50 protein-coding genes, 4 tRNA genes and 1 pseudogene are annotated in these 57,671 nt (G+C 38.9%); 19 read left to right on the top strand and 36 right to left on the bottom strand.

Translation table 11 applies throughout. From position 1 onward, the window contains the following. Window positions 1-185: 185 nt before the first annotated feature. From IEV17_RS11990 to tpiA, 5 genes are all read right to left on the bottom strand, one after another. Window positions 186-262, bottom strand: a tRNA-Met gene (locus tag IEV17_RS11990). A gap of 87 nt (window positions 263-349) precedes the next feature. Beyond that, window positions 350-426: transfer RNA gene (locus IEV17_RS11985), tRNA-Met, on the bottom strand. Between the two features lie 44 nt (window positions 427-470). Then, window positions 471-555: transfer RNA gene (locus IEV17_RS11980), tRNA-Leu, on the bottom strand. A 57-nt stretch (window positions 556-612) separates the two neighbouring features. Further along, window positions 613-942: a preprotein translocase subunit SecG gene (secG, locus tag IEV17_RS11975; protein ID WP_004659275.1), complete on the bottom strand. Its 330-nt coding sequence runs from the start codon at window positions 940-942 to the stop codon at window positions 613-615. Between the two features lie 12 nt (window positions 943-954). Then, window positions 955-1,746, bottom strand: coding sequence for a triose-phosphate isomerase (gene tpiA, locus IEV17_RS11970; RefSeq protein ID WP_004659276.1), 792 nt, complete (start codon window positions 1,744-1,746; stop codon window positions 955-957). Window positions 1,747-2,090: 344 nt separating this feature from the next. Here tpiA and pilB point away from each other — a divergent pair, with 344 nt between their 5' ends. The 4 genes from pilB to coaE are packed head-to-tail and all read left to right on the top strand — an operon-like array spanning window position 2,091 to window position 6,524. Beyond that, the gene (pilB, locus tag IEV17_RS11965) at window positions 2,091-3,806 is read left to right on the top strand and encodes a type IV-A pilus assembly ATPase PilB (protein WP_004659278.1); all 1,716 of its coding nucleotides are present in this window, start codon (window positions 2,091-2,093) and stop codon (window positions 3,804-3,806) included. Between the two features lie 24 nt (window positions 3,807-3,830). After that, complete coding sequence (locus IEV17_RS11960) at window positions 3,831-5,057, top strand: type II secretion system F family protein (RefSeq protein WP_004659280.1); 1,227 nt, start codon at window positions 3,831-3,833, stop codon at window positions 5,055-5,057. After that, window positions 5,057-5,917: a prepilin peptidase gene (locus IEV17_RS17270; protein ID WP_004659282.1), complete on the top strand. Its 861-nt coding sequence runs from the start codon at window positions 5,057-5,059 to the stop codon at window positions 5,915-5,917. Before IEV17_RS11960 ends, IEV17_RS17270 begins: the two co-directional genes overlap by 1 nt. Before the next feature lies 1 nt (window position 5,918). Continuing rightward, window positions 5,919-6,524, top strand: coding sequence for a dephospho-CoA kinase (gene coaE, locus IEV17_RS11950; RefSeq protein ID WP_004659283.1), 606 nt, complete (start codon window positions 5,919-5,921; stop codon window positions 6,522-6,524). On the opposite strand, the gene IEV17_RS11945 is transcribed toward coaE, so the two are convergent. From IEV17_RS11945 to ppnP, 3 genes are all read right to left on the bottom strand, one after another. After that, window positions 6,521-7,432 (bottom strand): DMT family transporter, encoded by a 912-nt coding sequence (locus tag IEV17_RS11945; RefSeq protein ID WP_004659286.1) that lies wholly within the window; start codon window positions 7,430-7,432, stop codon window positions 6,521-6,523. The genes coaE and IEV17_RS11945 overlap by 4 nt on opposite strands. Before the next feature lie 30 nt (window positions 7,433-7,462). Then, window positions 7,463-8,212, bottom strand: coding sequence for a 23S rRNA (guanosine(2251)-2'-O)-methyltransferase RlmB (gene rlmB, locus IEV17_RS11940; RefSeq protein WP_004659289.1), 750 nt, complete (start codon window positions 8,210-8,212; stop codon window positions 7,463-7,465). Window positions 8,213-8,332: 120 nt separating this feature from the next. Beyond that, window positions 8,333-8,659: a pyrimidine/purine nucleoside phosphorylase gene (ppnP, locus tag IEV17_RS11935; protein ID WP_004659291.1), complete on the bottom strand. Its 327-nt coding sequence runs from the start codon at window positions 8,657-8,659 to the stop codon at window positions 8,333-8,335. A gap of 342 nt (window positions 8,660-9,001) precedes the next feature. Here ppnP and recN point away from each other — a divergent pair, with 342 nt between their 5' ends. From recN to ruvX, 3 genes are all read left to right on the top strand, one after another. After that, entirely contained in the window at window positions 9,002-10,660 is a 1,659-nt protein-coding gene (recN, locus tag IEV17_RS11930) for a DNA repair protein RecN (RefSeq protein WP_004659292.1), read from the top strand. A gap of 115 nt (window positions 10,661-10,775) precedes the next feature. Continuing rightward, window positions 10,776-11,330, top strand: a complete 555-nt coding sequence (locus IEV17_RS11925) for a YqgE/AlgH family protein (protein WP_004659294.1) — start codon at window positions 10,776-10,778, stop codon at window positions 11,328-11,330. Continuing rightward, entirely contained in the window at window positions 11,323-11,766 is a 444-nt protein-coding gene (ruvX, locus tag IEV17_RS11920) for a Holliday junction resolvase RuvX (RefSeq protein WP_004659295.1), read from the top strand. Before IEV17_RS11925 ends, ruvX begins: the two co-directional genes overlap by 8 nt. Window positions 11,767-11,933: 167 nt before the next feature. Here the strand turns inward: ruvX and IEV17_RS11915 are convergent, their stop codons facing one another. From IEV17_RS11915 to IEV17_RS11905, 3 genes are read right to left on the bottom strand one after another with little or no spacing between them, the layout of a single operon-like run. Next, on the bottom strand, window positions 11,934-12,935 hold the full coding sequence (locus IEV17_RS11915; RefSeq protein ID WP_004659298.1) for an HlyD family secretion protein: 1,002 nt from the start codon (window positions 12,933-12,935) through the stop codon (window positions 11,934-11,936). A gap of 53 nt (window positions 12,936-12,988) precedes the next feature. Next, entirely contained in the window at window positions 12,989-13,204 is a 216-nt protein-coding gene (locus IEV17_RS11910) for a DUF1656 domain-containing protein (protein ID WP_004659299.1), read from the bottom strand. Then, window positions 13,197-15,290, bottom strand: coding sequence for an FUSC family protein (locus IEV17_RS11905; protein WP_004659300.1), 2,094 nt, complete (start codon window positions 15,288-15,290; stop codon window positions 13,197-13,199). The genes IEV17_RS11910 and IEV17_RS11905 overlap by 8 nt, the downstream gene beginning before the upstream one ends. Window positions 15,291-15,707: 417 nt before the next feature. On the opposite strand from IEV17_RS11905, the gene IEV17_RS11900 reads away from it, so the two are divergent. Next, window positions 15,708-16,481 (top strand): IclR family transcriptional regulator, encoded by a 774-nt coding sequence (locus IEV17_RS11900; RefSeq protein WP_004659301.1) that lies wholly within the window; start codon window positions 15,708-15,710, stop codon window positions 16,479-16,481. 215 nt (window positions 16,482-16,696) lie between these two features. Here IEV17_RS11900 and IEV17_RS11895 read toward each other — a convergent pair whose 3' ends face one another. The 7 genes from IEV17_RS11895 to IEV17_RS11865 all read right to left on the bottom strand — a co-directional run bounded on the left by IEV17_RS11895 (window position 16,697) and on the right by IEV17_RS11865 (window position 24,618). Further along, window positions 16,697-17,857, bottom strand: coding sequence for a hypothetical protein (locus IEV17_RS11895; protein WP_004659302.1), 1,161 nt, complete (start codon window positions 17,855-17,857; stop codon window positions 16,697-16,699). Window positions 17,858-17,976: 119 nt separating this feature from the next. Further along, window positions 17,977-18,564: a CDP-diacylglycerol--glycerol-3-phosphate 3-phosphatidyltransferase gene (gene pgsA / locus IEV17_RS11890; RefSeq protein ID WP_004659303.1), complete on the bottom strand. Its 588-nt coding sequence runs from the start codon at window positions 18,562-18,564 to the stop codon at window positions 17,977-17,979. Between the two features lie 105 nt (window positions 18,565-18,669). Continuing rightward, window positions 18,670-19,467, bottom strand: coding sequence for a thioesterase family protein (locus IEV17_RS11885; protein WP_004659304.1), 798 nt, complete (start codon window positions 19,465-19,467; stop codon window positions 18,670-18,672). Window positions 19,468-19,571: 104 nt separating this feature from the next. After that, window positions 19,572-21,371 (bottom strand): excinuclease ABC subunit UvrC, encoded by a 1,800-nt coding sequence (uvrC, locus tag IEV17_RS11880; protein ID WP_004659305.1) that lies wholly within the window; start codon window positions 21,369-21,371, stop codon window positions 19,572-19,574. Between the two features lie 106 nt (window positions 21,372-21,477). Then, complete coding sequence (locus IEV17_RS11875) at window positions 21,478-22,344, bottom strand: hypothetical protein (RefSeq protein WP_004659306.1); 867 nt, start codon at window positions 22,342-22,344, stop codon at window positions 21,478-21,480. Window positions 22,345-22,480: 136 nt separating this feature from the next. Further along, window positions 22,481-23,395 carry a lipid A hydroxylase LpxO gene (gene lpxO, locus IEV17_RS11870; RefSeq protein ID WP_004659307.1) on the bottom strand — a complete coding sequence of 305 codons (915 nt, stop codon included), beginning with the start codon at window positions 23,393-23,395 and terminating at the stop codon, window positions 22,481-22,483. Between the two features lie 158 nt (window positions 23,396-23,553). Then, window positions 23,554-24,618 carry a GGDEF domain-containing protein gene (locus IEV17_RS11865; RefSeq protein WP_004659308.1) on the bottom strand — a complete coding sequence of 355 codons (1,065 nt, stop codon included), beginning with the start codon at window positions 24,616-24,618 and terminating at the stop codon, window positions 23,554-23,556. Between the two features lie 607 nt (window positions 24,619-25,225). Between IEV17_RS11865 and fadB the strand changes: the two genes are divergently transcribed. The 3 genes and pseudogenes from fadB to IEV17_RS11850 all read left to right on the top strand — a co-directional run bounded on the left by fadB (window position 25,226) and on the right by IEV17_RS11850 (window position 29,355). Beyond that, on the top strand, window positions 25,226-27,379 hold the full coding sequence (fadB, locus tag IEV17_RS11860) for a fatty acid oxidation complex subunit alpha FadB (RefSeq protein ID WP_004659309.1): 2,154 nt from the start codon (window positions 25,226-25,228) through the stop codon (window positions 27,377-27,379). A gap of 12 nt (window positions 27,380-27,391) precedes the next feature. After that, window positions 27,392-28,564 carry an acetyl-CoA C-acyltransferase FadA gene (gene fadA, locus IEV17_RS11855; protein ID WP_004659310.1) on the top strand — a complete coding sequence of 391 codons (1,173 nt, stop codon included), beginning with the start codon at window positions 27,392-27,394 and terminating at the stop codon, window positions 28,562-28,564. Window positions 28,565-28,732: 168 nt separating this feature from the next. Then, a pseudogene (locus IEV17_RS11850) lies at window positions 28,733-29,355 on the top strand (PH domain-containing protein). A 55-nt stretch (window positions 29,356-29,410) separates the two neighbouring features. Here IEV17_RS11850 and IEV17_RS11845 read toward each other — a convergent pair. Next, window positions 29,411-29,923, bottom strand: coding sequence for a hypothetical protein (locus IEV17_RS11845; RefSeq protein WP_004659313.1), 513 nt, complete (start codon window positions 29,921-29,923; stop codon window positions 29,411-29,413). 288 nt (window positions 29,924-30,211) lie between these two features. Between IEV17_RS11845 and IEV17_RS11840 the strand changes: the two genes are divergently transcribed. Then, complete coding sequence (locus tag IEV17_RS11840; RefSeq protein ID WP_004659314.1) at window positions 30,212-30,910, top strand: YidX family protein; 699 nt, start codon at window positions 30,212-30,214, stop codon at window positions 30,908-30,910. A gap of 58 nt (window positions 30,911-30,968) precedes the next feature. Here IEV17_RS11840 and IEV17_RS11835 read toward each other — a convergent pair whose 3' ends face one another. Further along, the gene (locus IEV17_RS11835) at window positions 30,969-31,718 is read right to left on the bottom strand and encodes a hypothetical protein (RefSeq protein WP_004659316.1); all 750 of its coding nucleotides are present in this window, start codon (window positions 31,716-31,718) and stop codon (window positions 30,969-30,971) included. A 176-nt stretch (window positions 31,719-31,894) separates the two neighbouring features. Here IEV17_RS11835 and IEV17_RS11830 point away from each other — a divergent pair, with 176 nt between their 5' ends. From IEV17_RS11830 to IEV17_RS11810, 5 genes are all read left to right on the top strand, one after another. Beyond that, entirely contained in the window at window positions 31,895-32,590 is a 696-nt protein-coding gene (locus tag IEV17_RS11830) for a DsbA family oxidoreductase (RefSeq protein ID WP_004659317.1), read from the top strand. Between the two features lie 393 nt (window positions 32,591-32,983). Continuing rightward, window positions 32,984-33,169, top strand: a complete 186-nt coding sequence (locus IEV17_RS11825; protein ID WP_004659320.1) for a hypothetical protein — start codon at window positions 32,984-32,986, stop codon at window positions 33,167-33,169. 12 nt (window positions 33,170-33,181) lie between these two features. Further along, window positions 33,182-34,624 carry a hypothetical protein gene (locus IEV17_RS11820; RefSeq protein ID WP_004659322.1) on the top strand — a complete coding sequence of 481 codons (1,443 nt, stop codon included), beginning with the start codon at window positions 33,182-33,184 and terminating at the stop codon, window positions 34,622-34,624. 194 nt (window positions 34,625-34,818) lie between these two features. Then, window positions 34,819-35,949, top strand: a complete 1,131-nt coding sequence (locus IEV17_RS11815) for a hypothetical protein (protein WP_004659324.1) — start codon at window positions 34,819-34,821, stop codon at window positions 35,947-35,949. A 131-nt stretch (window positions 35,950-36,080) separates the two neighbouring features. Beyond that, window positions 36,081-36,962 carry a hypothetical protein gene (locus IEV17_RS11810; protein WP_004659326.1) on the top strand — a complete coding sequence of 294 codons (882 nt, stop codon included), beginning with the start codon at window positions 36,081-36,083 and terminating at the stop codon, window positions 36,960-36,962. 89 nt (window positions 36,963-37,051) lie between these two features. Here the strand turns inward: IEV17_RS11810 and htpG are convergent, their stop codons facing one another. The 5 genes from htpG to IEV17_RS11785 all read right to left on the bottom strand — a co-directional run bounded on the left by htpG (window position 37,052) and on the right by IEV17_RS11785 (window position 42,990). Beyond that, complete coding sequence (htpG, locus tag IEV17_RS11805) at window positions 37,052-38,971, bottom strand: molecular chaperone HtpG (protein ID WP_004659329.1); 1,920 nt, start codon at window positions 38,969-38,971, stop codon at window positions 37,052-37,054. Window positions 38,972-39,087: 116 nt separating this feature from the next. Further along, entirely contained in the window at window positions 39,088-39,438 is a 351-nt protein-coding gene (locus tag IEV17_RS11800) for a lysozyme inhibitor LprI family protein (protein WP_004659330.1), read from the bottom strand. 133 nt (window positions 39,439-39,571) lie between these two features. Continuing rightward, complete coding sequence (locus tag IEV17_RS11795) at window positions 39,572-40,174, bottom strand: OmpW/AlkL family protein (RefSeq protein WP_004659332.1); 603 nt, start codon at window positions 40,172-40,174, stop codon at window positions 39,572-39,574. Window positions 40,175-40,569: 395 nt separating this feature from the next. After that, window positions 40,570-41,991, bottom strand: a complete 1,422-nt coding sequence (locus IEV17_RS11790; protein WP_004659334.1) for a Na+/H+ antiporter family protein — start codon at window positions 41,989-41,991, stop codon at window positions 40,570-40,572. A 123-nt stretch (window positions 41,992-42,114) separates the two neighbouring features. Beyond that, window positions 42,115-42,990, bottom strand: coding sequence for an alpha/beta fold hydrolase (locus tag IEV17_RS11785; protein ID WP_004659337.1), 876 nt, complete (start codon window positions 42,988-42,990; stop codon window positions 42,115-42,117). Between the two features lie 114 nt (window positions 42,991-43,104). On the opposite strand from IEV17_RS11785, the gene IEV17_RS11780 reads away from it, so the two are divergent. Next, window positions 43,105-43,596: a DUF4442 domain-containing protein gene (locus IEV17_RS11780; RefSeq protein ID WP_004659339.1), complete on the top strand. Its 492-nt coding sequence runs from the start codon at window positions 43,105-43,107 to the stop codon at window positions 43,594-43,596. 58 nt (window positions 43,597-43,654) lie between these two features. Here IEV17_RS11780 and IEV17_RS11775 read toward each other — a convergent pair whose 3' ends face one another. Beyond that, window positions 43,655-44,014: a YMGG-like glycine zipper-containing protein gene (locus IEV17_RS11775; RefSeq protein ID WP_004659341.1), complete on the bottom strand. Its 360-nt coding sequence runs from the start codon at window positions 44,012-44,014 to the stop codon at window positions 43,655-43,657. Between the two features lie 255 nt (window positions 44,015-44,269). On the opposite strand from IEV17_RS11775, the gene IEV17_RS11770 reads away from it, so the two are divergent. Then, entirely contained in the window at window positions 44,270-45,124 is an 855-nt protein-coding gene (locus IEV17_RS11770; RefSeq protein WP_004659343.1) for an alpha/beta hydrolase, read from the top strand. A gap of 103 nt (window positions 45,125-45,227) precedes the next feature. Here the strand turns inward: IEV17_RS11770 and rpoC are convergent, their stop codons facing one another. The 10 genes from rpoC to IEV17_RS11720 form a co-directional block, all read right to left on the bottom strand. After that, window positions 45,228-49,421, bottom strand: a complete 4,194-nt coding sequence (gene rpoC / locus IEV17_RS11765) for a DNA-directed RNA polymerase subunit beta' (RefSeq protein WP_004659346.1) — start codon at window positions 49,419-49,421, stop codon at window positions 45,228-45,230. Window positions 49,422-49,574: 153 nt separating this feature from the next. Next, the gene (gene rpoB / locus IEV17_RS11760; protein ID WP_004659349.1) at window positions 49,575-53,663 is read right to left on the bottom strand and encodes a DNA-directed RNA polymerase subunit beta; all 4,089 of its coding nucleotides are present in this window, start codon (window positions 53,661-53,663) and stop codon (window positions 49,575-49,577) included. Between the two features lie 309 nt (window positions 53,664-53,972). Beyond that, complete coding sequence (gene rplL / locus IEV17_RS11755; RefSeq protein ID WP_004659350.1) at window positions 53,973-54,338, bottom strand: 50S ribosomal protein L7/L12; 366 nt, start codon at window positions 54,336-54,338, stop codon at window positions 53,973-53,975. A 48-nt stretch (window positions 54,339-54,386) separates the two neighbouring features. Then, window positions 54,387-54,893 carry a 50S ribosomal protein L10 gene (rplJ, locus tag IEV17_RS11750; protein WP_004659354.1) on the bottom strand — a complete coding sequence of 169 codons (507 nt, stop codon included), beginning with the start codon at window positions 54,891-54,893 and terminating at the stop codon, window positions 54,387-54,389. 246 nt (window positions 54,894-55,139) lie between these two features. After that, on the bottom strand, window positions 55,140-55,835 hold the full coding sequence (gene rplA / locus IEV17_RS11745) for a 50S ribosomal protein L1 (RefSeq protein WP_004659356.1): 696 nt from the start codon (window positions 55,833-55,835) through the stop codon (window positions 55,140-55,142). A gap of 3 nt (window positions 55,836-55,838) precedes the next feature. After that, complete coding sequence (rplK, locus tag IEV17_RS11740) at window positions 55,839-56,267, bottom strand: 50S ribosomal protein L11 (protein ID WP_004637639.1); 429 nt, start codon at window positions 56,265-56,267, stop codon at window positions 55,839-55,841. A gap of 112 nt (window positions 56,268-56,379) precedes the next feature. Continuing rightward, entirely contained in the window at window positions 56,380-56,913 is a 534-nt protein-coding gene (gene nusG / locus IEV17_RS11735; protein WP_004659359.1) for a transcription termination/antitermination protein NusG, read from the bottom strand. Window positions 56,914-56,920: 7 nt separating this feature from the next. After that, a complete protein-coding gene (secE, locus tag IEV17_RS11730) occupies window positions 56,921-57,361 on the bottom strand; it encodes a preprotein translocase subunit SecE (protein ID WP_004659360.1) in 441 nt (146 codons plus the stop codon). A 76-nt stretch (window positions 57,362-57,437) separates the two neighbouring features. Next, window positions 57,438-57,513: transfer RNA gene (locus IEV17_RS11725), tRNA-Trp, on the bottom strand. 54 nt (window positions 57,514-57,567) lie between these two features. Next, window positions 57,568-57,671 (bottom strand): EF-Tu C-terminal domain-related protein (locus IEV17_RS11720; protein ID WP_017284604.1); only part of this gene is annotated, 104 nt, incomplete at its 5' end.

The following is a 57,671-nucleotide window of genomic DNA, read 5'->3' as shown; positions in this document are numbered from 1 at the left end:
CTCTCATGCGAGCCAATCAATCTTAACCGTATAGTGAAGCACGACTATTTGACCAATTGATGTCGAACACTACACGATAGCTAAACAACCAATAAAAAAGGGCGTAAATCGCCCCTATATTACACAGAAAACCGAAGTCCACTGTGCAAAAAGGCCCACCTTATTGTGAGCCTCTTTTAGAAACTTGGTAGCGGGAGCTGGATTTGAACCAACGACCTTCGGGTTATGAGCCCGACGAGCTACCAGACTGCTCCATCCCGCATCAACGTGCAAAAATTATATACAAATATAAAAAAAAGTCAATTTAAGTTTTTCTATATTTGCTTGATTAAGTTGCACCTTAATCAAATGGTAGCGGGAGCTGGATTTGAACCAACGACCTTCGGGTTATGAGCCCGACGAGCTACCAGACTGCTCCATCCCGCATTAACAACATCGCTGCATACACCAAACTTACTGGTTATTAAGCTTGGTGCGGAAGGGGGGACTTGAACCCCCACGCCCGAAAGCACTACCACCTCAAGGTAGCGTGTCTACCAATTCCACCACCACCGCAGCTTTGTGGGACGCATTCTATTCCTTTAAATATAAAAAGGAAAGCGCTAATTCAACTTATTGAGTTGTTTTAGGTGCGTTTGATGAAGTTTCAGGCGATGTTACTGGTGCGGAGGTCGTGGTTTGAGCGGATTTTAAGCTATACGCATCAGCTGTTTGTTTTTTTGCAAAAACAGCCAAAGTTAAACTCGTAGCAAAAAACAAGGCTGTAAAAATCGCGGTTAAGCGTGTTAAAAAGTTACCCGCTCCAGAAGCACCAAATACCGTAGCAGCACCACCGCCACCAAACGACGCTCCTGCTTCAGCACCCTTACCTTGTTGTACTAAAACCAATCCAATAATCATAACTGCTAAAATGATATGTACAACGAGTATAAAACTATACATTTCTACTTCCTATTATTTGCTTTGAGCAAATGCTTTTGCAATTTGATAAAAAGATTGTGCATTGAGTGATGCACCTCCAACCAAAGCGCCATTAATATCAGGACATGCAGCCAACTCAACAGCATTCTCGGCTTTGACACTACCGCCATACAATATAGCCATGTTTGTACCGAATGATGTAATTTGTTTTAAGCCTTCACGTATTTTTGCATGCATTGCTTGAGCATCCGCAGGTGAAGCTGTCTTCCCTGTTCCAATTGCCCAAATCGGCTCATACGCTATCACAATATTTTGCCATTGTTCAGCTTTAACGACGGATGCAATATCACAAATTTGTTGTAATACAACTTGTTCCGCAGCGCCTTGCTCACGCTGCTCTAAGCTTTCGCCAACGCAATAGATCACCGTCAAACCTGCATTTAATGCATTTTGCAGTTTTGCTTTTAAAATATTGACGTTGTCACCAAATAATTCACGGCGCTCAGAGTGTCCAATCAATACATATTCAATCTGACTATCTTTTAATAGTTCCGCACTTACCTCACCTGTATAAGCACCAGTACCTGCCACACGAGAAAGATCCTGAGCCACAGTATAAACGGCTCTGGTTGCATCTTTTAACTGAGCATGAACACTAGTCAACGCAATCGTTATTGGCGCTACACCAATATGACATTGCTCAGGAGAAATATTGTCCTGTTGTAGTAACTGCTTAAATTCTTCTATTAATTGGAAAGCATTCGCATGCATTGGATTCATTTTCCAATTGCCAATAACCCAAGGGGTAATCGCCGAATTCGACATACTTCGCCCACCTACGACTAATTTATAAAAAATGCTGCATATTTTACACGTATTTTTATAAAATTCAGTTTTTCTTTTCAGTTTAAGTTTCAACCAACAGAAAATAGATCTAAAAAACCATCAGCTTTTTTTACATATATATGTCGATTTCTTACAATCGTTTGCTTTATTTCTAGCGAAGACTACTCTCTGAATATGAAATTAATTTGTAAAAAAATCGATCAGTTCAAGTTTTTCAATATGAACCTAGTAAAAAACAACACTTTCTGTAGTAGTATTTTTACGTAACAAAAGTATAATTTTGAGAATAGCTATTATAACCATATTGTGAGTAAGGCGGACAGATGTCAGGATTACATACGTCTCCAAAGTTTTCGGGGTTCATTCGACGTTTAGTTGAAGATGGTCATATGACTGCTGCAAATATGCAGAATGCAATTGATGCAGCCAAGAAAGCCAAACAAGATATTGTTGCTCATTTAATCGAACAACATCGTCTTTCTCCACTTACCATTGCGGAAAGCATCTCTGTAGAATTTGGCGAACCACTTTTTGATTTGGCGGTTTACGATGTTGGATTATTACCTCGAGAATTAACCGACAATAAACTCATACAAAAACATCGTGTTGTTCCGTTAATACAACGTGGACAAATTTTGTATGTTGCTACGAGCAATCCAACCAATATTGATGCATTAGATGCAATTCGCTTTAATACCAAACTTAATATTGAACCCATTATTGTTGAGCATACGAAACTTGAAAAGTTAATCGAACAACATTTCGGTGATTCAGGTAATTTCGATTTTGGTGACAGTGAAGACTTCGACTTAGATATTGATGTTAATCAAGACTCTCCTCAAGAAGATGATGATGCGTCACCGCAAGGCGATGAGTCTCCAATTGTTAAATATATTAATAAACTTTTAATCGATGCCATTCGCATGGGCGCATCAGATTTACATTTTGAGCCCTATGAAAAAATGTACCGTGTGCGTTATCGTGTAGATGGCGTTCTACGCCAAATTGCTACCCCACCATTACAAATGGCAAATCGGCTTGCCTCTCGCTTGAAAGTTATGTCCCAAATGGATATTTCAGAAAAACGAATGCCTCAAGATGGCCGTATTAAGCTCAAGTTATCAAAAACCAAAGCAATTGATTTCCGTGTTAACTCTTTACCTACTTTATTTGGGGAAAAATTAGTACTACGTATTTTGGATCCATCAAGTGCTATGCTCGGAATTGAAGCATTAGGCTATGAAGATGATCAGAAAGCATTATTCATGGAAGCACTTGAAAAGCCTCAAGGAATGCTACTGATCACAGGTCCAACAGGTTCTGGTAAAACCGTATCGCTATATACTGGTCTAAATATTCTAAACACTGAAGATACCAATATTTCAACAGCAGAAGACCCTGTGGAAATTAACTTGGAAGGCATTAATCAGGTCAACGTGAATCCAAAGACAGGATTGACTTTCTCAGCTGCATTAAAGGCTTTCTTACGTCAAGACCCTGATGTAATTATGGTCGGTGAGATTCGTGATTTGGAAACAGCCGAAATCGCAATTAAAGCAGCGCAAACAGGTCATATGGTGATGTCAACACTGCATACCAACAGTGCGCCAGAAACTTTAACTCGATTACGCAACATGGGTGTACCTTCGTTTAATATCGCAACATCAGTTAATCTTGTTATCGCACAACGTTTAGCACGACGTTTATGCTCACAATGTAAAGCCCCCGTAGATGTACCTAAACAAAGTCTTTTAGAGTTAGGATTTACAGAACAGGATTTATCAAACCCTGATTTACAAATATTTCAACCGATTGGCTGTGCTGAATGTCGAGAAGGGTACAAAGGACGTGTAGGTATCTATGAGGTTATGAAAGTCACCCCTGCAATTTCTCAAATCATCATGGAAGATGGTAACGCACTGCAAATTGCAGCAGCATCAGAACAAGCCGGCTTTGACAATCTGCGTCGTTCAGGCCTAAAAAAAGTGATGCAAGGTATTACTTCTTTGCAAGAAATTAACCGAGTAACAAGTGAATAAAATTAATAAAAAGGATTAAGAATCATGGCAGCGAAAAAAGCGCAAATGATGCCTACTTTTGCTTATGAAGGGGTAGATCGAAAAGGCGCCAAAATTAAAGGGGAATTACCAGCACGCAATATGGCCTTAGCAAAGGTCACATTACGCAAACAAGGCGTCACCATTAAAACCATTCGAGAAAAACGTAAGAATATTCTTGAGGGTTTGATGAAGAAGAAAGTAACTACCTTAGATATTACGGTCTTTACTCGTCAATTAGCAACCATGATGAAAGCAGGGGTACCTCTCGTCCAAGGTTTTGAGATTGTTGCAGAGGGTTTAGAAAATCCAGCAATGCGTGAGGTTGTACTTGGTATCAAAGGTGAAGTAGAAGGTGGCAATACTTTTGCAGGTGCTTTACGGAAGTATCCACTTTATTTTGACAATCTTTTTTGCTCATTAGTTGAATCTGGTGAACAATCAGGTGCGCTTGAAACCATGTTAGATCGTGTTGCGATTTATAAAGAAAAAAGCGAATTACTGAAACAAAAAATTAAAAAAGCTATGAAATATCCAATCACTGTTATCTGTGTTGCAGTAATTGTAACTATTATTCTAATGGTTAAAGTTGTTCCTGTATTCGAAAGTGTCTTTTCATCCTTTGGAGCTGATTTACCAGCCTTCACAAAGATGGTTGTAAATATGTCGAATTGGATGCAAAAATATTGGTTTATCCTAATTATTATAATTGGGGCAATTATTACTTGCTTCCTAGAAGCAAAAAAGCGTAGCAAAAAATTTCGAGATGGTTTGGATCATCTAGCTCTTAAGCTTCCAATATTTGGTGACCTAGTCTATAAAGCAATTATTGCACGTTATAGTCGAACACTTGCAACTACTTTTGCGGCAGGTGTACCTTTAATTGATGCTCTAGAATCTACAGCAGGTGCAACAAATAATGTTATTTATGAAAATGCTGTAATGAAAATTCGTGAAGATGTGGCAACAGGACAACAACTACAATTTGCAATGCGAGTTTCCAATCGCTTTCCAGCTATGGCGATTCAAATGGTTGCAATCGGTGAAGAATCTGGTGCTCTAGATAGCATGTTAGATAAAGTAGCAACTCATTTTGAAAATGAAGTCGATAATGCAGTCGATGGTCTTACTTCAATGATGGAACCTTTAATTATGGCAATTTTAGGTGTACTTGTTGGTGGTCTAGTAATTGCGATGTATCTCCCAATTTTCCAAATGGGTTCTGTCGTCTAATGCAAGAAATCATTTCTTATTTTATCCAAAATCCAACTGCATTATACGTCGCAGTTGGACTTTTAAGTTTATGTATTGGTAGTTTTTTAAATGTCGTCATCTATAGAACACCAAAGATGATGGAACAAGAATGGCATCATGAATGCCAAATGTTGTTACACCCAGAACAACCTATAATAGACGAAACGAAATTAACCTTAAGTACCCCACCATCGACATGTCCAAAATGTAAATCTGCTATTCACTGGTATCAAAATATTCCTGTAATTAGTTGGTTAATACTTCGTGGCAAATGTGGTGCTTGCCAAAATCCAATTAGTATTCGCTATCCACTTATTGAACTATTAACAATGATTTGCTCATTAATCGTAGTTGCTGTATTTGGTGCGACAGTACAAATGTTATTTGGTTTAATACTCACTTGGGTCTTGATCACGTTAACGTTTATTGATTTCGATACACAGCTGTTACCTGATCGCTTTACCCTACCACTTGCCGCACTAGGCTTAGGAATCAATAGTTTCACTATTTATACTTCTGCAGGCTCAGCGATTTGGGGCTATTTGATTGGCTTTCTATGTTTATGGATTGTTTACTATATCTTTAAACTCGTCACAGGCAAGGAAGGTATGGGCTATGGTGATTTTAAACTGCTTGCAGCTTTAGGTGCTTGGATGGGGCCAATGATGCTACCCCTAATTGTGCTACTCTCTTCAGTTGTTGGTGCAATTATTGGAATTATTTTGATAAAAATGCGTGGTGAAAACCAACCTTTTGCATTTGGTCCCTATATTGCAATTGCTGGCTGGATTGCATTTTTATGGGGAAATCAAATTATGAAAATATATCTAGGTGGATAATATGAGTTTTATCTTGGGCATTACTGGTGGCATTGGTAGTGGCAAATCCGCCGCGACACAATGGTTTGAATCCCAAGGAATTGTTGTAGTCGATGCAGATATTGTAGCTCGTGAAGTGGTTGATCTAGGTCAACCTACTTTGAAAGAAATTCAACTTTCTTTTGGAGACTGGGTATTATTAGAAGATGGAAATCTGAATCGACATGCACTTCGTGATCACATATTCCAGTTTCCAGAAGCGCGAGAAACTCTCGAAAAGATTACTCACCCTGCTATACGCCAATCCATTATTCAACAATTACAACAAGCAGAAAGCCCTTATGTTATTTTAGTTTCGCCTCTTCTCTTTGAAACCAATCAACATGAACTTGTGCATCATACCCTACTCATCGACGCGAATGAACAAACACAACTACAACGTGCAAGTCAAAGAGATGGACAAAATGAAGAACAAATCCGAAAAATTATCTCGGTTCAAATGCCTCGCACTCAAAAGCAATTACTCGCAAATGATATTGTTATGAATGATGGTTTACTTGAGCACCTTCACCAACAACTAAAACCATTACATCTAAAATATCTACAAAGCGCTGAGCAGGCATTTTAATCCTGCTTCTGTTGCGCGAGTTGTTCACTCAGCGTGTCTTTTTTAAACCAGCGCCACGGCTGTAATGCACCAATACCCATTCCTACTAAACCACAAGCAATCGCTGCATTTAAAGGCTCATCAAGCAGTGGAACAGCAATCACAGCTGCAATAAAAGGTGCTAAAGTAACAATACTCCCCGTTTTAAATGCACCTAAACGCTCAATCGCAGCAACATAGGTCAAGGTCGCAATAATTACGACCAATACACCATGAAATAAACCTTGAATGACTAAATGAATGGGTTCTGCTTCTTGAAAATGTTTTGGAACAAATAAAATATAGACAGGTAAATAAATAATCGCTGACCAAATTGCCACGCTTGCCATGGAATGCCAAGCCGATAATTTCCATTGTTTAAGCAATACTGTAAAAATTCCCCACCAAACAGCACTGATAAAAAAAAGTAAATCGCCTAAGCCAAAAGCGACCGCTTGATCATGCAGCATCAGATAGCTCATCAATACAAGCGCACTTAACATGATGCTCAGACTTAACCAAGTATGTTTATCAAAAGGTTGTCTAAACAATAAATAAGCAGCAACTGCCGTACATAAAGGAATACAGCCATTTAAGAAAATTGCAGCGTGGGCTGCTGGTGCTTGCAAAAAAGCAGTATAAACGGTCAGACAGTAGGCTAAACCACCTGTTAAGGCTAAAATGACTGGACGTGGATGCCATAAGAAAGCTAAATCTTTTTTATAAATGAGCACAGGCATTAAAATAAGAAAGGCTATCGCAAAACGCATTGCCACCAAATCCCATGCACTCACATGCCAATGTAAATTTAAACGGGAGAAAATGGTGAATCCCCCCCAAATACACATTGTAATTAAAACAAATAGATAACCTTGTGTACGAGCAGTCATTTAAGATTACATTGGCAATACTTGCTTGAATTATACAACACTACGCTGGCGACATGCTTCATAAAGTGCCATACCAGTTGCGACACTCACATTTAGACTTTGCAAATCACCAGACATTGGAATATAAACCGTATGATCACATTGTGACTGAGTAATCGGTCTTAAACCTGTGTCTTCCGCCCCCATGACAATGACAACTGCACCCTTAAAGTCACATTGCTGAATTGGCAATGCTTTTTCATCTAGCATTGTGCCAATAACACGCATATGTGTGGTCTCTTTTAAATGAGCTAAGGTTCGAGCTAAGTTAGTCACCTGAATAAACTTAACTTTTTCCGCCCCACCTGCTGCAACTTTACGTGCCGTAGGAGTTAAACTAGCTGAACGGTCACGTGGCACAATTACCGCCTGAACACCCATCGCAGCTGCAGTACGAATACATGCACCAAGATTATGCGGATCAGTTACTTGATCTAATGCCAATAACAAAGCATCTGGTGACTGCTGCATCAATTCGTCTAAATCTTTTTCATTTAAGGTCGGATGTGGTCGAACTGCAGCAACTACACCTTGATGAAAAGGTAAGCCTGCAAGCTTTTCCAAGCTATCCCGACTCGCCTTTTGGACGCTAATACCAAAAGGTTCTGCGAGTTGCAAAATCTTTTGTAATCGCTGATCATCACGACCTTTTAAGGTAAATAAAGTCAAAACGCGTTCAGGCTCTAACTCCAATAATGACTCAACCGAATGAACGCCATAATAATATTCAGGTTTTGCCATGAACGACCTCTTGCAGTATTCCCGATCTTTAAAGGGAGATTTTGAAAAAATAAAAATCCTGCAAAGTAGCTTTACAGGATTTTCTTTAGCGATAGTGTACTCGATTTAGAACGGAATAGGTTAACCTTCTAAATGACATACATAATCAAGCACTTCATCAGTCTCGATGTGGAAAACACTATTTCCTGGGACATAAAAAGACTGACCTGCGCGGAATAACTCACTTTCTGTACTATCTGCAATTTTTACACGACATTCACCAGAAATGATTTCCATACGTTCTGGCACATGTGTTTCAAAAGTTAATGCCTGTTCAGTAGGTAAAATCACACCTAATGTCTTTTTAGTACCATCTTCAAATTGTACAGTATGGCTGATACATGCCCCACCAAAATATACATTTGACTTTTTAATGACCGTAACATGATCAAACTGCACTGAACTCATGCATACTCTCCAAATAATGCAGCATTTATATTAGGTTATGATGGACGTAGTTTAATTGTGCCTGCGTCACTAATCAATCCATTTTTATCATGCTTTAACAGCAATTTTTATGCCTTTCTACTAAAGTTATGTTTAACTCACAAGCACTTCTAGATCAAAGCATCCGATCTAAAATACAATAGAAAAAATCTTATAAATTGATAGACGAGTTTTACATCACTAAATTATTCAAAACAACTCCAGAAATAAAACATGATTTCATCAACACAACGCTGATCCTCTTGTTCGATTAGCAAAATTTCTCTATCTTTAAGCAAAAGATTGCGTGCACTGGATGCATATATGCTCACCCATTTAACTTTAATTAATTTTGCACTTGCAGACCATTTAGCTTTAGATATTGAACAAGGTTTCAATGTTTTGACTGGGGAAACTGGTGCAGGAAAATCGTTATTGTTAGATGCACTGTCTGCATGCTTGGGTGAACGTACCGATACCAACTATGTCCGTTATGGTGCAGATAAAGCAGATGTCACTGCTGTATTTAGTTATCAAGCTGAAAGTGCGGAAGCAAAATGGCTTACAGAACATGAACTAGATGATGATTCTGGTGAAATTCATTTAAGACGTGTCATATTTGCGACAGGCCGAAGTAAAGCATGGATCAATGGGCGCCCAAGTAGTTTGTCAGAGTTAAAAGAAATTGGACGCTTACTGGTACAACTTTATAGCCAGCATAGCCAACAGCAATTACTTGAGCCCCCTTATCCGAAGCACTGGTTAGATCGTTATCATAATTTTGCCGAACCAGCAGATGAAGTACGTGAAGCGTATAGCACATGGCAAAAAAACATTCGCCAGCATCAAGCCGCTTTAGATGCGCAAGCCACACGTATTCAAAAAATACAAAATTTAGAATCCCAAATAGAAGAACTTGAAGAGATTGTCCAAACGGATTATCGAGAGATTGAACAAGAATTTGATCGTCTCAGCCATCATGAACATATTATGCAAGACTGTAGTTACAGTCTAAATGTCTTGGATGAGGCGGAACAAAATATCACTCAAGAAGTTGCTTCAATCATTCGTCGTTTAGAGTCTCATGCGGGACGCAGTGAACAGTTATCAAATATTTATAATTCGTTACTCAATGCGCAAAGTGAGATTGAAGATGCAACCGCCAGTTTACGCCAATTTATTGATCGCCAAAGCTTTGATCCTGAAAGAATGGAACAGCTCAATACAACCTTAGAAATTTTTCATCGTCTCGCGCGCAAACACCGTACCCAACCTGAATTACTCAAACAAGAATATGAAACTTGGCAACAGGAATTAGAGCAATTACATCTATTAGAAGATCCTGAAACCTTAGCGGAACAGGTTGAAATTTCTTATCAAACTTTTATGCAAAAAGCTGAGCACCTAGATCAGATTCGTCGTGCAGCCGCAGTTCCATTGGCAAAGCAATTGACTGAACAAGTGAAGCCGCTTGCTCTACCTGAAGCATATTTTGAATTTAAGTTCGAGCCAATGGAAGCAAATGCCGAAGGTCTCAGCTTTATTCAGCTTCTTTTCACTGCCAATAAAGGCATTCCACCACAACCGTTGGCTCGCGTTGCATCTGGCGGTGAACTCTCTCGTATTGCACTGGTCATGCAAGTGATGAATGCCGAAAAAACAGAATCCGAAGTTTTGGTCTTTGATGAAATTGATGTTGGAATTAGTGGTGGTACGGCCGAAGTAGTTGGTCGTTTACTCGCCGATCTAGCTCAGCATGTACAACTGCTCTGTATCACCCACCAAGCTCAAGTTGCTGCACAGTCTGACCAACATCTATTGGTCAAAAAACAACAAACAGATCCAGCAAGCAGTACCATTATTGAGTTAAATGAGGAACAACGCATTCTAGAACTAGCACGTATGTCTGGCGGCGTCGAGATTAGCGAAACCACCTTGCAACATGCTAAACAACTGCGTCAACTAAAATTTCAATCAGCTTAATACGCATAACAAAATGTGAGAAAAAGATTGGCGAAATCCGATTAACTCTTGTATGTTGATAAGAAGAACCTATATAGATAGATCAGCATAATATTTTTGATGGAGAATCGCCTAGGTGACGAAACAATATCTAACTCACCGTTGTCTCATCGCTCCACCAGACATAACAGATGACTTCTTTGCCAATACTGTTATCTATGTGGCACGCCATGATGAAGATGGTGCACAAGGCATTATTATCAATCGCCCTTCTGAGTTACAGATCAAAGAATTATTGAACGATTTAGAGATTGATGCAGATAATGTGCAGCCTCATGCCGTGTTGCAAGGTGGACCATTACGCCCAGAAGCAGGTTTTGTACTACACACAGGTCAACCTACTTGGCATTCATCAATCGCAGTAGGTGAAAATGTTTGTATTACGACTAGTAAAGATATTTTGGATGCAATTGCACATAACGAAGGTGTCGGTCGTTACCAAATTGCTCTAGGCTATGCCAGCTGGGGCAAAAATCAGCTTGAAGAAGAAATGGCACGTGGTGACTGGCTGATTTGTGACTCAGACATGGATTTAATCTTTAATCTACCTTATGGCGATCGTTGGGATGCAGCATACAAGAAAATTGGGGTAGACCGCACATGGTTTGCTTCAGAGATTGGACATGCCTGATTTTAAAACTTCGCAATCCATTATGGCCTTTGATTTTGGTACTCAAAAGATGGGCATCGCAATTGGCCAATCAACTATTGAGAGTGCCAATCCTTTGCCATTATTCGTGATGAAAGATGGTATCCCTGACTGGAACCAGCTATTAAAACTTGTCAAAGAATGGCAGCCCAATCTTTTTTTAGTCGGTTTGCCATTAAATATGGATGATAGTGAATCTGAACTCTCTGCTCGTGCACGAAAATTTGCACGACGTTTGCGTCATCAAACCAATATTGAAACGTGGATGGTGGATGAGCGCTTGACTACACGAGAAGCGAGAGAAGAACTTGAGTCTTATCAAAATAAAGGCCAAGCAAAACGCTTATCGGCTGATAGTTTCGCAGCTGCGCTACTCATTCAAAGCTGGTATCGTGATCCTAATGGAATAACACCTTAATCATTTATATTTAAGCGCTTTATCACGGTATAGCACACTGATGTACCGTGATAAAAATCAGATCCAAACGCTCAAAACAATTGCTTTAGCACGTCTACACCCCAAACCATTTGAATAAAATTTAGAATGCAATTCTTAAAAAATAAATCAGCTCAGACTACGCCTGATTATTTCTCAATAATTCTCACCGTTGCAGTTCGCCCTGAAACAAAAGCCAATGGATTCTGAGGCTGTTCATCTAAAACAATTTTTACAGGCACACGTTGCGCTAAACGTACCCAACTAAAAGTAGGGTTTACATTTGCCAATAGATTAGAACTGCCAGAACGCTCACGATCTTCGATCCCTGTTGCAATACCTTGAACATGTCCACGAATTAATTGACGATCCCCCATCAACTGTACGGTTGCCGAATCACCGACATGAATACGATTCAATTTGGTTTCTTCAAAATAGCCCACGACATAAAGCTGATGACGATCTAGCAGCGCAGCTACCGCTTGCCCAACCTTAACATAATTCCCAACACGTAAATCAAAGTTAGCTAAAGTCCCATCCGCAGGTGCAACGACTGCTGAACGACTCATATTGAGCTGAGCTAAATGTAAATTGCTATTCGCCACGTCGATCAAAGCTTGCTGTTGTTGAATGGCAGCCTCAGCCTGTTCAATACTCGCTGCTAGCTGCTCTTTTTCCGCAATCGCCTGATCGCGTGTAGCAAAAACCTGATCTTGCTCTTGCTTAGAGATCGCACCATCCATCAAACTCGCATAACGTGCTGCATTCTTCTCAGCCAATTTCATATTAGCTTCAGTCTTGACCAAATTTGCCTTTGAACCGACTAAGTTTGCATGCGCCTGAGCCAAACCAGCATTAGCTTTAGCTAAATCAGATTTAGCTTGTTCAACGTCAAGCACTTGACGCTCTACATCAATCTTGAAAAGAACTTGTCCTTTCTTTACCGTTTGGTTGTCCTGCACCAGCACCTCAGTTACTAATCCATTAACATCTGAAGCCACTTGAACCACATCACCACGCACACGACCATCACGTGTCCACGGTGCGGCATTGTAGTAATTCCATAAATGCACGACTGCATATATCGCAATCAAAACCGAAAGTACTAATACAATTGGACGTATGACTTTTCGTACATCAAATGCATTCATGTTCATCACCTTTACCACATATTTTTAAATCATTAAATTTCGGAGATAGCTACTTAAAGGCTTGTACCTTGTAAATAAAGACATAACCAATGCATACACAGCAACAATCCCAAGTACAAACACAAGTTGAAAATGTTCGGTAGTACAATCCAACCTCTCATAACTAAACGATCGATCAGTGGACTCATCAGCTTAAAGAGCACGTAGGCGATGATGGCTTGCACCAAAAGAATTGGAATATAGATTCCATAAACGTTAATTTCACCCATGCAATACACCTAAATCATATGTTTCTGAATCCATCTTTTGTGTTGAGACATGCCCTATGCTTTCACAAATATTATTCAGAGAAATCAACATTCTTTGAGCGAGTTGCTCTTCTTCAATTTGCGCTGCAATCCGCTGTAATAGATCAATCTGCTGTACAATTCGAATTGGAAAATGGTTCAGAGAAAGTTGTTTCTCCTGCATTTGAAAATATTCTGTCAGTTGCTGTTGCAGCACATTGACTTCATTTTTCAAACCGACCAATTGGGGAAGTTTTTGGCTAATTTCTTGCAATCGGACTAAGTCAATAATTGAACTACTTTCAATCAGAGCATTCTGAATCGAAATCTTAACTTCAGGATTTTGAACCATTTTGGTATTCAATACTCCAACTCGGTCCAACATACTGCGTAGATGAATTTTGAACTCACTGCCATAAGATAGATTTAATGCCTGACGCATCGCCTGATAATGTAAAGTTAAAATTCGCGTTGCACTGGTATCAGGTGAAACAGCTCGAACTAAATCAATCACAATGAGTGAAACCAATACGCCCAGAACCATTGCAAATGAACTATCTAAATAAGAAACAGCATCCATGGTGTATTTATTATGCAGATTCAATCCCATCATGGTGTTAATCCCAAGTACCATTCCTACAGGCATTAACATTTGATTTGCCATCATGGTGACAGCCACTAAAAACACTGGAAATAGCACCAAAGCCAATTGCCAAAAATGGGTCACATGCGGAAAAATACCAAATGCATATAAGAATACTAAGCCTGCTGACACAATACTGCCCCAAATAAAAATCCGCAGCACAGGTACTGGGTTATCCAATGCGGTTAAGATACACGCCGTGATAGCCCCCATTTGCGCCATCATAAAACCCGCCTTCCAACCTGACAGAATCCAAGCTGCAGTGACAATAAAAGTAATCAATACGGCACTAATTCCACCTCGTATCGCAATACCATGATCACGATGTAAACTTGGATATTTCGTCGTAATTGCTGTAATTTCTATTGGAATCTCTTTATTACCTTGCTGAATCTGTTGCCAAAGTAGTTTTACTGCCAAGATATTGGCTATAAAATGACGAACATCCATCTTTAATGCAGCCAATACAACTTCCTGTTCAGACGTTGCTTTAGAAATCAGCTCAGCGAAATCCTCTTCAAATCCAATCGGCAAAGTCTGTAAATCAGCAGGTACTAAACTTTTCTCTTGTTTTAAAAATGTCAAAGTATGCTGACGAATCATATCCAAATTCGAAACAAGATTAACTAAGTGCAAATGTTCGAGTTGTTTCACACGTTGAGACAATGCAACCAAATTCGCAACCACCAAGGACACTTGATGTAGCATTTCTTGTAAAGGTTTGGTCATGCCTTTCAACTCACCTTTCTCATAAGCCAAATGTACAGCTAAAGCATGAATATCAGAGGCATCACGAGTAATCACAGATAAAACTTGCGTGTAATTTTCAGGTGTTTCTTGAACTGCAATCAATTTTTCAAAAGTTGCTTCTAGATCGTTTAATGTTTTATTGACACGTTGCTTAATCATTGCGCCAACATGAACTGGAAAAAAAGTTGCCGAAACAACCGCAGAAGAGACCACGCCAACTGAGATTTCAAGTACACGTGCAACAGCGATATCAAAAATATTGTAGGTATCGATATAGGTAATTGCATTGTAAACAATCATGGCAGTTGAGTATCCTGCCAACATAAATACGTAGCTACGCGGCGTGCGGTCTAGTAATGACACATATAAAGCAAAGCCCACCCAGAGAGATAAAATAACCGTAAATAGCCACGGCGTATTAATAAAATGTGGGGTTAATAACAGTGCTATGACTGCCCCTGCTACAGTCCCAATCAAACGATATACACATTTCGAAGACACCATTCCCGAATAAGGATTGGCAATAATCATGACCGTTCCAATCGACCACATAGGATTAATCAAATCTAATTCAAAAGAAATAAACAGTGCCAGCATGCCTGCTACAAAGGTTTTACAAGCAAAAATAAGATCAAGTCGGCTTGGTCTGAAAGCTAACAGCTGTTTAAGTAACATGAATATGTCTCAATTCTAAGTCAGCATGATCTAGATGACACATAACAATGTGGCACGAAGTTAGACCGATTTGGAGTATCAAATCAGTTGACAAGAAAAAGCTGATTATGGGGAGCAAGGCATAGTGTCTAGAGCAAATGGAGATAATTTAATTAATTTCATTATCCAATGAGGACACTACATCTACAATTTTTTCAAAACAAAGCAAATTAGTCAACATAAATTATCACTATTTGATAATTTTTCATTTTAATTTAAAATATTTTCAATAAAAACCATATTTTTTCTCAATTCAATGGCTGATTGATTGAGCAAAAATATTCCGACCTAAAAGTCCATACACGATCTCGGGCTTTTCTGTTATAAAGCAATAAAAGTTCGATTTTCACGTTATTTTTAAGGAGTAGACAACGGATCATGGCAATTTCGAGTTTTGGTAAAATTCTCACCGTGCTGGATTTATTTTCAGTTTCACGTCCGATTATCAATGTCGATATCATTTGTGATGAGCTTGGTCTCTCAAAACCCACAGCCTATCGTTATCTTAAAGAACTTGTTTCAACAGATATTTTAAAGCGCATTAGTGGTACATCAGGAGACTACACTTTAGGCTCTAAAATTGCCGTTCTTGATTATATTTCTCATAGTACCGATCCATTGGTTCAGATCAGTATTCCTTTTATGCGTGATATCGTAGATCGTACTGAACTCTGTTGTTTATTAACCTATTTAAATCATGATTATTGTATTGATCTACACCATGAAACCTTTAAAGAAGCAGAACTTATCTCGTACGGAAGAGGCTGCCCACGCCCTGTTTATGTAGGTGCTTCACCCAAAATTGTGATTGCTCATCTCTCCAAGCAACATATTCAAGCTTATTATCATCAGTTTACTCAGGAGCTTGCTCAGGTAGGCTTTGCCCATAGCCTCGACGAATTCATGCAGCAAATGCGGAAAATTAAAAAACAAGGCTTTTATTTATCACAGGGTGAGATTGATCCAATGGTATGTGGCCTTTCCGTGCCGATTCGCTTTTCTACTAAAGAAGCGCCGATTGCACTCACGCTGGTAGCATCAAAAAATCGTTTTGATTTCTTGAATATTCAAAAACTGATTGAGATTTTGCAAAATAATGCAGCGCAAATTGAGCATAAATTTGCAACACTTTCCGAAAATCAGTCAAACTGAATTGAGAATTTTAAAAAATATTTACATTTTTATCCGTTGTAAATAGCAATATATTCTCATATTATGATTATGTTCTTCAGCATACCCTCTTAAAAAGAGTATGACTTTCCTCAGAGAACTAAGCCCATCTTTGTTATGGGCTTTTTTCTTAATCACTATCTAAAAATATTAATTAAAACATTTTATAAACAATGAGTTAGAATATCGTTATTGAACTAACACATAATTTTATTGATTAACTTTGCTTCGACCAGCATCTGTTCAGTCTGATCAGCCGTCATTGCAACCAAATATTTACCATTTGAATAATAAAGCGAACCATCCTGACTCAGGGCATAGCCTAACACCCCTCTTTTCAGAACTTTCTGCTCTCCATTCGTTGCATATTGAATCAGTTCCCAATTACGAGGAATCACACCAGCAAATTTCTCACCTGCACTTTGATTTTGTTGCAAAGTTTTCTGAGCTTTAATCAAATTACCTTCAACAAATAATTCTTCTTCAGATTTTTGTTTAGTCTTAGCAGGATTTGCACCTGAAGTCGACTTAAGCGATTCGCCAGTATAACGTTGCGTAAAAAAGTCTAACCAACCAATCACAGCACGAATAATTTTGAACGGCGCAAATATAATATCTTTGAGTGAATTGCCACTGTGATGCTGATTTTTATATGGACGTTTAAGGAAATAAAGCTGTCCCGCCGCATCAAGTTTTGGTTTATAAAAATCAAACTTCGGATCAGCAATGATTGTTTCTAGTTCACCTGTTCTTAGATTCAAGCGACAAATCTCTTTCGGTCCCACACTGACATTACCTTGATGATCATAGGCAAAACCACAGCTATCATAATAAACAATATCAGGATCTTGAGGATCAAAACTTGGATGTTCGTCTTGACAGTCACCTTCGGTGATATATTGGATGCGACTCGAATCTAACCCCAAAACACAAAGATGCCTTTCATATGCATAACCTTTACTTGCAGATAAAATTAATCTTTGTTTTTGCGCTGCATAATCAAGATGATGAACAATAAATTCATTATTTCTAAGAACCAAAGCTTCTGGCTGTTGTAACTCAGTTAATGATTTCATATAAATTGCGCAACCATCTTGTAGTCGCGCCGCATAAATCATCTGTTGATTATCAATCAATACAGCATCAACTGGAAATACATAGGCTAATTCATTTGGATCATCTTGACTGGTCAACCCCATAAATTGCGCGCCAGTCCCAGTGGTTTTCCATTGTTTGCGCTGCTTAATTTCTTGTAAATTTTTCTTGTACTGACTGACCGCATGACAATCTATAGTCTGCGATTTTTGATTCTGTAATAGATACAATTCTTGATTTGATAAATACAATAAAGATGACATGTAACCGTGTTCCTACGTTATCATTTTTAACATTCACTATATTTCACAATTTTTATAGTGAATGCTTTGATTATCTAGATTTTTATTAAATTTAAATAAAATAGTGATAGCAAATCATTTTAAGGCTGTTTCAAATATGGCCAAGCAGCTTTCATATAAATAAACATCGACCATAAAGTCAAAATAACGGCGGTATACAGTAAAGCATATGCCCAGATTTCGAGTGGTTTCCAGTTTAATAAGAACACACTAATCGCAATCATTTGAAATGCTGTTTTGTACTTTCCTACCGTAGAAACTGCAACACTAGTACGTGCACCTAGTTCAGCCATCCATTCACGCAATGCCGAAACAGTAATTTCACGCGAAATAATCACAATTGCAGCAAAAGCCATTGAGATCGTCGGTTGCCATTGCACCAATACAATTAATGCAGCTGCAACCATAAGCTTATCGGCGACTGGATCAAGGAAACGTCCGAAAGCAGAAGTCTGATTCAAAGTCCGAGCTAAATAACCATCGAACCAATCTGTCACTGCTGCAAGAACAAAGATTGCAGTCAATACCAAATGTCGCATCATTCCCCCATGATGCTCAGCAATTCCAATTGCAGGTGGCCAATAGGCAATTGCCAAAAATACAGGAATGAGGGCGATACGCGCCAAAGTTAAAATATTAGGAATGTTCAGGATTCGCCCTGTGCTCATAAACACCGCCATGTTGTTCGCATCAAATATGCATGTCGCACAAAGGATGTGCCGAGATTGTATCCATGTGTAAGCAACTTTATACGAAATGCACGGCAGTGTCGACTAGGCAAAAACGGCAACTGTTTGTCTAAGTATCGCAATCAGTCGATTTTCATCATCCCAAAGATAGGCATACTCTGTTGAATAACCATGTTCAGCATATTCAGTCACTACTTTGTATTTGAACCAATCCTGTACTTGATGAACAATCGGCTGCAAATAGGTAATTTGCCATGTTAATGAGCTTGCAGGTGCAGGGGTTTTAAACATCGGTAACACACCCGGTGGCCACACATCCATCAATCCAAATAGATCGGCTAATTTCATTTCGCGATTTGGATGCAACTGAGGCATAAAACGACACCATCCGCCAAAGTCAGGCACTTTGCTGCCAGCCATTGGATAATTACCTTCAGCCCAACATAGTTCAAACTGTTGCAAACATTGTGGCATTAAGCCTTCAATATAAGCCGTTTTTTCCAACTGTGCCGGCAGTGGATAATCAGGAATTTGCGGTAGATTTTGCACATGAATCCGAGATTCACGCTGCGAACCAAAACTTGCTATTAAAATACTTTGTACAGTATCTGCTTGCCATAACCGCACTTCTAAGGTTGTAACCGATTTACCCTCTCGCAACACCTCTGCCGTGAGTTTAGCCTGCCCTTCTTGCACAGGGCCAACAAAGGTCACATTACAACTCAACAACTGCTTTGTTGTATCATGAACCACACTCTGCGCCTTTTGGATTAATAATCCTGCAACTAAACCGCCAAATACGGTGCGACCTTGTAACCATCCTAATGGAATATCAATCCACTCTTGATGTTCAACCTGTTGATATAGCGGAAGCAATGACATTATCTTTCCTTAATCGTCAAACCATCTTATCTTTAAATGTTTTTCTCTGTTTGTGAATGATCATTGACGCATCAGTCATTGAGAGATTGAGCCAATCGGTCAAATTATTCATGCAAAATTTTATAAATCGTTCTCGCCATGACTTCACCCAGACCCGGTACAAGCATCAACTCTTTTTCTGATGCTTTTAAAACACCTTGTATACCGCCAAAATGAGTGAGTAGATCACGACGGCGTTTTGGCCCTAGCCCAGGAATAGCCTCTAAAACTGAACTACTACGGCGTTTATCACGCTTAGCTCGATGTTTGGTAATAGCAAAACGATGCGCTTCATCTCGCACTTGTTGGATGAGGTGTAAAGCTTTATGGTCTTCGGGTAATTGAATCTTAGTGCCATCAGTAAAATGCAGCGTTTCTAATCCCGGTTTACGTCCCTCACCTTTAGAAACACCAATCATAAAAGCATCAAGCGCTAATTCTTGCATGACCTCCATCGCCATATGCAACTGCCCTTTACCACCATCAATCAAGAGTAGATCAGGTAACATATTTTTTTTATAACGGCGTATCAACGCTTGTCGCATCGCCGCATAATCATCACCGCCCGTAATATCCTGAATCGCAAACTGACGATAATCTCGCTTTCTTGCACCGCCCTGATCAAAGACTACACAAGAAGCAATCGGTGCTTCACCCATGGTATGACTGATATCAAAGCATTCAATCCGATCAATCGGACGCCCAACCACTTGTTCAAGTTGATGAAAACGCTCGTTCAATTCCAAATGATTACTCAGTTTGCCTTTAATCGCATGTTGCACATTCATTTGTGCCAACTCTAGCCATTCAGCCCGAGTCTCTCGCACTTTATGCTTGATTTGAACTTTCTTATTGAAGGTTTGTTGTAATGCTTCTTCTAATTGTTTTTGATCGGGAATATCTACATTTACAATCAATTCTGATGGCACTTCATCCGCCACTTGGAAATAGAAATTCGCCATAAAATCATTCAGCATTTGCGCCAAATCATCTCCCAACATATCTGGAAAATAACTTTTTCCACCAAGCATACGTCCATTACGAACATGCATGATTTGTACGCAAGTCACACCCGCTTGATAGGCAATCGCCAGAATATCGGCTTCGCCTTTGATCTTAAATACTGCTTGTTGTGCTTGAACCTCGCGCAATAAAGCGAGGCGATCACGATAAAATACGGCTTTTTCAAACTCAAGAGCTTCGGCAGCCTGTTCCATTTTTCCAATCAGCTCTTGATTGAGTTCTTTGGTATCACCCTGTAAAAAACGAATTGAATTATCCACATCTTCCTTATAGTCCTGAGGGCTAATCAGACCGACACAAGGCGCTGTACAACGTTTAATCTGATACTGTAAACAAGGGCGTTTACGTTGTGAAAAATAATTGTTTTCACATTGGCGGACATTAAATAATTTTTGTAATACAAGTAGCGTATCTCTAGCACTATAAGCACTTGGATATGGACCAAAAAACTTGCCAATTTGATGTTTACCTTTGCCACGGCCACTGGCAATACGTGGGTAAGGTTTATCTGCTGAAACGAAGATATAGACATACGACTTATCGTCACGCAACATAATATTGTATGGCGGACGATGTAATTTAATCAGATTTTGTTCAAGTAATAATGCTTCTGTTTCAGAACGAACAACCAAACTTTCGATGTCATAAATTCGCGCGACTAAAGCCTGTGTCTTAGGATGGTCAATTGTTTTAACAAAATAGCTGGATACACGATTCTTTAAGTTTTTGGCCTTCCCGACATACAGCAACTCTCCATCTTTGCCGAGCATTTTATAAACACCAGGCAATTGAGTCATATGAGTCAGAATTTTTTCAATATGTTCACGCGCGTTTGGATTCACAGCAGACTTTCATCATCAGTAATGCTTTCGATGATGTAGTCTGCATAAATCAATTTCAAGTCAATTGAGCTAAAATCCATCAATTCAATAACTCAAATAACACCAATTATTTAAAAACTCGACTCAATACGTTATTAGCGCTATTAAATGCAGACTCATTAAAGAAATCACAGGCTAGTTCATTTGTTGGAGCGATTGGATTAACTTCTCTAGTTGTATGGTAAAAACCCCAATATTCACGAGACTGATGACGAATGCGTGTATCTGCTAAATTAAACTCAGTATTAGGTTGAAATGCAGTCCAAGCTGCATTTTGCCAAATATCTTGGCGGATAATATTACTTCCTACACTTACATGTGACAGATTTTGGGTTGGATAAGATTCAATATAATCTTGAGTACTCAACTGAACTTGTTTTTGCCAACATGTTGCACCTGCTGGGAATTTATCCTGACTGGCAAACAATATTCCTTTAATAATATCTAATGTTACATCGCTTATGAACGATGATGATTTCGCTTGTCTTAAAAAGTATCCTATATAGTCAGAAACATCTAAGCCAGATAAATCAATTTTTTTAAGTTGATAGGTGAGTTTAAATGTTGTCCTCTGCTCTAAATTATAAGGCTCATATTCTAAAACAGTGTCATTTAATATCGCTTTACGACCGACCATATAAGCGCCCGCAGAATTTTGCGGTGGTAATATAGTGGATATACCATTGTTCGTTATAAAGTTTCGAAGCGCTTCTGTTTGCAATTTCGGTGTTTCAGTATAACTAATTAAAAGATCATTATTTTTATCTACTTGGTATGATTTCTTTGTTAGTTTGTTTGAGGTATTTGCCGCTGCAAAATCATAACTGTAAAAAACTTTATTCTTTGGGTCAACCTTTCCATAGATATCATTATTTTCATCACTACAAGCCACTAAACTTAAAAGGCTTAAATTAATCAGTAAAAATTTTTTCATTATGGTTTCTCAATTTTAATAAAATGCCTGCAAATTATGCTCAATTTAGACCATTTGATACAATATTAATAAACAAATAAATAACCAAATCATCGTTATAAAAAAACGCCCTTTCGGGCGTTGATCTCATTCAGACTTAAAATACATAAGGTCGAATAAAAATTAAGAAAAATAGCCCTAACATGATGAACCATTTCAAAAAATAATATAAACCACGATTACTTGCTTTTAAGGCTTTGGCTTTTAAACGAAATTGATAAATATATCCAAAAAGCTTATTTAACCCGCCTGTTTGATCACCCGCTTCATTGGGTGAGCTGGCTGCCGTCATGACACTTTTACCAAACCAATGATTAAACTTTTCCATAAAATGGGTTTTTAATGGGCGTTCTACATCAGCGAAAAAGATAATACGATTCTGTTCAGTGGTGTTTTCAGCATAATGGATGTAGGTTTCATCAAACACCACACTTTCACCATCACGCCACGAATAACGCTGACCATCGACATCAATAAAACAGCGATCATCATTTGGTGTAATAAGACCTAAATGGTAACGCAATGAACCCGCATAAGGATCACGATGGCGAACTAAACGGCTATCTGGTGCTAACTCAGTAAACATCGCAGCTTTAATTGTTGGAAGCGTTTTTAATAATGCTGTTGTTTTTGGGCAAAGTTCAGCGGCAGATGGATGTGCCGAGTCATACCATTTCAAATAGAAACGTTTCCAACCTGTTTTAAAGAAGGAGTTGAAACCGAGATCATCATAACTACTTGAAGCTTTAATCCCACCTTTGTCATATAAAGCTTTGGCTTCGTCTCGGATCATTTCCCAATTTTCATCTAAAACTTTTAAATCTTTAAAATACTGCGTATCAATATAAGGTTGATTCGGTACTTTAGAAAACATGTACATTAAAAAGTTTATAGGTGCAAGAATCGTTGAATGATCGAAAAATTGACGATAAAACGAATGCTTTACTTTACCGCGTCGTTGAATATACAAAGCTGAAATAATAAAAATCGCTAAAATGATCCATTTAACCATTGAAAAAATCGACCAAAAAAATGAATCTCGGAATTTTATCATCGTCTTTTTTAATTTCTAGCCAATTTTGGTTCAACAATTTGTTCTACTTAATTCATTAGATAAAATAAACAATAAATATCATGTATATATAAAAATTGATCTTCCAATGAAAATTGTTATTTTTTTATTTTTTGCTGTTTTTTGACCAAATACATTTTTGCATCAGCTTCATGAATCAAAGTAGATGCGTCCAAGTAGCCATCAACATGATCTGTTTGTTTTACACCTATACTTAAGGTAATACTCGGCTCAATTTGATAAACATACTGTAGTAATCTCGGAACGAAACTTTCAAGTGCCTGTGCTTCAGTACAACGCGGAAATACAATACAGAACTCATCTCCACCACATCTAAAGCAATGATCATCCAAACGTGCAACGAATCGAATCGCATCCGCCACCACTTTTAAGATTTGATCCCCCTTAGAATGCCCAAAATTATCATTGATCATTTTAAAATCATTGATGTCAATAAATACGACTGTAACGGGCTCTAAACTTCGTTCAGCTGCATAAATTGTCGAATTTAAAATACGATTTAAATGTCTCACATTTAATAGTCCTGTGAGCGGATCAGTTTGAGATAAAGCTTCCATTTGCTGAGCACGATCTTCTAACACAGAAGCATATTGCTCAATTTTTTCTTTAGATGCCTTCAACTCACTGACCAGACTCCACACATAGGTTTCTACAACCAGCGAAATATCAAACATAAATAACTTTTCTAAAGTAGAACGTATTTGATGAAAATTCTCTGTATCGCCTAGCTGTTGTTGAATCATCGATATCAGCATGGTTTTGAGATGATAGACTGCAGATAAATATAATTTGGGTTCGACACCAATTCGTTTATGCACTAAACCAATTCTCAATCGGTTATTGACATAATTGGCATCATAATTACCTGAAAAAAGTTCTACCAAGTATTGGCGTTGTGCATGTTGTAACCGAGATAAAGTGTCTATATCGCCAATCAGTGAAGCAATCTCAGAAATCGAGGTTTGCTGTTGATAAAAGGTAATCACAACTTGGTCAAGTAGATACTCAAGATCAATTTGTTCCCCTAAGTCAACCAACTGCTGTAATTCTTGATGACTTAAACTAAGCAAAGATCGTCGATATTCAATTTCTTCAATCGAAATATGCATTTGTTTCATCAATGTTTGGTCTGTTGGTTTCATCTTTTACCCATCCTTCCCTAACAGGTTTGTTTTTTTATTCAGCTTCCCAACCACATCATCAACAAATAATTATTTTTCTATTCGTTTTCACATAAACCCTAAAAATAGCTATAACTAACATTTTTTGTCATAAAATCAAACTATGTCTCATTTCAAAAACAAAAAAAATCTTTCAAAATCCTTTTTCAACAAAGAGTTAACAATAAAACATTGCTTTCGCTATATCTATAATAAAGCAATAAATAAGCCATAACTTTATCAACTTAACTTAAATATTAGCTTAAATATGCTAATAAAAAATATATGAATTTAAAAATGATTTATGGGTTGCTTAATGCACTTTTTACGTTTAAAACCGATAATCACATGACTAAAATCAATCAACTTTTCACTGTTTTTAAAGGAAAAAATAGCTTTCTATTTTTATACAAGCCTTAGAAATAAATTCTTTAAAAGAATAGATGACCCTAGCGTCACGGCTTGATACAACTTGTTATGTCCTTTTTGGATATAGTTATCGTAAGATTAGCGAAGCATTTTGTGTGCGCTAACGCATACACGCTTTATGACATCAACTCAGAATCCTCCACAACAAGGGAGATCAGGCATGATCCACGCTGGCAATGCCATTACCGTCCAAATGCTTGCGGACGGAATTGCAGAATTCCGCTTTGACTTACAAGGTGAGTCGGTTAATAAATTTAACCGTGCAACCATCGAAGACTTCCAAGCAGCAATTGCTGCGGTTAAAGCCAATAACGACATTAAAGGCTTAGTTGTTACCTCTGGTAAATCAACATTTATCGTTGGTGCAGATATTACTGAATTTGGCGACAACTTCGCTGCTGGTGAACAAGCAATTGTTGATTGGCTTATGCCTGTACATGACGTCTTCAATAGCTTTGAAGATTTAGACATCCCTAAAGTTGTTGCTATTAATGGTACAGCGCTTGGTGGTGGTTTTGAAATGTGCTTAGTGTGTGACTATCGTGTCATGTCTGAGCAAGCTCAAGTTGGTTTACCAGAAATCAAACTCGGTATCTATCCTGGTTTTGGTGGTAGCGTTCGTTTAAGCCGTGTAATTGGTATCGACAATGCTGTTGAATGGATGGCAATGGCTAACCCGAAAAAACCAGCTGCTGCACTGAAAGATGGTGCTGTAGATGCGGTTGTTGCTGCTGACAAACTTCAAGAAGCTGCAATTGATTTGGTAAAACAAGCCATTGCTGGTCGTTTGAATTGGAAAGCAAAACGTCAAGAAAAATTAGACGCAATTAAATTGAACCCACTTGAACAAATGATGGCGTTCAATACAGCAAAAGGTGCGGTACTTGCAAAAGCAAACCCTGCACAATACCCTGCGCCAAAATTGTTACTTGACTCATTACAAGCAGGTGCAAGCCTTACACGTAATGATGCATTAAAAGCAGAAGCTCAAGGTTTTGCTAAAGCAGCAATTACTCCACAAGCAGGTGCATTGATTGGTTTATTCATCAATGACCAAGTTGTGAAGAAAACTGCGAAGAAATATGAGAAAGGTGCTCACCCTGTAAACCAAGCAGCTGTATTAGGTGCGGGTATCATGGGTGGTGGTATTGCTTACCAAACGGCAAGCAAAGGCACACCAATCATCATGAAAGACATTGGTAACCCACAACTTGCACTTGGTATGAAAGAAGCGAACGGCTTACTGACTAAGCAAGTTGAACGCAAGAAAATGAAACCTGCGCAAATGGGTGAAACACTTGCTCGCATCCGTCCAACTTTAAGCTACGATGAGTTTAAAGAAGTGGATATCGTGATCGAAGCAGTGACTGAAAATCCAAAAGTAAAAGAGATGGTACTTGCAGACACTGAGAAGAATGTTCGTGAAAATACGATTATTGCTTCTAACACATCTACAATCTCAATTACGCGTTTGGCGAAAGCATTACAACGTCCTGAAAACTTTGTTGGTATGCACTTCTTTAACCCTGTACACATGATGCCATTGGTAGAAGTGATTCGTGGTGAGAAGACATCTGATGAAGCGATTGCAACAACTGTTGTTCTTGCTCAAAAAATGGGTAAAACACCAATCGTTGTCAACGACTGCCCAGGTTTCTTAGTTAACCGTGTATTATTCCCTTACTTTGGTGCATTCGATCTTCTTGTAAAAGATGGTGCGGATTTCCAACAAGTGGATAATGTAATGGCGAAATTCGGCTGGCCTATGGGTCCTGCATACTTAATCGATGTTGTTGGTATCGATACAGGTGTTCATGGCGCAGAAGTAATGGCTGAAGGTTTCCCTGACCGTATGAAGCCTGACTACAAAGGTTCTATCGAAGCAATGTACGAAGCAAAACGTCTTGGTCAAAAGAATGACGTTGGTTTCTACAAATACGTGTTAGATAAGAAAGGTAAGAAAGCGAAAACTGTTGATCCAACAGCTTACGAAATCATTGCGCCTTTCGTTACTGGTGAAAAACGCGAGTTTGACAACCAAGAAATCATTGACCGTATGATGCTTGCTTTCTGTAACGAAACAGTTCGTTGCTTAGAAGACAACATTGTTGCAACTGCTTCTGAAGCAGATATGGCGATGATCATGGGTGTAGGTTTCCCTCCATTCCGTGGTGGTCCATGCCGTTACATCGACCAAACAGGTGTTGCTGAATACGTTGCGCTTTGCGACAAATATGCACACTTAGGTAAGGCTTATGAAGCGCCACAAATGTTGCGTGACATGGCTGCTAACAACAAAAAATTCTACGGTTAAGGAGCAACGTGAATGGCTACTTTAAATCCACGTGACGTTGTGATTGTTGATGGCGTTCGTTCTGCCATGGGCAAATCACGTAACGGTATGTTCCGCAATGTACGTGCCGACAGTTTATCTGCTGAATTAGTACGTGCACTTGTTGCTCGTAACCAGTTTGATACCAATGAAGTTGAAGACGTAATTTGGGGCTGTGTAAACCAAACTTTAGAGCAAGGTATGAACATTGCTCGTAATATTGGTTTATTGGCTGACATTCCAAAAACTGCTGGCGGTCAAACAGTAAACCGTCTTTGCGGTTCTTCTATGCAAGCAATCCACACAGCTGCTGCACAGATTGCAACCAACCAAGGTGATGTATTCATCATTGGTGGTGTTGAGCACATGGGCCACGTTGGTATGATGCACGGCATCGACCTTAACCCAGAAGCATCTAAACACTATGCGAAAGCATCAAACATGATGGGCTTAACAGCTGAAATGTTAGGTCGTATGAACGGTATCTCTCGTGAAGAGCAAGATGCCTTCGGTGTTGAATCTCACCGTCGTGCTTGGGCTGCAACTCAAGAAGGTCGTTTCAAAAACGAAATCGTTGGTGTTGAAGGTCATGATGCTAATGGCTTCAAAATCCTTTGCGACATCGATGAAGTAATTCGTGCTGATGCAAACCTTGAAGCATTCAAAGCATTGAAACCTGTTTTCGATCCTAAGGGTGGTTCAGTAACAGCAGCAACTTCTTCTGCTCTTTCTGACGGTGCATCTGCAATGTTGTTGATGTCAGCTGAACGCGCTGCATCTTTAGGTTTAAAACCTCGTGCTGTGATTCGCTCTATGGCGATTGCAGGTTGTGATGCTGCAATCATGGGTTACGGTCCTGTTCCAGCAACTCAAAAAGCGCTTAAACGTGCTGGTTTAACGATGGCCGATATTCAAACTATCGAATTAAACGAAGCATTTGCTGCCCAAGGCTTATCAGTAATGAAAGGCTTAGGCGTCTATGACAAACAAGACATCATCAACTTGAATGGTGGTGCAATTGCATTGGGTCACCCATTAGGCTGTTCAGGTGCACGTATCACAACTACATTGTTAAACGTGATGGAACAACAAGATACTCAAATCGGTCTTGCGACCATGTGTATCGGTCTTGGTCAAGGTATCGCGACAATTATCGAACGTGTTTAATCAACACTGAGATAAAAAGAAAATCCCCGCTATACGCGGGGATTTTTTTATGTGATAGAAATTCATTTCATCTTTGTATCGAATCTTTGAAATACAAATACTCACTGTAGACACAACAATACACGGCAAATTATGATCACAGTTCCAACAAATAATAAGGTTCTAACAATGTTTAAAAATATGGCAGCCGATCTAATGGGAACAAGCGATATCGGTAAAATTATTGAACCTAAAGATTATGATAAACGGATATTGATGACTATATTTTCCATGAAGACAATGAAAAAATTTTCTTTTTAATTAAAGCAAAAACTGATGAATATTGTTTCACCAACACATCATTTATTCATCTTGATGGTACCAGTGCGGTCAGCAAAAAACGCACTTTAAATCGCTATCCTTATAAACATTATCAGATCAGTCGCGTGTTGCTTGAAACCGCAGGTACAATTGATCGCGATGTCGAAATTAAATTCCAACTTGGTGGAGCAAGTTATTCCATTGATATTGAAAAATCACAAATAGAAAAAGTACGAGATTTATATAAAGCTCTGTTTAGTATTGGGGAAGCATGTAAAGAAATTGAACGTCAAATAAATTCACTAGTAATTACTCAACAAGCTGTGAATAACATGTTTTCTCTGCGTGAATTACCAGAACAAGTGTTGTTAAACCTCCCTGATATTATTTCACAGACCACGATTCAAGTTGAAAATAAGTTTACTGAACGCCGTAAACAAATTGAAAATTATGATTTTTCTAGAATTTTTGAGCGTTATCTCAAACAATAATACAAAAAATCCCCGCCAGATATGCGGGGATTTACATATAACGAAAATATAAAATTTAGCGCGTTGGAAAATTTTGGGGTGTTTTTAAACCAGCATCAATCTGTTGTTGTAATCTTAATAAATCATCCAACCTAACTTTTATAGATCCTTCACGAAAAGCCTCAGCATTATCTCGATTAATATTCAACGGCTCTAATATTTTAAATACACCATTACTTGGGTTAGAAGACTGAAATCCCATTGCGACAGCTAAAATATAATCTTCTAAAAATGGTGAAACCTGAGACAAATCAGGCTGCGCAGCCTTTGGCTCAAATTCAACTGCACTAATATTCTCAGGAATTCCTGCATTCTGCATATCAGTATGGGTTTTATAAATACGATGCTGAAGTGCTTGACGTACCTTTTTATCTTCTTGAAATGGAGTAGGTCCTACGACTTCTTCACGTAATTCAGATTCAGCCATAAGATGAATGGTTGGTAAAGTTGCAACCTCTTCGGCATGTACTGCTGAAAATCCAACCAAAGTAAATGCCATCATCAGCGCTGATCGTTTTAGAAAGTTCATCACTTGCTCCAAAAATCATTCACCATAAACATTGAATAAAAATAGCTATAAATTAAGCCTACAATAAAGTGATATTGAATTCTGTATCACTCTGATAAACGGTAAATAGGATTATTTTTTGAACGTAAGATAAAATGAGCGAATCAAATAATATGTCTGATCTTTGTAAAATGAATAGATAAAAGAGGAAAAAATCTCGCATAAGCTCGTTTTTTTGATTACTGTGCTCGAGTGAATTTATAAATATTGATTATTTTCTATACTTTAAAAAGCGATTAGGAGAAATGGATGTTTTCAACTCTAATTAAAATGACTACAGCAATATCGATTACAGGGTTATGTTTAGCAGGTTGTGCGACCAAAACCCTTATTACCAAAGACAGTAAAACTTATGTTCGCACAACTAAGGTTACTTTAGTTGAAGATACTGTCATTGCATTTGGAAGACCCGCTCAACAATCTTCAAATTTACCTAAAGATAGTCTCGTAATCGCTGGGCAAAAAAATAGCTATATCCTCACCCAAGGTGGATCCCAATTTGTGAGTTTGATCACAAAACTCGACCCAAAAAATATTCAAATTACACGTGAGCTAAGCTTTTATTCTGAAAAAAATGATGGCAATTTTTCGGGCACATTACCACTTTCATATATAAAACTAAAAGAAGACTTGAGCAAAAAAGATTTAAAGTTTTTCATTGAGAATGGTGCAAGAGAATGTTCTTCTTCAAGTGATGAACGTATGCAAGCTCAACGCTTCTGTTTCGATATCAAACTCGCTGGTGTGGTTTATCCTACAGCAAATAATCTAAGTTCACTCAAAGCTTTAAGTAAGCCTTATCAAGTCTCTATCTATACCAATAAAGAAGAAAGTTATAAATCAAAATCAGGTATGAATCCTTTGGAAAAACTGGTATTGCTCCCTTTTGCCGTGGCGATTGATGTAGTGAGTCTACCTTTCCAAGCAGCAGAAAAGATCTTTGATTAAGCTTAAGCTCGAACTCAGTCATGCAATGATGTATGCAAGGCATCATTGCATCACAAAATTATAATTCTTCATCTAATACTTCAACATTGTTTTGCTTAATTTTATCCATCTTCTGATTTAATCTGAGCACATCTTGATAAAGCGAATTAAACTTTTTGACTTGTGCTGTTTCCTCAAAAAGAATCTTGTTATCTTCTCTTTGCCAAGGGTAGGTTTTTAACATATCAAACATCGCTTGTGCTTTCTCAATAACTTGTTGTTCAATCGGGAAAATGTCATGCGCCTTGTCTGTTTTCAGGTTATTCTGCAATTTTTCTTGTAAGGATTTTCTCATTTCATTATGAATGGCAAGATTTTTTGCTTGTTCAAGTGAATCTGCCTGTATTTTCTGTCTCTTTATTCCGTATTCAGTCGAGATTTTTCGAACATCCTGAAGCATTTTTTCAGTCTCACGATAACCTTTTTGACGGTCTTGATCTAAACGTTCGACATCTAGAAAAGTATCCCAATTTGCTGCTTTAAGTTGCCTTAAATAAGCGTTTCTTGCCTCAACATTTTGCATCCAATAACTAAGTAGAAACTCAGACATCAACTTATAATCACCAGATAAACGATCATCATGCACATTGAGTTGTATAGGCTTGCTCCAATCCTGCGCTTGATCATAGAGCCCACGCATTTTTTCAGCCATAACCATTTCAAACATTTGTTCGGTATTGGCTGCATTTTGCTTTACGCGATATTGATAGAAAAAGAATGTACCCAAACAAATCACGACTAGAGTTAAAAATAATAAAAAACGGCGCATACAGCCTCCAAGTATATTTATATTTTTTATGTTCTGAATTTAAGTTTAATCAATCAAACACAGACTGTTAATTGATTTTTATTTCATTTCTCGTAACGGAGCATTACATTTTCATCGCTTTAAATTTCGTACTTTCGCCCCTATTATCAAATCAACTGAAATTGTAGAGATATGCCATGCGCGTAGATATTTGGTCAGATGTTGTTTGCCCTTTTTGTTATATTGGGAAAAAGCGTCTTGAACATGTTGCTGAACAAGCAGGAATTGAGCTCGATATTCATTGGCATAGCTTTGAACTCGATCCAGATGCCCCAGCTAAACACGAGACTTCAAATACGGAGCGCTTAGCAAAGAAATATGGGCGTAGCTTTGCTGAAATGGAAGAAATGGAACGTAATGTTGCGGCTATGGCAGCGACTGAAAACATTGACTTTCAATGGCAAAAAGCCAATTCAGGCAACAGCTTTAATGCACATCGTATTATCCATTTGGCTCAAAGCAAAGGCTTGGGTAACGAAGCAAAAGAAGCTTTTTTTCATGCTTATATGACTGAAGGTCTTGCAATTGGTGAACGTGAAGTGGTTGAAGAAATCGCTTCACGGATTGGTTTGGATCATGCTGAAGTAGAGTATGTATTGAATTCAGATGAACTGGCAGATTTTGTTCGCCATGATGAAAAAATTGCCCATGAGCAATTAAATGTAACGGGTGTACCCTTTTTTGTTTTTGATCAAAAACTAGCACTTTCAGGTGCACAACCGCGTGAAATTTTCTTACAGGCATTACAACAAGCTCAATCTGCTTCTACAGAAGAAATTCAGCAAACAGATACAGCTCAATGCAACGATGATCAATGCGAAATTAAGCCTTAACAAGCTGACTAAAATGCAAGCTTCAGCAACTGTCTGAAGCTTGTATACAGCAAACTATTCAAGCTAGATGTGATAGTTACGTCACCTATTATCTTAAAAAGCATACCGTTTATCTCTAGTGGTAAATTCTGTAACAAACTAAGTATTTTATTGATCAACTTTTAACTAAAAAAAATGTGATTAAAATCACACTACAGAGATAGATTTATAGATATACTTCCCCAGTGCGATCTATTTATCCGATTTATTGTTTTAAAATGTTGATACTTTGAAAGCCAAAACATGATCAAAATCTCTATTTGGAATACCTAAATGAGATTTTTTACTAACTTGCAGTCTATAGATTTTGCATATTTTTCTTCTATAATCGTCATAAAGTGACATTCTTTTGTTATGAAAATTCAAGAGTTACAAGCCCTAATAAATGGTCAGATTCAACCCGAACAAATATGCATTGAGCAACTTGTAGCCTTGGCTAGACAGCATAATTTGACGAATACACCTGAATACAAACTGTTAGATGATGCTGTGAATATTGTACTTATTCATTATTTAAAACAGGCTCAAGCCTATCTCTAAGGGAAACTATCAATGGACGTATTAGAGAAAGCATTATTGGTTGATGAGCTCAAACATCTGATTGTTGGGCTAAACAACGATAAAAACTCACTTTTTGAGATTGCAAAATCAAAGCAACGTATTAAGGATATTTGTGCTTCTTGTGACGATCCATTGTTTCAAGAACAACTCACTCCATTTAAAGAATTTATTCAACAAGAAGAATTTTCGGCTGAAGAATTAGAAAGCTTTGGGTATGCACTCACTTATCGCGGAACATTTAAATTTATGGGGCGTGTTGAACATGCTTTATTTGCATCAGGCGACATGGGATGGGCAGCTTTACGTCAGTCACAGCATTGGCAAATTTGGGTTATTCGTCCTGCATTGTCTTTTATAAAGAGCCCTTGGTTTACATCTACTCGACAAGCACTTGAATGGATTCAAACGAGCACAAGTGATTATATAAAAACAGATGATGAACTCAAAAGTCTCATCCCTGTTTTAGAACCAATTCATCAAACTTCAACAGAATTATCGTTAGATCTAAATCAGACAATTCACAAGGACAGATTATCTGCAATGAGAGAAGAAACTGCGAATTTTGAAGCACAACTCGAAGCAATTATTCAGGAAAGAATTCAATCTGTACCTAATACTCCAGCACCAAGTATGCCAACGGTCGCAAAGCCTAAACCAAGTTTTAGACAAAATGTGCGTCCTGTTGCAAATCTAAATAAAGCTAAACCTGTTGCGCTAAAAGATTTTAATTTAGATGGACTCGTTTGTCGCTTAGAGCGTATCGATCCTAAAACATTTCCATCTTTATATCGTGTAGAGCTACACGATGAGATTGATCAAAATATTAAAATTGATTGGTTATATTTAAAAGCTGAGAATGATGTTCAACCTGTTTGGGAAACAGCTCAAATCTTTGTTGCTGAACAGCTTTATGCTCAAGGACAGTTTTCACATTATGTCGTACTTATTGGTACTCATAGTGTCGAATATGCTGCAACAATCTTACAAGCTTATACAGACCAACGTCATACTCAAACAAGCTCGATTCATCAAACAGACTGGGTTATTTTTAAACAACATTACCACCAACATGAAACATTATTTAATGAATGTATCATGAATGGTAGTCAAGTTTGGCAACGTAATGAGCGATCTTACCCTTATATTCCTGCTGCCTTTATTAACACTCAAAAATTTATTCCTTTTGAAGAAACAACAGCGACTTTTCTGACGCCAGTCATCCTACTCAAAGAGCGTCAAAAAATCAGAGTGCTACACGGCGCAGAACGCGTAAAATTATCGAGCGAAGATCAAGCTTATCCGTATCTATTGTTAGATCGTGCAGACGGCTATACATGGCAATTAATACGTCAAGTGATTAGCCGTCTCCCTCAACCAATTTCAGTTCACGATCTCTATCAAGCACTCGAAAATGCGGATGTTTCAGCGACCTAAATATCCATTTTTAAGATACATCTAATCCACCATCAAACTTGTGATTGCTTATTGCAAGTTTCATGGTGGACTTTGATAAGTAATAATTAAAATTTTCAAAAGAATTGTTAAATTGCTGTTTTTTGTGTCTTTAGCTTGATTTTATTGTTTGAATAATCAAAAGTTAAATGAAGAACAATATATAAGTTTTAACTATGACGACTTTAAATCAAACGGTACCATCATATATTTTATATACGCTGATTGTACTTCCATTCGGTTTATCAACAACTGTCAGTGCAGCAACTAAACCGATTGAACAAACTGAGAATAATATTCCCAAAGCGGAAACATCAAATCAAGAAAATTTCTTAGACTATATTCCTAAATGGGTAGATGCGAGCCCCACCGTTCTTCCTGAACAATCTGATCAATCTATTGTTCCTCCAACTTCTGAAACTGAGAATAAAACTTGGGTTGATCGTAAACAGCGTGATATTCGCAACTGGGCTGATCGAACCTCGGTTAAGATTGATGACTGGTTTGGTGATGTCGACCCTGAAAAACCAGCTTCAGCAACAATTCGTTTTATGTTGGATAATTATTGGAATGAATATGATAACTACGAGGTCAAACCTCGTATTCGAGGAAAAATCAAACTTCCAACTTTAGAAAAAAAATTTAGCGTAGTTTTTGGTGATGATTCTTTAGATGATGAATTCAAAAATAATATTGCCAATACCAATACACAACCAAATCAAGATCCAAATAAAAAACTTGATTCTAAACAAACACGAGATAGTAATGGCTCTATTGCATTACGTTGGTCTAATTTTTCCAAAAAACTACCATTTGATACAGATGCAGATATTGGTATTCGTTCCGGTGATGATGTTTACCTACGTCTAAGAGCCGAGAAGCACTGGGATTTGCACAATGATTTCCACTTTAATGCTGAACAAATCTATCGATATGGCAGTCAAAGTGAGAACTATCTGCGTACAAATTTAGAATTGATACATGCTCGACCCAACCAACCTTTTCTTTCAAATCAATTCAGTTTAACTTACGCTGACAAGCAAGATGATGATTTGTTATGGGACAATCGCATTTTCCGCCAACACCAATTCTTTGCGCATAACAATTTTAATTACGGTCTCTATACAGGTGGCTATTACAACAATAATAACTTACGTCTAAACAGTTGGGGCCCTTTTGTTTCTTGGAGACAACCTTTATGGCGTGAGTGGTTCTATGTACAAGGTGATCTAAACTATTTCAATGATCATCGCGAGGATCGCAATCATTATGTGAGTACTTTCGTTCGTCTTGAAACCCTATTCTAAATTCATTTAAATGATCTGAATGCTCAATTTAAATTTTAATTGAGCATTTTCATTTTTATACAATCTTATAAAATAAATAATTAATTAAGCTTTGATTGTTATTATTTGATTCTTTAATTTTTCTTTTATGCATGAATCATCGATACGCCATACTTGTGTATGTTTTGATTATAGGAAATCTATATTTAGGTTACCTACTGCTCCCCTTTTTTCCTGTTTTGATCCCAATCAATAGACATCATACGCATCTTGCTCATCAATCTTTTTTACAGCCACATTCACAAGTACATCATGTTTTAAAATGTTCTACGGTGGTTACAGATGAAGCTCATGAAGTCAGCAACGATCAACAACTTGCCGATGAACTTATGCAGGTTTTTGGTCATGACACTTTATGGCAACGTACTCAGCAAACTCAACCGCCTAAAAAACTAGGCAAAAATACCAAGCACAATGCCCACAAAATAATTGCCACGCCAAATCCACTCAGCGCAAGTTGGTCAACCATTTCTAATTTATTGCCCTTTCATAATGATCTAGATTTAGGGTCAAATTCAGATACAGATATTTATGTCCAATTTCTCGCAAAGAAAAACTGGATCTTGCATTCAGGGCTACGGCTCAATACAACTCAAATCTTTCGTTACGGTTCAAGCAGTAAAAACTATGCGGAAACCTACTTAGATTTAACCCAAAAATTTCAGCAACAAGCACAAATTTCAACGCAATTTAACTTTTCTAAAACTCAAGACTCAGAATATGTATGGAGTAATCGCACTTTTCAGAAATTAAATCTGTTATCTCAAAACAATCTCACCTATGGAATTTTGACTACAGGTGATTATGAAAACAAGGCTCTTCGTGTGAATGAGTGGGGGCCATATTTTTCTTGGAAAAGACCAATTTGGCGTAATTGGGTTTTTATGCAAAATGATATTAATTATGTAAACATGCCAACGAGTGAACAAGGATATTCTTTCAACTATCAAATGAAGTTTGAAGCACAGTTTTGATCAAAAGACCAACATAACTGTGGATAACTTAAATGTTATCCATAGATATAAAAAAAACCTCTGCCGAAGCAGAGGTTTGATTAAGTAGCTTATTGTAATAACAAGCTGTTGATACGTTTTACATAAGCTGCTGGGTCTTCAGGTAAGCCACCTTCAGCAATTACCGCCTGATCAAAGATCACATTCGCGAGATCATCAAACTGTGCTGAGTTTTCTAGTTTTCTTACCAATGGATGTTCAGGATTAATTTCCAATGTTGGTTTAATCTCAGGAACTGCTTGACCTGCCTGTTTCAACATGCGAATCAATTGCGGAGAAAGTTCACCCTCACTCGTTACCAAACATGCTGGTGAATCAACTAAACGCGTCGTAACACGCACTTCTTTGGTTTTGTCTTTTAACGATGTTGTTAAGCGATCCACCACAGGTTTAAACTGCTCAGCCGCTTGCTCTAAAGCTTTCTTCTCTTCAGCATCCTGTAAGTCACCAAGATCAACAGCGCCTTTAGAAACGTTTTGCAGTGGTGTGCCATCGAATTCAAATACAAAGTTCATTGCCCACTCATCAACACGATCTGCCATGAGCAATACTTCAATGCCTTTTTTCTTGAACACTTCAAGTTGTGGCGAATTTTTCGCGGCTGTAAGGTTATCAGCAGTCACGTAGTAAATCGCTTTCTGCCCTTCTTTCATACGTGCTTTATAGTCAGCAAATGAAGTCGAGATTTCATCATGGGTTGACGTCGCATAACGCAATAATTTTAGGATACGTTCACGGTTACCGGTATCTTCGCCTAAACCTTCTTTTAATACCGAACCAAATTCAGTATAGAACGCTTTAAATTTCTCTTGGTCTTTTTCATCTTCCGACTTTGCTAAACCATCCAATAAAGTCAAGACACGACGCGCATTGCCTTCACGAATGGTTTTCACATCACGGCTTTCTTGAAGTAATTCACGACTGACATTTAATGGTAAATCAGCGCTATCGACCACGCCTTGTACAAAACGTAAATAGTTTGGAATGAGGTTGTCTGCTTCATCCAAAATGAATACACGCTTCACATACAATTTAATGCCCGCTTTTGCTTCGCGTGTAAACAGATCTTGTTTGGCTTGACTTGGGATATACAATAACTGTGTATATTCAGTACTACCTTCGACACGGTTATGTGCCCATGCTAGAGGTTCTGCAAAATCATGGCTGAGATTCTTATAAAAGTCGATATATTGCTCATCAGTGATTTCGCTCTTACTGCGTGTCCATAATGCGCTAGCAGAGTTAATCGCCTCCCATTCATCCGTTTTAACCATCTGACCGCCTTTAGGCTCTTCACCTTCAGCGACTTCCTCTTCTTGCCATATTTCTTTTTGCATTTCGATTGGCAAGCTGATGTGATCTGAATACTTATTGATGATTTGTTTAACTTTCCACGACTCTAAATAGTCGAGTGCATCATCACGTAAATGCAAGATGATATCGGTACCACGGGTTGCTTTCTCAATTGTTTGAACTTCGAACTCACCTGTACCGCCACTGATCCAACGCACACCTTCAGCAGTCTCTAAGCCAGCGCGGCGTGATTCAACCGTAATTTTATCGGCTACAATAAATCCAGAATAAAAACCAACACCAAATTGACCAATTAACTGTGCGTCGGCTTTCTGATCACCACTTAACTTTGACATAAAATCTTTAGTGCCCGATTTTGCAATCGTACCAAGATTCTCTATCGCCTCTTGTTGACTCAGACCAATACCATTATCGGAAATAGTTAAAGTTTTATTCTCTTTATTCAAGCTCACACGAACATGTAAGTTTGCATCATTTTCATAATATTCAGGGTGATTAATCCCTTCAAAGCGTAACTTATCGCAAGCATCCGAAGCATTTGAAATCAGTTCACGTAAGAAAATTTCTGGGTTGGAATACAGAGAATGTGTCACCAAATGTAATAACTGAGCAACTTCAGCTTGGAAACTATAATTTTGTGCGACTTGTTCACTCATAAATCACTCCTTATCTTGAGGCTTATATATTTGGAATGATTTATGAATGGTGCATATCTTGAATATTTCAATCCTTGTGTTTTATTTTTTCAGTTAAAAAATGCACAAAAGAACAATTAGAATGGTCCTTGGCTCAATATACGTGTTTGTAGAAGTTGATCCAATTGCTGTTGTCTTTGTGCATATGCACGACGAAGACAAGAAGTATTTGCCGAACATGAATTACGCTGTTTCAACCATTGGAATTGCTTATCTTTTTCTGCATCACGTCCTCCCATAGGTAGTGCGTGCAAAATAATCTGGTAAGTTGTTGCCAGTTTTACATCTGCATCATTTAAACCAAGATCGTTACAAATCTGTTGTTCCGATTTTAATTTTGCAGCTTTGCATGAGAAACTGGCAGCATGGGTTTGAGATAAAATGAGTAATGACATAAGAAATAATGCTGAGCTTAATAATTTTTTCATCACCGATCACAACTTATTAAAAACTAGTTCTTAGCTTACCGCACGCTCTGTTTCAGGCTTGTATCTGTTTTATATTACGATTGCAAAATAAGAAACCTCACGATTTGTGAGGTTTCTTTAAATCTAAATCGTCTTAGAACTTATAGCTATAACCCAAGGTATAGACCATAGGATTAATATCTAAATCAGTCAGCTTAGTTCCATTAATTTTAACTTCTGGGCTTAATTGTGCGTAACGCGCGTCAAAGAAAACACCCCAGTTCTTTGCATCAGCAGGTTTAAAATTAAAACCAACTTGACCTGCAAAACCAAAGTCTTCTTTGACTGATAAATCTTTCCCAGTCAATCCACCTGTTGTTTGTTCATCCCAAGCAAGAAATGCTGAGCCACCAACACCGATATAAGGTGTAAAACCTGTTGAATTCTTCAAATTATATTTGAATGTTATTGTTGGTGGTAAATGCTTAATTCTCGCTACTTTCTCACCATCTAGCAAAACATCATGTGCAATAGGTGTTGCAAGTAATAGCTCTGCTGAAAATGGCGTATCACCAAAGAAATATTCTACTGAAGGTGTAAAAGCAAACTCATTGTCACCTTTTAAAGTACCTACACCCGCAATTTTTGTTTCATCTGTTGGCGCAATAACACTACCACCGACCTTAACCTGAAAACCACCTGCAAACGCAGTTGATGATAACCCCAATAATGCAACGACTAATACATTTTTTAGCATTTAAACAACCTCTTTTAAAAAATTATGTTCTTGTTCAACATAATAAACACGTGTTTTTATATTATGCAATACATATTAATTCCAACCTTTTTAATTGATTTTGTAATATATTGAATAATAAAAAAATATATTTGTTACAATATGTAATAAAAAATAATTCAGACCAATTTAATCAACTTAAACCATTATAAAACCTAGTATTTTTATCAAGATTTATTATTTAAAATTTAGCTGAAGTTTTAAAAAAAATAAAATTAAGATTAATTTAAAAATTAAATTACATATAAATTTCCATTTAGAATATATTATAAAATTAGATTAAAAAACAGACAAAAAATGTCACTTCTTGATATTTTTTATACTTAATAAAAAAGGCTCATATTGAGCCTTTTTTATTATAAAACCATTGCTGCGATCCAGCCAAAAATAAGTAGCGGGATATTAAAATGTATAAATGTTGGCACTACAGTATCCCAAATGTGATCATGTTGACCATCTACACCTAGTCCTGCTGTAGGTCCTAATGTTGAATCTGAGGCAGGCGAACCTGCATCACCTAATGCAGCAGCAGTACCAATCAATGCAATTGTTGCTAAAGGTGAGAATCCAAATTGTACGCAGAGTGGCACATAAATCACTGCCAGCACAGGCACACTTGAGAAAGATGAACCAATACCGATCGTGACAAACAAGCCAATAAATAGCATCAAGAACGCAGCTAAAGCATGATTATCACCAATGATATGTACAACGCCATTCACTAGATGAGCAATGTCGCCCGTATGCGTCATGACTGAAGCAAAACCTGCCGCAGAAATCATGATAAAACCAACTAAGGCCATCATTCGCATCCCTTGCACAAACACATCATCGGCTTCTTGCCATTTAAAGATGCCAGAAGCGGATAACACAGCAAAACCAACAAGGCCACCTAAAATCATCGAACCTGAATACAACTGTGCGACTAAGGTTAAACCGATTGCAAGTAAAGCCATGAGCATGGTTTTTTTGGAAATATAAGGTACATTTTCAGCTTCATGCTTCAACTCTTCAGCATCCACCTTGAGATCATATTCAGCTTGTGTTGTTGCTCGTAGTGGTTTATCCAAATCAATGCTTGTAACAGGTGAAATTGATCGATCAACATATTCACGGGGTTTACGATAACTAATAAACACAGCGACTAAAGTACCTAAAACCATACCCAAAACAGGTATCGCCATGCCTATAGGCATCATGCTACGTTCTACATGCAAGCCATATGCAGCCCCAATTTTATTAATATTCCCCATCAGAATTTGTTCAAGGAAAATGGCACCAAAGCCCACAGGTAAGAATATATATGTTCCAACTAAACCCAACGTCAGTACACATGCTGCCGCACGTCGATCAAGCTTGAGGTGATTCATCACTTTTAACAATGGCGGAACCAATACAGGAATAAAAGCAATATGAACTGGGATTAGATTTTGAGAGAAAATTGCAGCGATGAGTAAAATCGTTAATAAAAGATATTTCACTTTTTTTTCTTGATTTTTACTGGCTTCCATTCCTAATAAACCAATCAGTTTATGTGCAAGTAAATCTGGTAAACCAGATTTAGATAATGCTAAGGCAAAAGCACCTAGAACAGCATAAGCCAAAGCAACTTCAGCACCATCTCCCAGTCCTGCATTAAAAGCTTCTACAGTTTGAGAAAGGCTCAGTCCAGCAACCAAACCACCAATAATGGCTGATATGACCAAAGTGAGAACAACAGAAACGCGTGCCAGTGACAAAATAAACATCACGGCAATCGCAATTACGACAGCATTCATGGACAAAATTTAGGAGCAAAAAGAAAGGCGACATTCTAGCAGATTCATTGTATAGAAGCTGAAAATGTCGCCAAATTGCAATCTGTTTTAAGTGATTTTTATTTTGATTAATCCGCTAAACTCTTAAACAGTCTGGCGTTTTACAAAATGACGGATTAGTTCAGCAATTTTGGTTGGCTGACTTAGAACTGCCCAGTGATTGGCATCAAGTTCAACATATTCAAAGTTTTCAACCCATTTTGGCATTGATTCCGTAATGTACTCAGGGCTAACAAATGCATCGCGTTTTAATACAATCGCCTGTACAGGACATTGAGCATAGCGTTGGCGTGGTTGAGTCAGTGAAGGAATAAAGTTAGCACGATACAGATTAATACCGTATTTACCATCTGACACAATATTTGCATTTAATGGCAAGTTTTGTTTTTTCTCTAAGCCACTTAAAATCTTACCCCACTTTTCTGGACTAAAGAAAGTCCATACGGTTGGAGCAACTAATGGCAAATGAAAAGCACCAATATACCAAGATTTAGTCAGCATTTTCAGTACATTACTTGGTGCAGATTTAAACTTTTCACGCAAATATAAAGAAGCATGATCCAAGCAAGGGCCTGAGATTGTTGTATAAGATAGTAAACGGCCTTTTAACTTAGGTTCAGTTGCTGATTCCCAAGACTGTAAAGAACCCCAGTCATGCGCTGCCATATGGAAATTGCGGTTTGGTAACACTTGATCAACGACTTCTTGTAGATCCAAAGATAAACGCGGTAATCGATAGTCTTTAATACGCTTTGGAATTGATGACAAACCTGCACCACGTACATCGTAAGTAACGACATAATAGTCATCAACCAATTGCTCGATAATCGGTTCCCATACTTCTTGATTATCGGGATAACCATGTACTAACACCAATGGTGTTTTCTTTTCATCACCCCATGTTTTGACACAGAGGCTTTGTTGGTCAGAAGTGGTTACTGTTTTTACTTGTGCTTGCATAATTCTTTCCCATTTTGTTTTCTATCGGCTTGGTTATAAAACAACCATTGCCAGCGATGCACTAAAAATGATACTTATGGAGTATGAATAGAGTTGCAAGAAAAAAAATTGACCATGAAAGACTTTTTCAAAAAAATTCGAACCATTCCAGCGATTTCTAAATTTATGCTGAATCACTATTCCCCTTATCGTGGGGCAGGCATTGCAATCGAAACATTTGATCTTGATCGTTACTTCATTCGTGTCAAAATGCCGCTGACTAGAAAAAATCGTAATATTGTCGGGACACATTTTGGGGGCAGTTTATATTCAATGGTTGATCCCTTTTATATGCTGATTCTCATGCATCATTTAGGGCATAAATATATTGTTTGGGACAAAAGTGCTTCTATTAATTTCCTGTCACCTGGTCGTAGTGAGGTCGTTGCCGACATTAAACTGAGTAAAAATGAAATTGATGAAATCAAACGATTGGCAGAAAATTATGAACCTATTTTACGTCATTACACGCTAAATATTTTAGATGATGCAGGAACACGAATTGCAGAGGTTGAAAAAATTTTATATATACGTCGGAAGAAGCCCAAAGCAAGTTCTTCAAGATAAACATAAATATAAAATGCCTGCAAACAATAGCAGGCATTTACTAAAATTTTAGTTCATACTACTTTTTCTTTTCTTGGATTGCAGCTCCTGCGCCACCACCGATTGCACCACCAATCGCTGCACCAGTATCACCACCAAAAATAGACTTACCAATCACAGAGCCAATACCTGCGCCAATTGCACTACTTGTGGTTGAATTACTACTACCACCCTTGGCATTTGCACCTACACCAGCACCTGCTGCTGCACCTACACCCGCTCCTAAGCCGCCACCTACATGATTACCTACACCACCACCAACTGCACCACCCAATGCTGCTGCACCAATACGCTGATCAGATGCGCTCATGTTTTGGCAGCCTGTAAACATCAAAGTAGATAATACTAATGTTGAAATTAAACCAATTGTTTTTTTCATGTCCAAAACTCCTCAATTTTATAGTCTAAGCATAATCTGATTTTTGTTAGAAAATAATCAGATTATGTAATTGCTCTAAGTGCATTCTTTTCTTTTTGTAATAAAATAAACTAAATGGAAGAATATTTGATCAACACAGTACTACACTGTTGATCGAATTATGTTATTAAAAATGAAGTCAAAGTTCCAATCTAACCAGCATGAAAACAAAATGTTTGGCTCAATGTAAAAATACAATTTAACAGGGGCGAAAAAATGACAAGATTTATGCTATCCATGTTGATCTTGATGAGTTTGAATTCAGCAACTCAGGCAAATTTTTTCAAGTTCCAAACATTAGCGAAAGTAGAATCACTTAAAAATATTGCTTATGGTAATGATTCCCAACAAATAATGGATATCTATTTCCCATCATCTAAACCACACACCGATAATAATCTAGCTCCAATCATCGTTATGGTACATGGTGGTGCTTGGAGTATAGGTGATAAAAATAATGCTGCTGTAGTAAAAAATAAAGTCGATTATTGGGGTAAACGAGGGTGGCTTTTGATCTCCGTTAATTACAGATTAGTTCCAAATGCAACCGTACAGCAACAGACTCAAGATATATCAAACGCTTTACTTTATATTCAAAAACATGCAAATGATTGGCAGGCAAACTCAAAACGGCTTATTTTGTTAGGGCATTCTGCTGGTGCACATTTAGTCAGCTTAGTTACAGTACGACCCTCGTGGTTAACTCCACAACCACAACCTTGGCGAGCAACCATTGCCTTAGATAGCGCTGCTTACGATATCGAAAAAATAATGCAAAATCGGCATGCTCGATTTTATGATCGAGCCTTTGGTCAACAACCTGAAAACTGGAAAGCCCTATCTCCAATTTTACAACTTCATCAAAGTTTACCTTCATTTCTAGCTGTCTGCTCAACCACTCGCCCTGATCAACCCTGTATACAAGCTCAACAATTTATTCAGCAAGCACAAAAACTTGGGACATCCGCACAATTATTATCACTCCCACTTTCACATCGTGAAATAAATAGATCTTTGGGAGAAGATAATGCATATACTCAACAAGTGAATCAATTTATACAATCACACTAATCTATATCTATGAAAACTTAGTTTAGTTTTCTAAATACAATCATTTTGCTATTTTCAAACATAAAAAAGGCACCCAAAGGTGCCTTTTTTAATTTGTTAAGACTTAGAACTGGTCTGAGTTCAATGCTTGACTAAATGCTTGGTCAACTTCACTGAAATCGTTATGAAGTTCAAATTCAGCAGCTTCTGCCTCTTGACGACGACGCTCTAAGTGATATGCAAGACCTGTACCCGCTGGGATCAAGCGACCCACAACAACGTTTTCTTTCAAACCACGTAAATCATCTTCTTTACCTGTTACAGCAGCTTCAGTTAACACGCGTGTTGTTTCCTGGAACGATGCAGCAGAAATGAATGAGTCAGTAGAAAGCGACGCTTTGGTGATACCCATCAATTGACGTTCAAACTTCGCTGGGAACTTGTTCTGAGCCAAGACAGCTTGGTTCTCTTGAACAACGCGGATGTAATCCACTTGCTCGCCTTTGATGAAGCTTGTATCACCGCCATCAGTGATATCAACTTTACGCAACATTTGACGTACAACAACTTCAATGTGCTTATCGTTGATTTTTACACCTTGGAGACGGTAAACGTCTTGAACTTCGTTCACGATGTAGTTGGTTAATGCAACTTCACCTTTCAAACGCAAGATGTCATGTGGGTTTTGTGGACCATCAGAAATGGTTTCACCACGGTTCACATGCTCACCTTCGAACACGTTAATGGTACGCCATTTTGGAATCAATTCTTCGTAGATCTCAGAACCATCATCAGGGCTAATCACTAAACGGTTCTTACCTTTAGTCTCTTTACCAAAGCTTACAACACCTGATACTTCTGCAAGAATCGCGTGTTCTTTCGGTTTACGTGCTTCAAATAAGTCAGCTACGCGTGGAAGACCACCGGTAATATCACGGGTACGTGAAGTTTCTTGTGGTACACGACCAAGTACATCACCCACACCAATCGTTGCGCCATCACGAACGGTTACGATCGTATTTTGTGGTAAGAAGTAGAATTGTTCGCCACCATCTGTTGTATCCAACACAATTGCAGGACGTAAATCTTTACCAGAAGCAGGACGAGCTGTTACAGGCAAGATTTCAACAGTGGTCATACCAGTTGCATCATCAGTTTTAGATGTTGCAGTTACGCCATCAGCGATCTGGCTGAAACGTGCTTTACCAGCAACTTCTGTTACCAATGGATGTGTATGTGGATCCCAAGTCGCTACGATACCGCCCGCTTCTACAGCTTCGCCATCTTTCAACAAGATGCTTGCACCGTAAGGAAGTTTATAGCGCTCACGCTCACGACCTAAATCATCCGCAATACCAATTTCACCTGAACGTGAAACTGACACTAAGTGACCTTTGGCATGTTGTACAGTTTTCACGTTGTGGAAACGTACAGTACCTTTGTTACGTACTTGAACACTGTTTGCAGCAGACGTTCGGCTTGCAGCACCACCCACGTGGAAGGTACGCATCGTTAACTGTGTACCAGGCTCACCAATTGATTGTGCAGCCATTACACCCACTGATTCACCTGGGTTCACCAAGTGACCACGTGCAAGGTCACGACCATAACAACGCGCACATACACCGAATGTTGATTCACATGCGATAACTGAACGTACTTTCACTTCATCGACACCCGCTTCTTCAAGCTGAGCAGCAATTTTCTCGTCAATTAACGTACCACGTGGAAGTACAACTTCATCATCAGATGCACGACGTACATCTTCAGCAGTTACACGACCTAATACGCGATCGCGTAATGGTTCAATAACGTCACCACCTTGAATGAATGGTGTCATCACTAGGCCACCCGCTGTACCACAGTCAGACTCAGTAATTACTAAATCTTGTGCTACGTCTACAAGACGACGTGTCAAGTAACCCGAGTTCGCAGTTTTCAATGCGGTATCGGCCAAACCTTTACGCGCACCGTGTGTCGAGATGAAGTACTGAAGTACCGTCAAACCTTCACGGAAGTTCGCTTTAATTGGGGTCTCAATGATCGAGCCATCCGGCTTCGCCATCAAACCACGCATACCCGCAAGCTGACGAATCTGCGCCGCACTACCACGGGCACCCGAGTCAGACATCATGTAAATCGAGTTGAATGATTTCTGTTTCTCGTCTTCACCTTGTTTGTTTTTCACAAGTGTATAAGACAAGTTATCCATCATCGCTTTCGCTACTTGGTCGTTTGTACGCGCCCAGATATCGACAACTTTGTTATAACGCTCACCCGCAGTTACGAAACCTTGCTCAAACTGTTGTTCGATTTCACGAACTTCTGTTTCAGCTTTATCGATAATCGTATGCTTGGTTGGTGGAATTAACATATCTTCCATACCAACAGATACACCTGAACGCGTCGCTTGACGGAAGCCCAAATACATCAATTGGTCAGCGAAGATAACTGTATCTTTCAAACCAAGTTTACGGTAGCAAGAGTTGATTAACTTCGAGATGTTTTTCTTGGTCATCTCAAGGTTGATCGATTCAAAGCTTAAACCTTGTGGAACAACTTCCCATAACAAGCAACGACCAGGTGTTGTGTCAACAATGATAGTTTGCTTTTCACGGTTACCGTTTTCATCGATAACAGTTTGGTGTACACGTACTTTTACGCGTGCATGGATCGCAACTTTACCCGTCGCTAACGCACGGTTAACTTCATGCGTATCCGCAAACACCATGCCTTCACCTTTGGCATTTACCGCATCACGAGTGATGTAGTAAAGACCCAAGACCACGTCCTGAGAAGGAACGATGATCGGCTCACCGTTTGCAGGTGACAAGATGTTGTTGGTCGACATCATCAACGCACGTGCTTCTAACTGTGCTTCCAATGTCAATGGAACGTGTACCGCCATTTGGTCACCATCGAAGTCGGCGTTAAACGCAGCACATACGAGTGGGTGAAGACGGATTGCCTTACCTTCGATCAGAATAGGTTCAAATGCTTGAAGACCTAGACGGTGAAGTGTTGGCGCACGGTTCAACATGACTGGATGTTGACGAATTACAGAAGCAAGAACGTCCCAAACTTCCGGCGTCTCGCGCTCAACCATTTTCTTCGCAGCTTTAATGGTTGTTGCTTGGCCAGATGCTTGTAGTTTCGCGAAAATAAATGGCTTGAAGAGTTCAAGTGCCATCTTCTTCGGAAGACCACATTGGTGAAGACGTAAAGTAGGACCAACGGTAATCACCGAACGACCTGAATAGTCAACACGCTTACCAAGTAAGTTTTGACGGAAACGACCTTGTTTACCTTTGATCATATCTGCCAAAGATTTCAACGGACGTTTGTTCGAACCTGTAATTGCACGACCACGACGACCGTTATCAAGCAACGCATCAACAGACTCTTGTAACATACGTTTTTCGTTACGTACGATGATATCTGGTGCAGCAAGGTCAAGAAGACGCTTCAAACGGTTGTTACGGTTGATCACACGACGATATAAATCGTTCAAGTCTGAAGTCGCGAAACGACCACCTTCAAGTGGTACAAGCGGACGTAAGTCTGGTGGAAGTACTGGCAGTACATTCATCACCATCCATTCAGGCTTGTTGTTCGAATCTTTGAAAGCTTCCATCAACTTCAAACGCTTAGACGCTTTTTTAAGTTTCGTCTCAGAGGTTGTTTGTGGAATTTCTTCACGTAAACGTGCAATCTCAGCTTCAAGATCGATATCTTTTAATAAATCCTGAACTGCTTCTGCACCCATTTTCGCAGTGAATTCATCACCGTGTTCTTCAAGTGCATTGTAGTATTCTTCGTCTGTTAAAAGTTGATACTTTTCAAACGGAGTCATACCAGGATCAGTAACAACATAAGATTCGAAATACAATACACGTTCGATATCACGTAATGTCATATCAAGCAGTAAACCGATACGGCTCGGTAATGATTTCAAGAACCAGATGTGTGCAACTGGAGAAGCAAGATCAATATGACCCATACGTTCACGACGAACTTTAGCAGTCGTTACTTCAACGCCACATTTTTCACAAATGACGCCTTTATATTTCATACGCTTGTATTTACCACACAAGCATTCATAATCTTTTACTGGACCAAAGATTTTGGCACAGAACAAACCATCACGTTCAGGTTTAAAAGTACGGTAGTTAATGGTTTCAGGCTTTTTAACTTCACCGTGAGACCATGACTTAATCATCTCTGGTGACGCAAGACCAATACGGATACGGTCAAATTCAACAGGTGCATGACCTTCTGAATCCGTTTTCTTACGCATGATATCGAGCAAGTCTTTCAATTTTTTTCTCCGTGTGTCGGGGAGCTACGCTCTTCCGACTGGGTCACAAATATTGTTTTTACTGAAATTTGGGAATCTCGAATCCCCCTAAAGCCTCCTTTATAAAGGGAGCCTTTCTTCCCTCTTTCTTAAAGAGGGATTGGGGGAGATTTTTTAGTCACCATTTTTCAGTTCAATGTTGATACCTAAAGAACGGATCTCTTTGGTCAATACGTTGAACGATTCAGGCATACCCGGATCCATATAATGGTTTCCATCTACAATATTCTTATAGATGCGTGTACGACCTTCGACGTCATCCGACTTCACTGTAAGCATTTCTTGGAGTGTATATGCAGCACCATATGCTTCAAGTGCCCATACTTCCATCTCACCGAAACGCTGACCACCGAATTGTGCTTTACCACCAAGCGGTTGTTGAGTCACAAGTGAGTAAGAACCTGTTGAACGCGCATGCATCTTGTCATCAACTAAGTGGTTCAATTTGAGCATGTACATGTAACCTACAGTTACAGGACGGTCAAACTGTTCACCTGTACGACCATCAAACAATACTGTTTGACCTGTACGAGAAATGTCTGCCAACTCAAGTAAGTCTTTGATCTGGCTTTCTTCAGCACCATCAAATACAGGAGTCGCTAATGGAACACCAGCACGCAAGTTACCTGAAAGCGCCAAGATTTCTGCGTCAGTCAAGCTATCAAGCTCTTCCTGCTCACCACCGACCTTGTTATAAATCTTGTCTAAGAATTCACGCAGTTCAATCACTGTACGTTGTTCTTTCAACATTTTTTCGATCTTATCGCCAAGACCTTTCGCCGCCATACCCAAGTGAGTCTCAAGAATCTGACCCACGTTCATACGTGACGGTACACCTAGTGGGTTCAATACGATGTCGACTGGTACACCATTCGCATCATGTGGCATGTCTTCAACTGGCAAGATGTTTGATACAACACCCTTGTTACCGTGACGACCCGCCATCTTATCACCAGGCTGGATACGACGTTTAACTGCAAGGTAAACCTTAACAACTTTCAATACGCCAGTTGTTAACTCATCACCTGTAGAAAGTTTACGCTTCTTCTCAGCAAACTTCTCGTCAATCTCGTAACTCTTCTCTTTCAAGAACACTTGAATTTGAGTTAAACGCTCAGCAATTGCTTCATCATTTGGCTGAATTTCAAGTAAATCAACCAGCTCTAAACCAGACAATACGTCTTCAGAAAGTTTGTCACCGCGTTTAGTTGAACCACCACCGTTAGATTCTTGACCTTTCAACAAACGAACAATACGTTCACGTGCTGCTTCTTCGAAGATTTTGTATTCTTCTTTCAAGTCTTTACGGTATGCGTCAAGCTGAGCTTTCTCAATTGCTTGAGCACGTTCATCTTTTTCTAAACCATCACGTGTGAAGACTTGCACGTCAATCACTGTACCTTTGGTACCAGACGGAACACGTAAAGACGAGTCTTTTACGTCAGCCGCTTTTTCACCAAAGATTGCGCGAAGTAATTTTTCTTCAGGTGTTAACTGAGTTTCACCTTTAGGTGTTACCTTACCAACAAGGATGTCACCTGCAGTCACTTCAGCACCGATATAAACAATACCTGACTCATCCAATTTAGACAGTGCAGCTTCACCAACGTTAGGAATATCGGCAGTAATTTCTTCTGCACCTAACTTAGTATCACGTGCTACACATGACAATTCTTGAATGTGAATCGAGGTTAAACGGTCTTCTTGAAGAACACGCTCAGAAAGTAAGATCGAGTCTTCATAGTTATAACCGTTCCATGTCATGAACGCGACACGCATGTTTTGACCTAGCGCAAGTTCACCCATGTCAGTCGATGGACCGTCAGCCAAGATATCACCACGAGCAACTTTGTCGCCCAAGTTCACGATGACATTTTGGTTAATACATGTATTTTGGTTTGAACGTGTATATTTGATCAGGTTATAAATATCTACGCCTGCTTCACCCGCAATCATTTCATCTTCGTTGACACGAATAACGATACGAGAGGCATCTACATATTCAATCGCACCACCACGGTCTGCAATCACACATACACCTGAGTCACGTGCTACGTTTGCTTCCATACCTGTACCAACAAGCGGCTTGTCAGCACGCAAGGTAGGAACAGCCTGACGTTGCATGTTTGAACCCATCAATGCACGGTTCGCATCATCGTGTTCAAGGAATGGAATCAATGACGCTGCCACAGATACAACCTGTTGCGCAGAAACGTCCATATGCGTTACACGCTCAGGCGACATACGAACGAAGTCACCTTGATGACGTACAGAAACCATTTCTTCAGTTAACGTACCATCTTTATCCACTGCAGAATCGGCCTGCGCAATGACAGTACCTACTTCTTCAATTGCAGATAAGTATTCAACTTCATCAGTCACACGACCATCAACAACTTTGCGGTATGGTGTTTCCAAGAAACCAAAGTCATTCGCTTTTGCATAGACAGAAAGCGAGTTGATCAAACCAATGTTTGGACCTTCAGGCGTTTCAATTGGACAAACACGACCGTAGTGAGTTTGATGTACGTCACGTACTTCGAAACCCGCACGTTCACGTGTCAAACCACCAGGACCAAGCGCAGATACACGACGTTTGTGTGTAATCTCAGACAATGGATTGTTTTGGTCCATGAACTGAGACAATTGGCTTGAACCAAAGAATTCTTTGATTGCAGCAGCAACTGGTTTTGCGTTGATTAAATCTTGTGGAGACAAGTTATCTGTTTCTGCTTGGCTTAAACGCTCTTTAACAGCACGTTCAACACGCACTAAACCAACACGGAATTGGTTTTCTGTCATTTCACCCACAGAACGTACACGACGGTTACCCAAGTGATCGATATCGTCGACTTCACCTTTACCGTTACGAATTTCTACTAATGTACGTAATACATCAATAATATCGTCGTGTGACAGAATACCTTCAACTTCACGTGACTTCTGGTCTGTACCCACTTCGTAAGGACGACCCAAACGACGGTTGAACTTCATACGACCTACTGGAGAAAGGTCATAACGCTCAGAAGAGAAGAATAAGTTGTTGAATAAGTTTTCAGCAGCTTCTTTCGTTGGTGGTTCACCTGGACGCATTACTTTATAGATTTCAACAAGTGCTTCTTCACGACCTGTTGTTGTATCCGCACGCAATGTATCTGCAACGAAAGGACCACGATCGATGTCGTTCGTAAACAGGATGTTAAACTGTTTAACACCACCTTCAGCGATCTTCACCATGATGTCATGGCTAAGAACGGTATTCGCAGGAATCACATCACCACTTTTCAGTGTGATATCTTCAGCTGTAATACGCTCATATAAATATTCATCAGGTACAGAAAGCTTGGCTAAGTTCGCAGCTTCCATTTGACGTACGTGACGTGCATTAATACGTTTACCTTGTTCAACGATCGCTTTACCATCATTGTCTAAGATATCAAATTGTGCCATTTCACCACGTAAGCGATCTGGAACAAGATCAATTTGATAGCTACCCATATCAAGATATACAGGTACTTTTTCGTAGAACAAATTCAAGATTTGTTCATTGCTGTAATTCAAGGCACGTAGAATCACCGTTGCAAGCAGCTTACGACGACGGTCAATACGTACGAATACTAAATCTTTAGCATCAAATTCAAAATCTAACCATGAACCACGGTAAGGAATAATACGTGCTGAATACAACACTTTACCACTTGAGTGGGTTTTACCCTTGTCATGGTCAAAGAATACACCTGGTGAACGGTGTAATTGAGATACGATGACACGCTCAGTACCGTTGATAACGAAAGTACCGTTATCGGTCATGAGTGGCATTTCACCCATGTAAACTTCTTGTTCACGAACGTCTTTAATTGATTTCGTTTCACGATCTTTAATGATCAAACGAATTTTTACGCGCATTGGTGCTGCATAAGTTGAACCACGTAAAATACATTCACGTACGTCAAACTCAGGCTTACCAAGACTATACTCAACAAATTCTAAAGCAGCATTGCCAGAATAACTTTCAATAGGAAAAACTGAACGAAATGCGGCTTGGAGACCGATATCTTCGCGATTTTTTGGAGTTTTACCGCCTTGTAAGAATGTACGGTACGAATCGACCTGAATCGACAGTAAGTACGGTGCTTCCATTACGTGGGGCAATTTACCAAAATTCTTACGGATCCGTTTCTTTTCGGTATATGAGTATGCCATCTGGAGTCCTCGGAAAGTAAACTAAACCCGCCTGCAGAACGGGTCTAGAAGGAATTACGCAGGCCGATATGGCCACCACTGTTTACAAATGCTGCAATTTTTAGTGGTATTAAAACGCTTAACAATATTTTTATAAGCAAAAAAATATTGGTAAGCGTTTGATTTCATGAATTTTGTTTAAATAATACGCACAATAAACGTAAAACTATCAAAAAACGAGCCGATTATTGTAACGCAAAAAGGCTGATGACCCAAGAGCCATCAGCCATTTTTTGGAGCCGATTTTGAAAAAATCGACTCCCTACAGCATTACTTAAGTGTAACTGTAGCACCAGCTTCTTCAAGCTTCTTCTTAAGTTCTTCGCCTTCTTCTTTAGAAACGCCTTCTTTAAGAACTGCAGGAGCGCCTTCAACAAGATCTTTAGCTTCTTTAAGACCAAGGCCAGTAGCTTCACGAACTGCTTTAATTACAGCAACTTTGTTAGCACCGAAAGAAGTCAACTCAACGTTGAATTCAGTTTGTTCTTCAACCGCAGCAGCAGCAGGACCAGCAGCTACAGCTACAGCAGCAGCAGATACGTTAAAACGCTCTTCAAATGCTTTGATTAAGTCAACAAGTTCGATAACTTTTAATTCAGCAACTGCGTCTAAGATTTGTTCGTTTGTTAAAGCCATGAGAATAACTCCAAATGGATATTGAATGGTGTGAAAGTAGATTTAAGCTTAAGCAGCTTCTGACTCGTTTTTCTCTTGGAGCGCTGTAAGTAAGCGACCCAATTTCGAAATAGGAGCTTGAAGAACAGAGGCAAGCATAGTAAGCGCTTTTTCGTGGTTCGGAAGGTTTGCAATAATACTAACTTCTTCACCTTGATAAAGTTTGCCGTCAAATGCAGCAGCTTTTAATTCAAATGCTTTGTTAGTTTTAGCAAATTCTTCGAACAAGCGTGCAGCTGCACCCATATCGTCTTCAGAAGTTGAGAATGCTAAGATTGTTGGACCAACAAGATTGTCATTCAAGATAGAGAATTGCGTATCTTGAAGAGCACGTTTAGCTAAAGTATTACGTACAACACGTGTAGCAACACCTAGTTTACGAGCTTCAACACGAAGAGCAGTTAATTGCTCAACCGTTAAACCTTGGTAGTCAGCAACAACGGCAGCGAACGCTGTAGAAGCAACTTCAGTTACTTCAGCAACGATCTGTTTTTTGTCTTCGATAAGAAGAGCCATTGTAAAACCTCCTAACGGTGATTTATGTACCTACATAGGTACACTCCCAATTCGTAAGTCTTTCGACTTACACGCGGAGGAGCAACAAATCACACCACCGCGTCTACTCAGACTGGTATTTTAAGAAGCAAATCCTAAAACCTGCCTCGCCTGAGGTCTTTGACGCTGATAAACCTTCATTTATCAATTCAAAGTTTGCTTAGATTTTTCCAATGAAAAAATCTAAGGCTTCAAAATTCTTTCTAATTACTTAGAAACGTTGTTTACGTCAACGATCAAACCAGGACCCATAGTTGAGCTCAAAGTGATCTTCTTAACGTATACACCTTTAGAAGTTGCAGGTTTTAAACGTTTTAAATCTGCAATTAAAGTTTCAACGTTTTGACGCACAGCTTCTTCGCTAAAGCCAAGTTGACCGATTGCAGCATGGATGATACCACCCTTGTCTACACGGTAACGTGCCTGACCAGATTTCGCATTTTTAACTGCATTAGCAACATCTGGAGTCACTGTACCCACTTTAGGGTTTGGCATTAAGCCACGTGGACCAAGAATTGTACCTAACTTACCAACAACGCGCATTGCATCAGGAGCAGCAATAACTACGTCGAAATCAAGATTTCCACCTTGAATGCTTTCAGCAAGGTCATCAAATCCAACAACATCTGCACCAGCTTCTTTTGCAGCTTCAGCAGCAGCACCTTGCGCAAATACTGCTACACGTACAGTTTTACCTGTACCTGCAGGTAAAGTCGTCGCACCACGAACAACCTGATCAGATTTACGTGGATCAACACCAAGGTTTACAGAGATGTCTAATGATTCTTTGAACTTCGCAGCTGGAAGGCTGTTAAGAACTTGTACTGCTTCTTCCAAAGTATAAACTTTGTTTGCTTCTACAGCAGCAGCAATGGCTTTTTGACGTTTAGTTAACTTTGCCATGTCTTATAGCTCCACTTCCAAGCCCATAGAACGTGCAGAACCAGCGATGGTACGCACACGAGCGTCTAAATCAGCACCAGTTAAGTCTGGTTCTTTAGTAGTCGCGATTTCTTCTAATTGAGCACGAGTCAACTTACCAACTTTAGTTTTGTTAGGTACAGAAGAACCCTTTTGAATACCAGCAGCTTTCTTAAGAAGAATAGATGCAGGTGGAGTTTTCATGATGAATGTGAACGACTTATCGTTGTACACAGTGATCACGACAGGAATTGGCAAACCAACTTCAAGTTTTTGTGTAGCAGCATTGAATTCTTTACAGAATGCCATGATGTTTACACCACGTTGACCTAAAGCAGGACCAATTGGTGGAGATGGATTTGCTTTACCAGCTGGAACTTGCAGCTTGATATAGCCGTCAATCTTCTTAGCCATTGAAAATTACCTCTGGGTACAGACGCCGTCAGGCTCCCCAAAAAATTAAACAACACCGAAGTGTTAGAACAACAATGCCCGATCAAATCGGGCGCTTACCAACCAACTCAAATTAAATCGTTTTTTCGACTTGTCGAAACTCGAGTTCAACTTGCGTTGGTCGATTAAATACATTAATCGTCAACGTTAAACGTGACTTTTCGTATTGTACTTCCTCCACGACCCCTTTAAAGTCAGTGAACGGACCATCAACTACGAGTAATTCTTCACCAGGCTCAAACATTGTCTTAGGACGAGGTGCTTCACCTGTATTACGTACACGCGCAAGAATTGCATCAGCTTCACGTTGAGAAATTGGCGCTGGTTTTTCTGGTGTACCACCAATAAAACCTAGAACCTTTGGACACTCTTTAACGATGTGCCAAGTATCATCATTCATTTCCATTTCGACTAATACATAGCCAGGAAAGAATTTACGCTCAGACTTACGCTTCTTACCATCCTTCATTTCCACTACTTCTTCAGTAGGAACAAGGACTTCACCAAAACTATCAGCAACAGTGCTGCGCTGGATTCGGTCATTAAGTGAACGCATCACTTGTTTTTCAAAACCTGAATAGGCATGAATAATATACCAACGTTTCATCGCACTCTTACCCGATAATTAACTTAATAAACCAACCTAACCCGTAATCGAAACACCATAAAACCAATGATGCAACAACCACAACCAAAAGCACTTGCCACGATGTCGTGATCGTCTCTTGTTTTGTTGGCCAGGTCACTCGACGCAGTTCAATTCGCGCATCTTGCAACAAACGCACAAAGCCTTTGCCTTGATGGGTGGCGTATAATAAACCTAAAGCGACAACGACACAAGCCAAAATTACCCCAACGCGCACCCAAATATCATTTGCAGGTGCCCAATAGGCTGGTAAATGTTGATTTACCAATGCTGAACCAACTAACAAAACAATTGCAATTAACCACAAGACAATATCAAGTGGAGAACTTGCATTTATAACTTCTGCAGCATTATTTCTTTGAGGGATTGGCGCGTCGCTTAATGCGTCACGCGATTTATCATTCGACATTTTTTTACTCGTCGTAGAATTCGCGAATTATTATATGACAACTTAGCCAGAATTAAGCTTTTTTATTTAAAAAAAGTGGCAGGCCAGGAGGGACTCGAACCCCCAACATTCGGTTTTGGAGACCGACGCTCTACCAATTGAACTACTAGCCTATTAAGCAAATCGAAAGCCGAAGCTTCCGATTTGAATGTAATACAATATTGGACTTATGCAGTTACTTTAGCAACAACACCAGCACCTACAGTACGACCACCTTCACGGATCGCAAAACGTAGACCTGGGTCCATTGCGATCGGGTGGATTAACTCTA

The organism is Acinetobacter modestus, assembly GCF_014636095.1.
GTDB lineage: Bacteria > Pseudomonadota > Gammaproteobacteria > Pseudomonadales > Moraxellaceae > Acinetobacter > Acinetobacter modestus.
The sequence above is the reverse complement of the archived record's forward strand: the minus strand, read 5'-3'. Positions and strand labels throughout refer to the sequence as shown.

Bases quoted from the DNA above. Each gene is read 5' to 3' on its own strand.
- IEV17_RS11790 (WP_004659334.1), bottom strand. From the start codon at position 41,991: ATGAATGCTGTCGTAATTGCGATTGCCGTGATGTTTATTTTGTCACTG.
- coaE (WP_004659283.1), top strand. From the start codon at position 5,919: ATGAGTTTTATCTTGGGCATTACTGGTGGCATTGGTAGTGGCAAATCC.
- recN (WP_004659292.1), top strand. From the start codon at position 9,002: ATGCTCACCCATTTAACTTTAATTAATTTTGCACTTGCAGACCATTTA.
- IEV17_RS11845 (WP_004659313.1), bottom strand. From the start codon at position 29,923: ATGAACTTTCTAAAACGATCAGCGCTGATGATGGCATTTACTTTGGTT.
- htpG (WP_004659329.1), bottom strand. From the start codon at position 38,971: ATGAGTGAACAAGTCGCACAAAATTATAGTTTCCAAGCTGAAGTTGCT.
- IEV17_RS11895 (WP_004659302.1), bottom strand. From the start codon at position 17,857: ATGTCATCTTTATTGTATTTATCAAATCAAGAATTGTATCTATTACAG.
- IEV17_RS11840 (WP_004659314.1), top strand. From the start codon at position 30,212: ATGTTTTCAACTCTAATTAAAATGACTACAGCAATATCGATTACAGGG.
- rplJ (WP_004659354.1), bottom strand. From the start codon at position 54,893: ATGGCTCTTCTTATCGAAGACAAAAAACAGATCGTTGCTGAAGTAACT.
- IEV17_RS11835 (WP_004659316.1), bottom strand. From the start codon at position 31,718: ATGCGCCGTTTTTTATTATTTTTAACTCTAGTCGTGATTTGTTTGGGT.
- IEV17_RS11800 (WP_004659330.1), bottom strand. From the start codon at position 39,438: ATGAAAAAATTATTAAGCTCAGCATTATTTCTTATGTCATTACTCATT.
- IEV17_RS11775 (WP_004659341.1), bottom strand. From the start codon at position 44,014: ATGAAAAAAACAATTGGTTTAATTTCAACATTAGTATTATCTACTTTG.
- IEV17_RS17270 (WP_004659282.1), top strand. From the start codon at position 5,057: ATGCAAGAAATCATTTCTTATTTTATCCAAAATCCAACTGCATTATAC.
- IEV17_RS11810 (WP_004659326.1), top strand. From the start codon at position 36,081: ATGAATCATCGATACGCCATACTTGTGTATGTTTTGATTATAGGAAAT.
- IEV17_RS11910 (WP_004659299.1), bottom strand. From the start codon at position 13,204: ATGGGTGAAATTAACGTTTATGGAATCTATATTCCAATTCTTTTGGTG.
- rplL (WP_004659350.1), bottom strand. From the start codon at position 54,338: ATGGCTTTAACAAACGAACAAATCTTAGACGCAGTTGCTGAATTAAAA.
- IEV17_RS11865 (WP_004659308.1), bottom strand. From the start codon at position 24,618: ATGAAACCAACAGACCAAACATTGATGAAACAAATGCATATTTCGATT.
- lpxO (WP_004659307.1), bottom strand. From the start codon at position 23,395: ATGGTTAAATGGATCATTTTAGCGATTTTTATTATTTCAGCTTTGTAT.
- tpiA (WP_004659276.1), bottom strand. From the start codon at position 1,746: ATGTCGAATTCGGCGATTACCCCTTGGGTTATTGGCAATTGGAAAATG.
- IEV17_RS11945 (WP_004659286.1), bottom strand. From the start codon at position 7,432: ATGACTGCTCGTACACAAGGTTATCTATTTGTTTTAATTACAATGTGT.
- IEV17_RS11795 (WP_004659332.1), bottom strand. From the start codon at position 40,174: ATGCTAAAAAATGTATTAGTCGTTGCATTATTGGGGTTATCATCAACT.
- IEV17_RS11780 (WP_004659339.1), top strand. From the start codon at position 43,105: ATGAAAGACTTTTTCAAAAAAATTCGAACCATTCCAGCGATTTCTAAA.
- IEV17_RS11815 (WP_004659324.1), top strand. From the start codon at position 34,819: ATGACGACTTTAAATCAAACGGTACCATCATATATTTTATATACGCTG.
- IEV17_RS11825 (WP_004659320.1), top strand. From the start codon at position 32,984: ATGAAAATTCAAGAGTTACAAGCCCTAATAAATGGTCAGATTCAACCC.
- secG (WP_004659275.1), bottom strand. From the start codon at position 942: ATGTATAGTTTTATACTCGTTGTACATATCATTTTAGCAGTTATGATT.
- IEV17_RS11915 (WP_004659298.1), bottom strand. From the start codon at position 12,935: ATGAATGCATTTGATGTACGAAAAGTCATACGTCCAATTGTATTAGTA.
- IEV17_RS11820 (WP_004659322.1), top strand. From the start codon at position 33,182: ATGGACGTATTAGAGAAAGCATTATTGGTTGATGAGCTCAAACATCTG.
- IEV17_RS11905 (WP_004659300.1), bottom strand. From the start codon at position 15,290: ATGTTACTTAAACAGCTGTTAGCTTTCAGACCAAGCCGACTTGATCTT.
- IEV17_RS11785 (WP_004659337.1), bottom strand. From the start codon at position 42,990: ATGCAAGCACAAGTAAAAACAGTAACCACTTCTGACCAACAAAGCCTC.
- rpoB (WP_004659349.1), bottom strand. From the start codon at position 53,663: ATGGCATACTCATATACCGAAAAGAAACGGATCCGTAAGAATTTTGGT.
- pgsA (WP_004659303.1), bottom strand. From the start codon at position 18,564: ATGAGCACAGGGCGAATCCTGAACATTCCTAATATTTTAACTTTGGCG.
- IEV17_RS11875 (WP_004659306.1), bottom strand. From the start codon at position 22,344: ATGAAAAAATTTTTACTGATTAATTTAAGCCTTTTAAGTTTAGTGGCT.
- IEV17_RS11770 (WP_004659343.1), top strand. From the start codon at position 44,270: ATGACAAGATTTATGCTATCCATGTTGATCTTGATGAGTTTGAATTCA.
- rlmB (WP_004659289.1), bottom strand. From the start codon at position 8,212: ATGGCAAAACCTGAATATTATTATGGCGTTCATTCGGTTGAGTCATTA.
- fadA (WP_004659310.1), top strand. From the start codon at position 27,392: ATGGCTACTTTAAATCCACGTGACGTTGTGATTGTTGATGGCGTTCGT.
- nusG (WP_004659359.1), bottom strand. From the start codon at position 56,913: ATGAAACGTTGGTATATTATTCATGCCTATTCAGGTTTTGAAAAACAA.
- IEV17_RS11960 (WP_004659280.1), top strand. From the start codon at position 3,831: ATGGCAGCGAAAAAAGCGCAAATGATGCCTACTTTTGCTTATGAAGGG.
- IEV17_RS11830 (WP_004659317.1), top strand. From the start codon at position 31,895: ATGCGCGTAGATATTTGGTCAGATGTTGTTTGCCCTTTTTGTTATATT.
- rplK (WP_004637639.1), bottom strand. From the start codon at position 56,267: ATGGCTAAGAAGATTGACGGCTATATCAAGCTGCAAGTTCCAGCTGGT.
- IEV17_RS11885 (WP_004659304.1), bottom strand. From the start codon at position 19,467: ATGTCATTGCTTCCGCTATATCAACAGGTTGAACATCAAGAGTGGATT.
- secE (WP_004659360.1), bottom strand. From the start codon at position 57,361: ATGTCGAATGATAAATCGCGTGACGCATTAAGCGACGCGCCAATCCCT.
- fadB (WP_004659309.1), top strand. From the start codon at position 25,226: ATGATCCACGCTGGCAATGCCATTACCGTCCAAATGCTTGCGGACGGA.
- IEV17_RS11900 (WP_004659301.1), top strand. From the start codon at position 15,708: ATGGCAATTTCGAGTTTTGGTAAAATTCTCACCGTGCTGGATTTATTT.
- rplA (WP_004659356.1), bottom strand. From the start codon at position 55,835: ATGGCAAAGTTAACTAAACGTCAAAAAGCCATTGCTGCTGCTGTAGAA.
- ppnP (WP_004659291.1), bottom strand. From the start codon at position 8,659: ATGAGTTCAGTGCAGTTTGATCATGTTACGGTCATTAAAAAGTCAAAT.
- pilB (WP_004659278.1), top strand. From the start codon at position 2,091: ATGTCAGGATTACATACGTCTCCAAAGTTTTCGGGGTTCATTCGACGT.
- ruvX (WP_004659295.1), top strand. From the start codon at position 11,323: ATGCCTGATTTTAAAACTTCGCAATCCATTATGGCCTTTGATTTTGGT.